Origin of the sequence: Rhodothermus profundi, from assembly GCF_900142415.1 — a bacterium.
In the GTDB taxonomy this organism is placed as follows: Bacteria; Bacteroidota; Rhodothermia; order Rhodothermales; family Rhodothermaceae; genus Rhodothermus; species Rhodothermus profundi.
This window is the reverse complement of record NZ_FRAU01000004.1, coordinates 230,687-272,500: the sequence shown is the minus strand read 5'-3', so window position 1 is coordinate 272,500 and position 41,814 is coordinate 230,687. Positions and strand designations below refer to the sequence as shown.

The following is a 41,814-nucleotide window of genomic DNA, read 5'->3' as shown; positions in this document are numbered from 1 at the left end:
AACGGCGGCCGTAACTATAACGGTCCTAAGGTAGCGAAATTCCTTGTCGGGTAAGTTCCGACCTGCACGAATGGTGTAACGACCTGGGCACTGTCTCGGCCACGGGCTCGGTGAAATTGTGGTGCCAGTGAAGACGCTGGCTACCCGCCGCGGGACGGAAAGACCCCGTGCACCTTTACTGCAGCCTGGCATTGACGCCGGCCAGGGCGTGTGCAGGATAGGCGGGAGGCTGTGAAGCCGGGGCGCCAGCTCCGGTGGAGCCGCCCTTGAGATACCGCCCTCGCTCTGGCTGGCGCCTAACCCACGGCCGTTATCCGGTCGGGGGACAGTGTCAGGTGGGTGGTTTGACTGGGGCGGTCGCCTCCTAAAGAGTAACGGAGGCTCCCAAAGGTCCCCTCAGCACGGTCGGTAATCGTGCGCAGAGTGCAAGGGCATAAGGGGGCTTGACTGCGAGACCCACAAGTCGAGCAGGGGCGAAAGCCGGGCCTAGTGATCCGGCGGTTCCGAATGGAAGGGCCGTCGCTCAAAGGATAAAAGGTACGCCGGGGATAACAGGCTGATCGGGGCCAAGAGTTCACATCGACGCCCCGGTTTGGCACCTCGATGTCGGCTCATCGCATCCTGGGGCTGGAGAAGGTCCCAAGGGTTGGGCTGTTCGCCCATTAAAGCGGTACGTGAGCTGGGTTCAGAACGTCGTGAGACAGTTCGGTCCCTATCTGCGGCGGGCGCAGGAGGCTTGAGCGGAGCTGCCCCTAGTACGAGAGGACCGGGGTGGACGGACCTCTGGTGTACCAGTTGTGCCGCCAGGTGCACCGCTGGGTAGCCATGTCCGGACGGGATAAGCGCTGAAAGCATCTAAGCGCGAAGCCCACCGCAAGATGAGGCCTCCCCTACGGGCCGTCCGAGACCAGGACGTCGATAGGCGGCAGGTGTAAGCGGGGTAACCCGTTGAGCCGAGCCGTACTAATCGCCCGTGCGACTTAATCCCTACCCCTTTTACAGGCAAGCACCTGCGCGCTCCAGCCGCGCCCGGTTTGCTTCTGCCTTGCGGCGCGTCGCATGTCACCAGGTTGCGGGACGCGCTTCGGCGCGTCCAGGTCTCTGGTGCCTATAGCGCGGGGGAAACACCTCTTCCCATTCCGAACAGAGAAGTTAAGCCCCGCAGCGCCGATGGTACTGCCCGAAACGGGTGGGAGAGTAGGTCGGTGCCAGGGACCTTGAATGTCACGCGCGGATCTGCCTGCGATTGCAGTCAGGTCCGCGCGTTTCTTTTTAGCATACCCCTCTTAAAAAATTCCGCAAACGCCGGATAGATCAATCAACTCGCGCGTTCTCTCCCCATCCCCAAAGGGTAAGCTCCCCCAGATGTATGGCTGAAACGCTGCTTAACGAACCTCAAGTCACACCCGAACTGGCCCGGCAACACGGCCTAACAGACGAAGAATACGGCTGGATCGTCGAAAAACTGGGCCGCACGCCCACCTTTACCGAACTGGGCATCTATGCCGTTATGTGGAGCGAACACTGCTCCTACAAAAACTCCATCGCCGTACTGAAAACCCTCCCCCGCGAAGGTCCTGCCCTGCTGGTCGGAGCCGGCGAGGAAAATGCCGGCCTGGTGGACATCGGCGACGGCCTGGCCGTGGCCTTCAAAATTGAAAGCCATAACCACCCGTCTGCCGTCGAACCCTATCAGGGAGCAGCTACCGGGGTAGGCGGCATCCACCGCGACATTTTTACCATGGGCGCTCGCCCCATCTGCGCCCTGAACTCCCTCCGGTTCGGACGACTCGAAAACCCGCGCGTGCGCTATCTGTTCGATGGCGTGGTGCGCGGCATCGCCGACTACGGCAATGCGTTTGGCGTCCCCACCGTTGCCGGAGAGGTCTACTTTGACCCTTCCTATGAAGGCAACCCGCTCGTCAATGCAATGAGCGTGGGAATCGTGCGGGTCGGTCAGACCGTCTCCGCCGCTGCCCGCGGAAAAGGCAACCTCGTCTACATCGTGGGCTCCGCCACCGGACGCGACGGCATCCATGGCGCTACCTTCGCTTCTGAAGAAATCACGGAAGAAAGCGAGGCCAAACGACCCAGCGTCCAGGTAGGTGATCCCTTTACCGAAAAACTGCTCCTCGAAGCTACCCTGGAAGCCATTCGTAAAGGGCTCATCGTCGGAATGCAAGACATGGGCGCCGCCGGCCTGACCTGCTCCTCCTGTGAAATGAGCGCGCGCGGCAAAACGGGAATGGTGCTCTATCTGGAGCGGGTACCGGTGCGAGAGGCCGACATGACGCCCTATGAGATCATGCTCTCCGAAAGCCAGGAGCGGATGCTGGTGGTGTGCGAACCGGAAAAAGCCGCCGAGCTGGAAGCCGTATTCCGTAAATGGGATCTGCACGCCGCCTGCATCGGGGAGGTAACCGACGATGGACACGTCCGCGTCTACTGGCATGGCCAACTGGTAGCCGACGTCGAAGCCGAACACCTGGTACTCGGCGGCGGCGCGCCCGTCTACCATCGAGAAGCCCGACGCCCTGCTTATCTGGAGAAAACACGCACCTTTGACCTCAGCACGGTGCCAGACGTTACTCCGGAAACCGCAGGCAGTGCGCTCCTCCACCTGCTAAGCAGCCCCAATATCGCCTCCAAACGATGGGTCTTTGAACAGTACGATACGATGGTCCGAACCAATACCGTGGTTGGACCTGGACCCAGCGATGCGGCCGTCATCCGCATCAAAGGCACGCGTAAAGCGTTGGCCGTTAAGGTAGACGGCAATGGCCGCTACGTTTACCTGAACCCGCGCCGCGGCGGTCAAATTGCCGTGTGTGAAGCCGCCCGTAACGTCGTCTGCGCCGGCGGACGGCCTGTTGCAATTACAAACTGTCTGAACTTCGGCAATCCCTACAAACCCGAGGTCTACTGGACCTTCAAAGAGGCCGTGGCCGGAATTGGCGAAGCCTGTCGCGTGCTGAAAACACCTGTGACTGGCGGCAACGTCTCGTTCTACAACGAAAACCCTGAAGGAGCTATCTTCCCCACACCAACCATTGGTATGCTGGGAGTGCTCACGGATGTCTCGCAGGCAACCACGGCTAACTTCAAGCAAGCCGGCGACCGCATCTACCTGCTGACGCCTGCCACCTGGCTCCACCGTAACGATCTGGGCGGCTCCGAATACTTAGCCTATGTGCACGGGATCACGGCAGGGGATGCCCCGCATATAGATCTGGAAGAAGAAAAGGCCGTACAGCAGGCTTTGCTGACATTGATCGAGGCAGGGCTGGTCCGAAGCGCCCATGACGTTGCCGACGGCGGGCTGGCCGTATGCCTGGCAGAATGTGTGATCTTCTCACCTGGACTGGGCGCGCGTGTAGAGCTGCCTGGCGCACCGGATGTTCGGCTTGACGCCCTGCTGTTCGGCGAAGCGCAATCGCGCATTGTCTTTACGGTAGCACCCGAACACGAAGCGGCGGTGGCCCGGTTGTTGAAGGAAACCGTACAGGTACAATGCATTGGGACGGTGACCGCCACCGAGTCGCTGGAGCTGTGGGTGGAAGATCAACCAGTGCTCACGCTGACTCGGTCCCAGTTGCTGGAACCCTACGAGACCGCGATTCCGTCCCAGATGCCCACCGTATAGCTTCGAAACTACCCGGAACCCTACTTGTTGAACCCGACGTCCTTAGTTGTCCAAATAGAAAACAGCAGTCATCATGGGAGAAAACGTCAAATACGTCACGCTGACCGATGACAACTTCGAGCAGGAAGTGCTGCAGGCAGACGTCCCGGTGCTGGTCGACTTCTGGGCGGTCTGGTGCGGACCGTGCCGGATGATCGCTCCGATCATTGAAGAGCTGGCGGCCGAGTACGAAGGCCGGGCAAAAATAGGAAAGCTGGATGTGGACCATAACCCGCAAACTGCTATGCAGTATGGCATCCGGTCCATTCCTACGCTGCTGTTCTTCAAAAACGGCCAGGTCGTCGATCAGTTGATCGGGGCGGTGCCTAAAAAAGTGCTGGTCGAAAAATTAGAAGCGTTGTTGGCGACCGAAACGGCTTGAATCCGCAAATGCCGAAACCCAGCAGGCAACCATGGCACAACCTGATCTGTCCGCCTTCGACGGGGTAGATTTCCGGGGGGCCGAACACCGCACGCTCGTGATCATCGGAACCGGACCCGCCGGTCTGACCGCTGCGCTGTATGCCGCACGAGCCAATCTGGAGCCTGTGGTCTGGAAGGGCCCTGAACCCGGAGGGCAACTAATCATGACCACTGAGGTGGAAAACTATCCGGGATTCCCGGAAGGTATCCTCGGGCCCGAATTGATGCAGCGTTTTGAGCAACAGGCGGCTCGTTTTGGAGCCGATCTGCGCTTCGGCACGGTAACGGCCGTAGATTTCTCCCGACGGCCCTTCCGCCTGCTCATTGATGACCGCATTCCCATGCTGGCCGATGCGGTCATCATTGCCACCGGTGCATCGGCCAAATACCTGGGCCTTGAAAACGAACAGCGCCTGATCGGACGCGGTGTTTCAGCCTGCGCCGTCTGTGATGGAGCCTTCTTCCGGGGTATGGAGGTGGCCGTTGTAGGGGGCGGCGATACGGCTATGGAAGAGGCGCTTTTCCTGACTCGGTTTGCTTCAAAGGTTTATGTCATTCATCGGCGAGATCAGCTCCGGGCCTCTAAAATCATGCAGGAGCGCGCCTTCAAAAATGAAAAAATTACGTTTATATGGAACACCGTAGTTGAAGACGTGCTGGGAGCCAATGAGGTAGAAGGGGTGCGCCTGCGCAATGTCAAGACGGGCGAAATCTCAGATCTGCCGGTGAAGGGACTTTTTGTGGCCATCGGACACAAGCCTAACACGGAGGTCTTCCGTGGCTGGCTGGAAATGGACGCGCAGGGCTACATTAAGACGAAGAATTGCTCAACGCATACCAGCATTCCAGGCGTTTTTGCCTGCGGCGATGTGCAGGATCGCGTCTATCGACAGGCCGTAACAGCCGCCGGCTCAGGCTGCATGGCCGCGCTGGATGCCGAACGCTGGCTGGCTGAGCAGGAGCATGCCGCGGCTTCATCGGTTGCGGCCGAATGAAGGGAAAGCAAGTCTGCTGGATCGGGCTGGGCCTTGTATGGCTGGCAGGCTGCACGGCCTCGCCAAAGCCTTCAGCCGTCGGAGAGGACCTTACGTCTCCGGCCACTGCGCTGGAGACCGGGGAGGTTGCACCAGACCCGCTGCCAGAGCTGTCCGCTAAAACGCATGCTGCTGGAGCGCCTGACTCGGCGGCAGTGGCTCGTCGACTGCAAGATCAGGCGCTGGTCACCCAGGTGCTGCTCGCCGTGAGTAATGCCCCAGCGCTGCGTGCCCACCTGCCTGTAGTGAAGGCGCAAGACGGCGTCGTTACGCTGCAGGGAAGTGTCCCTTCCGAAGCGCATCGGCAACAGATGGTGCAGGTGGTCCGGCGCCTGTCCGGGGTAACAGAGGTGATCGACAGGCTAATCGTCGAGATAACGTCCAGCCCGGCAGGCCAATACCATACGGTGCAGCCCGGCGAGACCCTCTGGGATATTGCGCGACGCTACGGACTATCGGTAACCCAACTACGCCGCATGAACGCGCTGCGCACCAGCACCATTCAGCCCGGACAACGACTTCGCGTGCGGTAGCTCAGCGGCGAAACAGATGCTTGACCACAAACCAGACGTTTTCTTTACGCTCGCGCAACCGTCGGTAAAAGTAAGGTAGCCATTCTGTGCCGTACGGGACGTACACGCGCATTCGGTAGCCCTGAGCGACAAGCGCACGTTGCGTCTCCGGACGAATGCCGTAGAGCATCTGAAATTCAAAGCGTTCGCTGCTGATCTGGTGCGCGGCCGCAAAGCGTCGGGTAGCCTCGATCAGCAGATCGTCATGGGTAGCAATGCCTGGATAGCGTCCCTCCCGCAGGAGTTGCTGCATGTATTCAATGAACCGAGCACGAATGGTGGGCATGTCCTGATAGGCAATGTCGGGAGGCTCTTTGTAAGCGCCTTTGCAGAGGCGCACGCGGGCTTTCAATTGGCACATGCGGGCAACGTCGCGCGCAGTACGTTTCAGGTAAGCCTGAAGTACAGGTCCCACGTGATCAGGATAGTCGGCATAGACCTGTTCAAAAATTTGCAGGGTTGATTCGGTCAAATCACTGCCTTCCATGTCAAGGCGAATAAATACGTCGCGCGGACGAGCCGCTTCAAGAAGCTGACGCAAATTGTCGAGACAGAAGGCCGGGTCGATTTTCTGACCCAGTGAGGAGAGCTTGAGCGAAATGTTGGCGTCGCGCAGGTGGCCCGCGTCGCGCTCGTTGGCCAGCACGTCTATCAAACCCAGATAAGCATCGCGCGTCGCAAGAGCCTGCTGGCGATCGTGGACATATTCGCCCAGGCGATCTACCGTAACGTAGAGCCCTTCGGCGCAGAGTTGCCGCAGGATTGGCAACGTGCCTTCCAGCGATTCTGCCGCAACAAAACGGCGCGCCAGCACGAAAGGAAGTTTTACAGGCATGGCATTTCGACTGGATTGCAAGCGCTTTCGAAAATAAAAAAACGCCGTGTGGCTAATTTTCCAATGCCTGCGAAAGATCTGCCAATAAATCATCAACAAGTTTTCGTCCCATTGATAGCCGAAGCAGATCCAGAGGCCGCTGGATAAGGGGACTCCATGGAAGCACGGGGCGCAATCAGGCCTTGGATACCGTCCGGGTCTGGTGCTCGTAGAAAAGGCGGGTGCATGCCGCGACAACGAGGGCCTGCCAGGCGGTGCCGTCCGCTTTAAATGAGAGCAGGGCGCCGCACTCCTGCATTTTGTTGTGGGACAAATGCTCCGGATGCTTTGAGGGCCTGGAGAAGGCGCGTGGGACACACGCGAATGGTCGTGCAAGTGGCAGGTGCTGGCGCATGGCCGGCGAAACCGAACAGCCAGGATGCGCAGCGGCAACCAGGTGTTGAACGAAGTAAGCACAGCTTCGGCTGTTTGCTGAATCATCCGAAAGCGGACAAAAAAGTTGTCCGCTTCTCGAACAATCAAGGTACCTCCCACAAAGCCAGCGCGGCCTGTCAGTGAGGGAAGCACCAGATCTGCTCCCAGTTCCAGCGGTCGCCGAAAAGGCAGGAGAGGCCACGCGCTCTCTACGACCAACCGGGCACCTATCGCAGTCCCGGTGCGACCGTGCGGTTAGATCAGTAATCTTTCGTAACAGATTGGAAGGTGTTTCCGCCCAGATTGGTCGTCCAAAGCCGTTCGAACAGCTTCCAGATCGGTAAAGCTGACGGTGCTATGCCGGATCTCTCGGTTTGTAATGCGGTTTTCAAGTAAATTTCGCACACCATAGTGGATGTTGTCTGGAATCAAAACATGGCTTTCGGGTTCCAGTGCTTGCAGCAGGGCAGTAGCGGCCGCCCTTTCCGAGATCAAGGCGGCGCGGGCCTGTCCACCTTCGAGGCATGCCAGCGTATCTTCGAGTTGGTTACGAGGAAGATTGTCGTGGCGGCTATAAACATAGCCCTGCAAAGAGCTTCCATCGAAAGCGCGCTCGAAGGTTGGGCGCAGGTGGAGGAGAGGGGGGACGGCACCGCCTGTGGGATCCGGATGGCATCCGGCCCTGGCCAGCAGAGTTTCACGATGAAGCCGATCGTGGTATATGTTTTGTCGCAGAATAATTGATTGCTTCTCAAAGGAATATAGATTGAAGCCGATCCCATGAGATATAGAGAGTCAAGCCTTTAAAAAAACATGCGACGGCGGCTGACTGCAACACAACAAGTCCCTCACGCTTCGCCGGGCAGGCTGATCGCTGGAGTTTTTCTCGGGGGCACGTTGCTAAGCGTGGGATTGGCCGCTGCTTCGCTGGTGCTGGGCTGGGGAAGCCGGGGGCTCATAGGGGCGCTGCTTCTTGGCATGGCGGCATGGGGGAGTGGCGTATTGCTCATGGGAAGGCAGCGGGCCAGAGTGCTGGCCATCTATCAGGCCTTCTTTGAGCATGCGCTAGAGGGTATCTTTCAGGCTGACCGGGAAGGATATCTGCTGGCCGCTAATCCGGCATTGGCCCGCATGCTGGGCTATGAACGACCCGAGCAGCTCCGCGGCATACATCTGCCCACACAGGTGCTGGCTGATGCTGCCGACTTTCAACATTTGCTCCCTCAGCTTCAGGAACATGGTGCTGTCAGTAATTACTGTCTCCAGCTTCGGCGGCGCAGCGGTGAGGTTTTCTGGGCGCGCATGAATATCTGGACGCAGCAGGATCTGCTGGAAGGAACTCTGGAGGATATTTCCGAATGGCAACAAGCTGAGGCCGCCTTTCGGGCCAGCGAAGCGCGTTACCGGACGCTGCTGGAACACCTGCCTGTGGGTGTCTATCGAAGCACGCCAGACGGTACCATCCGCGCGGCAAACACGGCCATCGCGCGGATGCTCGGATATGATGCAGTAGAAGATTTGCTGCAGGCCAATGCCCGTACATTTTACGTTGACCCCAAACAGCGAGAGGCATTTCTAGAATGGCTTCGGGAAAAGGGCGAAGCGGTCGCTGAACTGGCGTTGCGTCGCTTGGATGGCGCGGTCATCTGGGTGCAGGACCATGCGCGGTGTATTGTCGAAAAGGATGGGCAGGTATACTTCGACGGAGTACTGATTGACATCACCGAACGAAAAGAAGCCGAACAGGCCCTCCAGGAAAGCGAACGGCGCTATCAGCAGCTTCTGGAGCAGCTTCCTGAACCAGTGGTCGTGCACGACGGCAAAACCATTCTCTACGCCAATGCGGCGGCTGCTACCTTTGCCGGACTGGCAAAGCCCGAGGAATTAATCGGGAAATCGATCTATCAGTTTTTGCAAACCGAGAAAGCTGAAGCGATTCGGCGCTATCTGGAACTGGCGACCCAGCGAGGCCAGCAGTTACCCGTTGCAGAATTGCAGCTCATTCGAGCAGATGGGGCGGTACGAGAGGTTGAGCTCATTAGCGCGCCCGTTCAGTACCAGGGACGCCCGGCTTTCCAAGTAGTCCTTCGCGACATTACCGAACGAAAGCAATACGAACGGCAGCTTCTGGAAGCTAAAGAGCGGGCTGAAGAAATTGCTCGGCTTAAATCGACGCTGCTTAGCAACATCAGTCATGAGATTCGCACGCCCCTGGCTGGGATTATTGGCTTTGCCGAGGTGCTCGAAGAAGAACTGGACGATCCGCATCGCGAGCTGGCCAGTCTGATTCGCGATAGCGGCCGGCGGCTCCTGGAGACGCTCAACACGCTGCTGGATCTGGCGCGTATCGAAGCGGGAGCCTTTATGCTTACTCCGGAGCCGTTCGATGCGGTCGATGAGGTGCGGCAAAGCGTTCGCATTTTTCAAAACATGATTGAAAACAAAGGGCTTAAGCTCGTGCTGGACGTACCAGACGAGCCGGTGCCGGTCTACCTGGATCGCAACGGCTTTCACCGCATCGTTATCAATCTGGTCTCCAATGCAGTCAAGTTTACTGATCAAGGAATGATTCGCGTTGCGCTTGCGGCCAGAGGAGATCAGTTGCAGCTCCAGGTGCAGGACACGGGAGTCGGCATTGATCCAGCGTTTCTACCGCACATTTTTGAGGAGTTTCGTCAGGAGCACGATGGGTTAACGCGTTCCCATCGGGGAAGTGGACTGGGGCTGGCCATTACGCATCGGCTGATCGAGATGATGGGGGGACGCATTGAGGTTACCAGTGAAAAAGGCAAAGGCAGCACATTTACCGTCTGGCTCCCGCTCCGTTTGACCAACGGAACGCGCTCAGAGTCGCCTTCGGCTGCGGCGAATTCAACAAAGTCAAACGACTGAGATCGGCTAGGGACGTTATTTTGAAAACGGTGTTTTTGCTTCCGGAAGGCTCTGCTCAGGTAGTTATGAATCCGGAAATTGCCCGTCTGCGCCGTGAATATGCGGGCCAACCTCTGGACGAGGCGCAGGCACCTGATGACCCGCTAACGCTTTTTCGGCGCTGGTTTGAAGAGGCGCGTCGCGCCGAACTTACCGATCCGAATGCTATGGTGCTGGCTACCGCGGATGCATCGGGGCGCCCCTCGGCTCGCGTAATGCTGCTCAAAGACTTTGATGAGGCCGGGTTTGTCTTTTATACAAACTATGAAAGCCGTAAAGGACAGGAGTTGACTGAAAATCCCCGGGCCGCGCTGGTCTTCTGGTGGGCGGAGCTGATGCGACAGGTTCGGATTGAAGGGTGCGTGGAGAAACTCCCGGATGAAGAGGCCGATGCCTACTTTCAGACGCGACCGCGCGAAAGTCAGCTCGGGGCCTGGGCTTCGCCCCAGAGCCAGGTGATTCCCAATCGCAATGTGCTGGAGCAGCGGGTAGCGGAACTGGCGCAGCAGTTCGATGGCCGTGAGGTACCTCGCCCTCCTTACTGGGGTGGGTTTCGCGTAGTGCCCGAAGTAATTGAATTCTGGCAGGGACGACCGGGGCGTTTGCACGATCGGTTGCGCTATCGGCGCACGGAGCAGGGATGGGTGCGGGAACGACTGGCGCCGTAAGAGGCCGCCTGCTCAGTGAAATTGTCGATCGGTGAGGCGCTCTACGTCAGCGCGGGTGATGACCTGCCAGCGTGGCGCGCTCAGTCGGCCGCTGCTCGAACGGCTGAACGTGGCCCGGAGGAAGAGTTCTTTAGCGGAAGCCCGAGCACCCCGAAAGCTGAAGGCGCCCCAGTGGAAGACCCAGTAGGCCTGCGTTGGATTAAAGCCAAACTGACGACTCAGGCGCTCCGCCAGATAGCGGGCATCGGCTATAGTGGACGGCCCTGCGTTTTCAGCCAGTTCCTGAAGGACAACCACATAGGAACGGTCGGTACCCGGAGGCGTGCGGTAAAGCTGCACGCGGCAGCGACCTTCTTGCCGATAACCCTGCCAGACAAACAGGGTATCGATAAGAGGTTGCGCATAGACCAGACGGACAGGCAGCAACATCACGGCAAAGCACGCCAGGTGCAACGCAGACATGTTGCCTTGACTTTGGATATTCTTGAAAAGACCTGAATGAAAGATACAAACGCAGCTCATGGCATATACAACCCTGGTTGATCCTGAAACGCTTCAGACGCACCTTGACGATCCGGATTGGGTCGTGGTGGACTGCCGGTTTTCGTTGAACGATCCGGCATATGGACGGCAGGCCTATCTAGAAGCGCATATTCCTGGAGCTGTTTATGCGCATCTGGACGCAGACCTCTCGGGGCCGGTTGTGCCCGGCCAGACTGGTCGGCATCCGTTGCCTGATCCAGACCAGTTGGCCCAGAAGCTAGGAGCCTGGGGCATTGACGCCCGCACGCAGGTGGTGGCCTACGACGATGCAGGCGGGGCTTTTGCGGCGCGGCTCTGGTGGTTGCTGGGCTGGCTCGGACACGAGGCGGTGGCGGTGCTTGACGGAGGATGGCCGCGTTGGGTGCAAGAGGGACGCCCGGTGCGTAAGGGAGTGGAGCGGCGGACGGCTCGGACCTTTAAGCCGCAGGTGCGCTCGGAATGGGTGGTAACGGCCGAGGAGGTGATGCAGCGGCTTCAGGATCCCGCGTGGCGGTTGTTGGATGCACGGGCGCCAGAGCGCTACCGGGGCGAGCAGGAACCGATAGATCCAGTGGCGGGCCATATCCCGGGCGCTGTAAACGCCCCGTTTACGGAGAACCTGACGTCTGAAGGCACGTTTCGCCCGCCAGCGGCGTTGCGGCAGCGGTTTATGGCGTTGCTGGGAAACGTACCGCCTGAGCGGGTGATCTGCTACTGTGGCTCCGGTGTGACAGCCGCGCACAATCTGCTGGCTTTGGCACACGCTGGCCTGCCGGGTGCCCGACTGTATGTGGGTTCCTGGAGTGAGTGGATTACCGATCCGCAGCGTCCTGTAGCCCGTGGTCCCCGGCCCTGAACGCAAATGCACGCGCCACTTTAGGTAGCAGTGAGCTGTCGGTAAAGCGCGGCCACCTGTTGGCGAAGCGCCTCTAAAGAGCCGGTATTTTCAATGACAAAGTCGGCGCGCTGACGGAGCACTTCCGGAGGAAGCTGGTGGCGCATGCGGGCGCGCACCTGCTCGGGAGCCATGCCATCGCGCGCTACTACCCGCCGAATCCGCTCGCCTTCGGGCGCGTCCACTACGAGCACATGATCAACAAGCTGGTCAGCACCTGATTCAAACAGCAGGGCAGCCTCCAGTACCAGCAGCGGCACGCGCTCACGTGCCGCTTGCTCACATGCTTGCTTAAAAGCAGCCAGCACACGTGGGTGAACCAGCGCGTTCAGTTGGCGCAGCGCTTCAGGATCGCGAAATACGCGGGCGGCCAGATAGGCCCGGTTGAGCTGACCGTCGGGCTGGTAGCTCTGGGGACCAAACGCTTCAACAATGGCGTGGCGTAGTCCGGGATCCTCGACCATGAGGCGCTTGGCTACCTCATCGGCATAGAATACCCGGGCGCCCAGTGCTTCCAGCAGGCGGCATACCGTGCTCTTGCCGCTGCCGATACCACCTGTAACACCCAGCGTGCGAACGCAGTGCGGTTTTAGCGTTGCCATGTGAGCGAAAACGTCAGGTTCGGAATGCGAGTGCGCGGGCCATTCCAGGCAGCCTTGCGGATACGCTCGGCCGAGGCTTCGGGTAACGGTCCATAGAGACGCCGGTGCAGTCGTTGCAGCATCAGCCAGCCCTCCAGAGAAAAGGTCAGCGTGCGGCCGAGTTGCCAGTTGAGCCTGCAGGTAGGGCCTAGCTGGACAATCCACAACTGCCCCGGTCGGTTTACCGTAGCCGGACTGCCTTCGGCATTGGTGTAGGCGATCAGCAGCCGGGCCATGTAGTCGCGTCGAAGAAAGATACGGAACCCTACGCTGCTGCGCAGAGACCCTGTGTGGGTTTCCAACTGAAGCCAGCCGGTGTAGGTGCGCAGCGTGTCGAACGGAATCTCCGCAAACCGGTCCCAGAGCAGGCGTCCGAGCCGCAGTTCGGTATAGGCGCCTTCCAGGCGAATGCGAAGCCGGGGCGTCAGGGCTTGTTCCGTCTGAAGTCGGTAGCTCAGTTCTCGGGCGGCCTGATCCTGACGTTGCCGGCCTGGCAAGACAAAGTCGTCTACCGTATAGGCGGCGCGCACTTCACCTTGCAGGGACAGCCGGGTGGTTGCTGAGGGGGTCCAGTGCAGGCGGGGTTGCAGCCGGAGGGTACGCTGCACGTAATTTTCGGCAGACCGGACCGCATTCAGATAAACCAGATGGTAGCGACTTCCTTCCAATCCAAGCTCTAACGCTAGCGCTGAAGTTAGGTGAAGGCGCAGATCAATTCGAGCTAATTGCTGCAGCTCGTCACGGTCGTCCGGGTTGACTTCAGGCGTGTCGTGGCGTAGAATGGTAGCGTAGGCCCGCAGGCCAACGGTCAGGCGTCCGGTTTCGAGCCAGCCCTGCCCACTCAGCGTCAGATAGCCGCGTGCGTAGTCCGCCTGGCGAAGCAGGAGGGCTTTCTGAAAGGCCTGTGCGGCGGGAAGGGTTGCGCGGTTCGTCAGCGTGCGCACCTCTTCTTCGGCACCGGTTTCCAGTTCAATGGCAAGGCGCAGTTTCTTCTGGCTGTACAGCAGAGCCAGCGCACCGTCGAGCTGGCGATGGTCGAAGCGCGTGTTAAAGAAGAGGGCGTCCTCTGGGGTTTGTAGAAAGCGCACCTGTCGGCGGAACCATTGGCCGCTGAGACGCCCGCGTAGCAGCAGATGGGGATGCAGCGATAGCTGCGCCGCAAAAGTTCCTTGCAGCGTATCGCTCCAGGTTGCCTCAACGGCCTGGGGTGGGGTAGCGACGCTCCGGTTCAGGAAAGAGACGGCCTGATAAGTATCCCGCCGGAAGCGGGCGCCGCGGAGCTGCACATGGAAATCGAGCGCATCGACCTGTCGTTGAAACAGGAAGTCAACGTAAGCCGTGAGTCCGCGGCGTGGAGTCAGATACTGCAAGAGGCTTCCGCTTTCCAGCCGCAGCGTGTAGCCGGCTGGTGTAGAGGGGCGCCAGCCCAGGCGTAGGCTAAGCGCCGGGCCATAGTCGGTTTGCAGCGGTGTCAGGGGAGCATTGCCACCGACGCCAGGACGTTGATCCAGCGCAAATCCCAGCGCAGGTTCCAGCCAGAATCCCGCATAAGGCTGGTAGCGGAGACCGGCCAATGCCTGTTGCGTTAGCACGCGGCTCTGGTTGAACCAGGCTATTTGACCGAATAGCCGCGGTTGCAGCACAAAGCTGCCCGTTGGCGTGAACGTCCAGTTTGCCCAGGATTCGTCCCGGAAGTCCAACTGGCCGGCCCCATAGAGAAACGCATCGCTTACAAAGCGTTGTTGCCAGGTTAACCGCCAGCTTCCCACCACAGGCATAAGATGTAGCCCGGCTGTCCAACGGTAACGGCTGACGTCCCGCACGAAGCCTGTCTGGACCGTCCAGACCGACTGAGCGGCTGCCATCTGGCCGAGCAGCATCAGCCACAGAAGGCCGGCTGTCGGCTTTAGCCACCGCGCCGATGCGCCGGTAAGGTGAACCATATCTGGTTGATATAAAAAACCCCTCCTGCACCTGGCTATGAACGCCGGTGCTGCGCAGGCGATGCAGGGCATCGCTGGAGACGCCCCGAAGGTTCTGGGTTTGTAGCCGTCCGTGGATTGTTGCGGCGGGGCAAACGCCCTTTAATTAGCCAGGCGGCCAGGTGAACTTGCGGCCGCCCAGCAGATGCAAATGCAGGTGGTAGACAGATTGCTGGGCGTCTGGCCCTGTGTTGAACACCGTGCGGTATCCGGTGCGAGCAATGCCCTCGCGCTCGGCCATTTGACGGGCCACTACAAACAGGTGCCCGACAAGCGTTGCGTCTTCTTCGGTGATTTCGTTAAGGGAAGGGATGGGCTTGCGAGGAATAATGAGTAGATGCACCGGGGCTTGTGGGTTGATATCGCGCAGCACAATGCACTGTTCGTCTTCATAGACGATATCGCCCGGCAGTTCGCCGTCCATGATGCGCTGAAACAGCGTCTTCTCCGCCATAGCTTATCGAATGGTTGAGAGGCTACCGATTGCTTTCAAAATATAGGGTATGGCAGGCTTTTCTGCCTGCAACAGATGGGCAACTGGATGGGCAAACAGGAACGCGCCTGCTGGCCACACGTTTGTGGCTAGCGATCCTGAGACAATCCAGTGGTCGGAGGATGCCAACAGTTTATGTGACCCGTCGCGTTCGGTTTAGTGCGGCGCACCGCCTGCATAATCCGGCCCGATCGGAGGCGTGGAACCAGAAGACCTTCGGGCTCTGCAATCATCCAAACTGGCATGGGCATAACTATGTGTTGGAGGTCACGGTAGCAGGAGAGCCCGATCCGGAAACCGGCTTTGTGCTGAACCTTTCTCATTTAAAGGAAATTCTGGAGACGTGCATTTTGAAGAAGTTGGATCACAAGAATCTGAATTTGGACGTTGACTTTTTGCAGGGAGTGATCCCGACTACGGAAAACCTAGCTATTGCGATCTGGCGAGAGTTAGAAAGCGCGCTTCCGAAGGGGCGTTTGCACTGCGTTCGGCTTTATGAGACGGAGCATAATTACGTGGAGTACTATGGCGAAGAATAAATCGGCTCGGGTGCTGACCACAGCAACGGCTTCCCTGGATCTGGATGACTATCCGGTTGGACGTTACGAACGGATCGATCGGTATGCCCCGGAGGTAACCGAGGCGATTCAGCAACATGTGCGGGAGATTTTGCGCTGGCTCGGTGAAGATCCGGACCGTGAGGGATTGCAGCGTACGCCAGAGCGGGTGGCACTGGCATTTCAGTATCTAACGCAGGGGTATCACCAGGACCCGCGAGCCATTCTGGAATCGGCTCTGTTCGAGGAGGATTACAGTGAAATGATTCTGGTGCGGGATATACAGATTTACTCGCTCTGTGAACATCATTTATTGCCGTTTTTCGGCAAGGCCCATGTGGCGTATATTCCGAACCGAAAGATTGTTGGGTTGAGTAAGATTCCTCGCGTGGTGGATGTTTTTGCCCGGCGACTACAGGTCCAGGAACGGTTGACGATTCAGATTCGGGATGCGCTGGAAGAAGTGCTGCAACCGTTAGGGGTGGCGGTAGTGATCGAAGCGCAGCACCTGTGCATGATGATGCGCGGAGTGGAAAAGCAACACGCTGTTACGACCACCAGCGCTATGAGCGGAGAGTTTTTAAAGGAAGCTACGCGGGCTGAGTTCATGCGGCTGATCAACGGAGGATAGGGCCGTGCCTGTGGTTGTTGTTACCGGTGCCAGTCAGGGGATTGGGGCGGCTATTGCCCGGGCATTTGCCGAAGAGCCGCAGGCGCGTTTGGTACTGGTAGCCCGTCGATTACAAAAACTGGAGGCAGTAGCCGCTGATTGTCGGGCGCGGGGAGCCGAAACCCTGGTGCTTCCGTGCGATGTGACCGATGAAGCGGCTGTTGCTGCGATGGCGCGTCAGGTACTTGACCGCTGGGGAGCGCCCGACGTGCTGGTAAATAACGCTGGACAATTTCAGCCAGCCCCGCTGCGGGATACGTCGGTAGACACGTTTCGGGCTCAGCTTGAAGTCAACTTAACCAGTGCTTTCCTGGTGACGCAGGCCTTTCTGGAGTCCATGATCGCCCGGCGGCGGGGGCATATTTTCTTTATGGGATCGGTGGCTTCGCTTCGGGCCTATCCAGGCAGCGTGGCCTATTGTGCCGCCAAGCATGGGCTGCTGGGACTGGCCCGGGTGGTGCGTGAGGAGACGCGGACGCTGGGCATTCGGGTAACGGTACTGCTTCCCGGTGCGACGCACACGCCGAGCTGGGAAGGCGTAGCGCTGCCTGAGGAACGCTTCATGCCGGCCGAAGATATTGCGCAGACCGTACGAGCCCTCCACCACCTGTCGGCCCGCACGGTGGCTGAAGAAATTATTCTGCGCCCTCAGGAAGGAGATATTTGATCAGGTCTCCTGATGCATTAAGCGTTGGCGAACAGCCTCGCCCAGAGCTTGCAGCCGCTCACTGATCCGTACAGGGTAGGGGGGGACGGCTTCTTCGAGCATCAGCAGTCGTTCAGGAAGACGGGCCAACCCCTGGCGGGCGCGTTCCCGTGCTGCCGCCAGCGTATCCTGTCCGGCTTCGGTACGCTGGCCGCCGCGCATCACGCAGCGCAGCAGCGGCTCGCCCCCTTCTAGCTGCTCATCATGGCAGGCAATCACGTCGTAGGCAGCGTATCCGTTTTCGTCGTAGAACCGAAAGACCTGTTTGCGGCCCGGCAGGTTAGCCTTCTTCAGGGAGAGTTTCATGCGGCCTTCCCCCTCAAACTCACTCAGCTTGTAGGCGCTGTCAAGATAGGGACGGTCGCTGATGGTGCCCATGCGCGTGCCCACGCCAAAGCCGTCGATAGGGGCACCCTGCGCCAGCAGCTCAGCGATTCGGTATTCGTCGAGACTGCCGCTAGCAAAGATTTTAATGTGCGCCAGACCCGCTTCATCTAACATGCGTCGCGCTTCTCGGGCCAGGGTGGCCAGATCTCCTGAGTCGAGCCGAATAGCGCCAATCTGAAACTGATCACCTGCTTCTTTGCAGAGCGCAATGACTTTACGGACGCCCTCCAGGGTGTCGTAGGTGTCCACCAGCAGCGTTGTCCCTGGATAGAGTCCGGCAAAGGCGCGAAAGGCATCTTCTTCGGTGGGGTGGGCTTCCACATAACTATGCGCCATGGTACCGGTGACTGGCATGCCGTAGAGTTGTCCGCCCAGGACCAGCGAGGTTGCCTGGATGCCGGCAATGTAGTAAGCGCGGACGGCCTTTAGCGCTGCGTCTGCGCCGTGCATCCGACGGGCGCCGAAGTCTGCGACAAGACGGCCCTGCGCGGCTGTTACAACGCGACTGGCTTTTGAGGCAATGCCTGTCTGAAAGGTGATCTGGTTGAGCACAAATGTTTCAATAAGCTGGGCCTGACCGATAGGCGCAACTACCTGGAGCAGCGGTTCGCCGGCAAAGACAGGAGTCCCTTCAGGTATGGCATATACGTCTCCTGTAAAGCGGAATCGCGCCAGATATTCCAGGAAGTCGGCGTCAAAGCGGCCCAGTGAAGCCAGATAATCAAGTGCTTCCTGCGAAAAGTGCAACGTTTCCAGATAGTGGAGAACGGTGTCCAGTCCGCAGGCCAGCAGATAATTGCGCCCGGGCATCTGGCGCACGAACAGATCGAATGTTGCTACGGCCGTGTCCAGGCCTTCCCGATAGTAGGCCTGGAGCATGGTCAGTTCATACAGATCGGTAAACAGCGCGGCGTTTTCGTCGGTTACCCAGCTCATGGGCAAAAGGAAAATTTTTCTTCAAGCCTACGGCCCTTCGCAGAAACAGAAGATACAGCACCCGCAGGTTCCCATGCTGTTAGAGGCTTTGTTTTGTTGGGTTCCACAGCGTGGGGGCCTGAGATTCTGTGTTTGTGTCATTTTTACGAAAAACCCGACGGAACGGCACTTTTGTTGCCCTTTGCCCGACTAACGACTGCAAGGCTACACGGCGCGCATGATGCAGGGACTGAATCGACTGGTGTTGATCAGTAACGATGAAGCGCTGGGAGCTCAACTGGAGGCCTGGCTTCCAGACGTAGGCGTGCAAGTATATGAAAGGTTCCCTTCTCTCCAGGCGCTGCTTGCTTGCTGGCATGAGTTTGAGGCGGCCCCGCCAGACGTGATGTTGGTCGATTTAGATCTGCCTGATTGCCAAGGACTGGATGCCTTTGCTGAGGTCAAGGTGCGAGCCATCAACATTCCAGTTGTGGCCCTGATTGATCGAAGCGAGGCCGTACTGGGGCCTCATCTGTTGCAGATGGGGGCGGCTGATTACCTCTTTCGGGATAGGGTGAGCGTTTCTCTCCTAGAGCACATCCTGCAGCGGGCGTGGGAGCGGCAGCGCGTGCAGAACAACCTCTCAGAGTACCTGCAGGAGTTGTATGCCAGTGAGGCGCGTTTCCGGGCTGTATTGCGACATTATCCTGACGGTCTGCTGATCTTGGATGCTGAGGGGCGGATTCTGATGGCCAACGATGAAGCGCAACGATTGCTGGAGTGTGCCGAGACCCATCTGGTTGGACAGCCGCTTACGGCTTTTGTCCAGGAAGAGACGCCAGGATTTGGTCGGCTTGTTGGAGCGTCCGAGACCGTCCAGGTGCGTATGCAGCTTGTTTCATGCGAGGAGGATTCCTGCCGGTTGGTGCTTTTGCGTCCTTTGACAGCGACCGAACGAGGGGAAATTGCAAGGGACCACCAGACGGCAGCGCTGTCCGAGGTTATTCTGGCGACGCTTGACGCAGCCGTGCTGGTGGCCGACCGGACGGGACACGTAGTATATGCCAATCGGGCGGCTACGGTGCTAATGGGAAGCGCGCCCCGCCAGCTCCTGGGACGTCCGCTTAATGGCATGTTTGCCGCCCTTATGCCGGGGGCATGCTTTGACCGGCTGATTTCGTGGCTTGAACTGCAAGGCGGTACCTGGAAAGGTATCCGGCAGCTTGGAGATGAAGCCAGCGCGGTGCAGACGTACCAGGTACACATCCAGCTACTGGCAGAACCCCTCCCCGATGCGGTGTTGATTGTACTGCAACCTGTTTCAAGTGAGCTTACGGTGAGCTGACGAAAGCTGCTCAGTTCAGACGAGGATCGTCTGGAAAGTTAGACAGGAGGGCATATTCGCCACCCAGGCGGCGCAGTACGGTGCGCCAGAGCTGCTCGGGCATGTCTTTGAACACATTGACTGCATGGGCTGGCGCCAGAATCCAACCGCTGGCCTCGTATTCGGCTTCGAGCTGGCCAGGCGCCCATCCGGCATAACCCAGAAAGAAGCGTATCTCATCAAGTTCGGGCGGATTCGTGCGTAGTCGGTCCATGAGCGCTTCTACCTCACCGCCCCAGTAGACGCCATCGACTACAGGCTGCGCCTCAGGAATTTCGTCGCCGAGCCGGTGGAGGATATGCAGCGTTTCAGGTTGAACAGGGCCGCCCATAAAGAGCGGATATGAGACCGGTACGTCCAGCACTTCGCGCAGCGTCAGCGTGGTGGGGCGATTCAGGATTAAACCAAAACTGCCGTCTTCTCCATGTGCGCAGAGCAATACTACGGTGCGCCAGAAGTTCGGATCCTCCAACATTGGAGGTGCAATTAGCAAAATTCCTGGACGCAGCGTCAGCGACTCCATGAGTTCGGCTACGAGGCGGTTGTGGAACGCAGCAGCGCTTTAAGGGCACCGCACCACCAGTCGGCGTTGCGGGTAATCGTGGCCACCGTAATATGTTGAAAGTGGGGCATCAGGCGAAGTAAAACAGAAGGAACGGCATCCCAGCGATGCTCGCGAATCAGCCGCTCCAGCTCATCGGCAGCCCTGCGGGTCCAACGCCAGTTTTCGCGCAAGGATTCGGCTTTGCGCCAGTAGCCGCGGTTTTCCCAGGCTTGGGCGCTTTCCTCGATCGTTTCAGCGATGCCTCGAAGGTTAAACACAAAGAAAGCAACCATGTCACGGGCTTCGGCATCGAAATGAGAGCGCCGAGCCAGCAAATGCAGCACCTCGGCGCAGGAACGCAGGTGTTGATGGCGACGCTTGGCTGGCGTGTCGCCTGTCCGAATGATCCGTCCCATAAAAAGCCGCATCGTGTTTTTGGCAGCAAAGATCGGAAATCCTGTCTGAAGCGCCAAGCTGTCTGACTACCATTGCGCTCATCAGTGCGGCACGCTACTCTGGCTCCAGACGTTAGCTTCCAGATGAATCGCTTACATGCAGACGTATCGTTTCGCGCCTTGCCTATGGATGCATGCATCTAGGTGATCCCGGGGAGGCAGAGACGATCTCGAATGCGGTGCGTCAGCGAGCTGCTGTGGTACTGGGCGGCTCTGGAGGCTGGCATTAATCTGTTCGATCATGCCGGCATGTACAGCCGAGGAAAATCAGCGATTGTTTTTGGAACGCTGCTGAAGGGGCGGGTTGTTCGTCGGGAGAAAGTCGTGTTGCAGGCCAGGAGCGGTATTCGATTCGAAGACGATCCGCCGGGTGCGCCGCAGCACTATGATTTCAGCTACGAGCACATTATACGGTCGGTTGAGGGCAGCTCTTGATCACGTCGATGGGTTGCTGGCGCGCTGTTTCAGAGCGAGTGATTGTGCGACTGCATAGCCCCCGCGCACGATACTCCAGGCGCATTGGGTGGCAGATGGACATGTACCGGCATGACAGCCCATGCGACTGCTGGCTGCCTGGCGGGCTGCTGCGAGCGTAGGCTTCAGAGGCAGGAGACAGATGCACGCCCGATCATTAAGCCAGATGAGCCCGTCTCACAGGGGGCCGTAGCACGCATAGCTGGAACCCGCCGGGCTTTGTATCAAGCCATTACGCACTGGTCGCTGCGTTATCCGGGTCTATATGATCGATGATTGGTGCGGCTGGAGCATGCTCAGACCAGTGCCGCGGCTTTAGCCGCGGTGCTAACACGCTAGCAGGGCAGGGTATGGAGAACCCTGTCCTGCTAGCGTGCTGCACGAGGCAGGCGTGTGCTGAGCGTTAGCGGACTATCTGCAAGCGTTGAATGCGTCGCTGGCCGTCTGTCTCTAGGACACACAGGTACAGTCCACTGGCCCAGCCCCGAACGTCCAGCCGCACGGTATGCGTGCCGGCCGGCTGCGGCCCGTCCACCAGGAGAGCCACCTGCCGCCCCAGTAGGTCAAAGATGCGCAACCGCACCGGACCACTTTTCGGCAGATGATAGCGCAGCAGCGCTGTGGTGCGGAATGGATTAGGATAGGGCGGTTCCAGGGCCAGTTCGCGGGGCAGTTCAGCAAGTGGCTCGGCCGGCACGGGCTGGGTACCTACCAGAAACTCCAGCCGGATAGGAATGATGCGGCCGTTCAGGGAGGTGCCATCGCTGAGGGTGGTCTCCCAGAGCGCGCGCCAGCTTCCCTGAAGGGGACCAATGAAGGAGCGATTTTCGACGGTATAGCTGGACGTTGCCAGCACGATGGTGTTGGTGTCCGTTCCTGCGTCCCGATAGCCGATAAACAGCACGTCGGGCAAGTCACCGATCTGCGTGGCATAAGGGAACAGGTCAATTTCAGCAAACGAAATGGTGAACGAGGTGACGCCCTGGTAGGGACGCGGATCGTTCAAGGTCTGTTCAAACAGCACGTCGCCCGGGGTGCCGTCCGGTTGGGCGGCGCGCACAGTTAGCGTAAAATCGCGAGGAGCCGTAGCAGGCGGACCGTTGCCGAACTGGCTGTAGAAGTAAAGTGGCAGAAAGACGCGACCCAGCAGCGTATAGCCTGGTTGCGGGTTTTCAAAGCGCGTGAGCAGTTCCACACCATTTGAGCGAATGAACGGCTGCATCACCTCGCCATTGTCGAACTGCACAATCTGGCTGGTGAAGGTCTGGTCTGAGCTCCACGTGGCGCTGTAGGTAACCTGCGAGCTTGCGGAGGTGGACGTGCGTGTTACGATGAGCACGACCTGGTTATGCGAGCCGGAGAACGTGAACGGAGAGGCAGCAGGATTCAGGTCTTCGACAATAACGCCGCCCCCTTCAGGGTAGCGCAGCGCGCGAAGCGCCAGCGAGGCTCCAGAGAGCGTAACCTGTAAGTCCTTGACATACTGCCACACCAGATAAAGCACGCCGCCTCCCCACAGCAAGATCGTAGTGTCTGGCGTCTGGGTAGTGATGCGGCCGTTGTAGACGACAGAGGGGATAGCGCCTACGTTCTGAAAGTCCGTGCGGCTGTAGCCGTAGGCTGCGTTGACGTTTCGGTTGTTCAGGAAGTTGGCTGTATGAAAGTCCAGCAGGACCTGGTAGAACGAAAGACCATGGGGCGCGAGGGCATTTTGATAGGAGGAGAGGCCGCTTTGTGCGTCGCGCGTGATGGCACCGACGGCCTGCCAGCCAATGCGGTCTTCCAGATAGGTGGTAAACAGGCCCGCGCGTTCGTAGTCGTCCAGCACGTTTACGTTGTCCTGAGACCAGCGGAAGATCGGAACGTTGTACCGCGCCACATCGCTCAGATATCGCATGGCGCGACGCTCATAGCCGTTAATCACTTCGGCCCATTCCGAAAGGCCTTCATTTACAAAGGAGATTTCGTCGATGTCATAGTTGAAGTGAATGAGATGTTGGTATTCGTGCGCGGCCGTCGAAAGCAGCGATTGAATAGGCCGGTTAGTAGAAAGCGAGGGGTTGGTGTCCAGATACAGAATGTCGCGATTATTTCCACTGGGGCTCAGATCGCCACTGTAGACAAAACCAGCAACAAATCCGCCGCCGCTTTGCGGGTCCCAGCCGTCCCGTATGTCGACCAGCAGCACATCGGTTTTGCCGTCGCCATCCACGTTGGGCGGGTTGCCAAAAACATCTTCGACGTTGGCAATAATACCCTGATTGGGGTTAATCGAGCCGGTGGGGGTGGCATCGGCCAGAGCGGACCGTAGCGCTTCTAGTTTGGCATCGGTCACCCAGCCACTGTCAAGCGAAGCAACCTCGACCCACAGATAGAACCGTTCTTCAATAACGCGCAGTTCAAATTCACGCAGCTCGGTCGTTTGGGTCTCAAAGTTGTAGACCTTAAAAGATTGACGATCGCCTACCTGGGGAGGTGCCAGCACAGTTGGTGTTCTGGATAAGAGCCCTAAAGCCTTACGGCGATGAAAGTCTGCCAGCGCCCGTTGGGCTGCGGGCTGGCGGTTAAGCCAGTCGGTGACATGTAGAATATAACTTTCAGGCTGGTCAGCGGATGTTTCAGAAGATAGTGGCTGAAGGGGCTGAGCAGAGGCAGCCACGCTGAAAGACAAAACAAATGCAATGAGTAGTCGGTACATAAGGCAACCCTCTGGTCTGAGTGAGACGTAAGACTTTATTTTTACGAAAAGATCACAGAGCGTTCCTGACAATCTATTCTTGGAGCATGTTGCCATGCGTTATTGCATTTTTGGACTAGGTATGCTTGTCCTAGCAGGATGTGCGACCCAGTCTCCGCCGGCCCAGCCGCCAATCGTCGTAGAAGGCGAAGTGGTGGCACGGGGACAGGCTCCATTTGCTGAACTGGTGCTGGAGACCGCTGCCCGCAACTACTATCTGCTGGTCTTTGAACGCGAGGCCGACCGGCAGGCGGTGGCGGCCGAAGCTCCCCTCTGGTTGCGAGTGGAAGGCACGCCATACCTGGATCGCTGGCAGGGACTTCCGTACACGCATCTTCGGGTGCATCGATGGGAACGATTACGCTGAGGGGGGGAAACGCACAAACAGAGCGCGAAGTTCGCCTGGCGTGACGACGCGGAGTGTGGGAAGGGCGGCAGCCCAGCCCATCAGCAACAGCAGTTCAACGACTGGCTGTTGAAGCGCAGGCCACGTTTGCCAGGCTCCGAAGATCAGGAGGGTCCAGGCTCCCAGGGCGAACACCTGGCGCCAGGGATAGGGTACGGCATAATGTGTTCGGATGAGCCCCCAGAGCGTCAGGGCCATGGTTGCATAAGCCAGGGTAGTAGCCCAGGCGGCGCCCAGCATACCCATCCGGGGTACCAGCAGTGCGTTGAGGAGCAGCGAAACAAGGGCCCCGGCCAGGGTGGCAGGAATAAAAAGCGAGGTGCGATGGCGTAAATAGGCGCCTGCTGAAAACACATAGTACCAGCCTTGAAACAGGTAGCCTAGTAAGGCTACGGGCACGATAAACAAGCCGGTCCAGTAACGCGGGTTAATGAGGGCATAGCCGCCGGGCAGCGGTAGCTGAACGATTTCCTGCGCAAAGAACGAGACGCTCAGCAGTACCAGCAAACTGGCGGCTGTCAGCAGCAAAAAGACGCGTGCGAAAAGCTGGGGGGCATCCGGATCGCGGGCATGCTGCAAGAAAAAAGGTTGCCAGGCAAAGCGGAACATCTGGATGACCAGCATCAGAAAAATGGCCAACTTGAGCACGCCATTGTAAACGCCTACGACATGGTTGCCATAAACGGCCTGGGCGGCCTCCGTCATGCGCTGCTGCACTTCGGGCGTCAGCATGCCTCCGGCGCGCTCCAGAACGGCCTGGGCGGCACGTTCGGCTTCACGAGCGAGTGCGGCAAGGTCAAGCCGCTCATGGTAGAGCTGGCGTACCTGATCCGGCGTCATGCGTTTCAGAAATAGCAGGTTAATGCGATCTGTAATAGCGTAGCCTAACCCACCAGGCAGGAACGGTAATCCAAAGCGCAGCAGATCCCGCCAGAGTTGCCTGTCGAACCATGGCCGCCATAACCGGATGAACTCCGGGCTTAACAATGCCAGCGTAGTGGCCGACGCCACGGCATTAGCCATGAAGACTCCGGCCACGCCCCAGTGCAGGCCGACCAGCAGCCAGATATTGAGGCCAAGATTAACGCACACGCTGGCCAGTCGGATCAAAGCAAAGCGCCAGGCGCGGTTGCTGAGGCGGAGTTCGGCAAAGGGTATAATGGCCAGCGTGTCGAGCAGCAGAATGACCGCCATGTAGTAGAGCAGCCAGCGGTAGCGGGCCTCCAGGTCAATCAGCGTGGCTATAGGAGTGGGAAATAGCACGATCAGCAGAGAGAGCAGAAGCGAAGAGCCCAGAAGGGAGCCGACGGCCGTGCTGAAGACGCGACGTCGTCTATCTTTGCTGGCATGTACGGCAAAACGCAGGTAGGCCGACTCCATGCCGTACTGATAGACAATGTTGAAAAAGAGAAAAGCTGTATAGACAATGGAAATGACACCGTAAGCATCGGGCGAGAAGACATGGGAGTAAAACGGGAAAAGTAAAAAGTTGAACAGCCGGGCCAGAATGGAAGACAGCCCGTAGATGGCGGTTTCGGAAACAAGTTGGCGCAAACGTCCTGCAGGCATAGCGGGCTACCGGTAAGCGCGACGACGCCGGCGCAGGCGAAACAGTACGCCGTCCAGTACCAAATGGCTCAGGTATCCTACGACAGCCGCTCCGTAGAAAGGTAACCCGGAGAAAGGACGCTCCGGAAAGAACAAATAGGGCAGCAGGAGCAGCGGAGAAGGGATGAGGAGCATGGCCCACCAGGTATGGGTCCAGCCGCGGTGTTTGCCCAGGATGGGCAGAATGGCAAAAAGACCGAGGTAGGCTGCTTCCTCGAAGTGGCGGGTAGCGATAAGCACGACATCGACCAGAAAGAAAATCCAGTAAAAAAGCGTCTGGCCCAGCGAGTTGGTGTCGACGTCGGGCCAGAGGGCAAACATCAGGCAGAGACCGAAAAGCGCCAGTGGATAAGCCACCAGCTCGAGCAGGGTAAAGCGGGTGTACGCCGCGTCAACCGAAAAGACATAGAACAATCCGGCCAGGTACACGGCAAAGAAGGCCGTGGCCCCGGCCAGATGTCCTCGATAGTTTGCCACGGTTAGCGTTTTTGCTTCTGGCGCGCGCGTTCTACAAGATACAGAATCGCCAGCCGGTAGCCCATAGCGCCCAGGCCGACGATCTGACCTTCAGATACGGCTGCCGTGAGCGAGTGTTGCCGAAAAGATTCCCGGGCATGCAGGTTTGACAGATGCACTTCCACGACGGGCACCGAGATGGCTGCTACGGCATCGCGGATGGCTACCGACGTATGGGTATAGCCTCCGGGATTGAAAACCACGCCGTCGAAGTGTTCCGTTTCGGCGCGGTGGAGCTGGTCGATCAGTTCGCCTTCGTGGTTGCTCTGCACAAATTCCAGGGTTATGTCCGGAAACGCTTCCCGAAGCATTTTCTCAAGTTGCTGCAGCGTGATCCGTCCGTAGATAGCGGGCTCGCGTTTGCCCAGCAGGTTCAGGTTGGGCCCATTGAGCACAAGGATTTTCATGGCAGAATCATTCTGTTTGGCGTCAAAGGAATGCAGGTTCGCCGGAAGATACAACACCCTGCAGAGTGCGATGTTAAGAAGTGGTGAGACGGCAGGTAAACTGCAGGCCGTCGTAGGCCAGGTTAATGCCTTCGGGTAGCCGGGCATCGACTTCAGCATGCAGCACGTCGTGCGTCATGTGGATAAAATAGGTCTGGCGGGCGCCGATGCGGCGGGCTACCTGGATGGCCTCGTCAATTGAAAAGTGGGTAGGGTGAGGGCGTTCGCGCAGGGCGTCAAGCACAAGCACATCCAGATCCTGGAGACGTTCGTAGCTGGATTCCGGCAGTTGGCTTGCATCGGTCAGATAGGCAAAATGACCGATGCGGTAGCCGTACATAGGCAACTGGCCGTGCAGCACTTCAATGGGTTCCACGCGCAGGCGAGCAGCGTCGCCATAGCGGCTGGTTATCTCAAAGGGTCCTTCAACGGCGTGCAGGTGGAGCCGGGGAACGCCGGGATAGGTGCCATCGGCAAAGATGTACGAGAACATTCGGTAGAGCACGCGGGCGGTGTTGGGCGGGGCGTAGCAAGGGATTGGGCGGCTGTTTTCGAAAAAAAAGGGGCGTAGGTCGTCGATGCCGGCTACATGGTCAAAGTGGTGGTGCGTGTAGAGCACAGCGTCCAGGCGGCGAATGCCTTCGCGCAGCGCCTGCTGCCGAAAGTCGGGGCCGGTATCGATGAGAATGCCCAGTCCATTGGCTTCAATGTAACAGGCGCAGCGCGTGCGCCGGTCGCGGGGGTCGCTGGAGCGGCAGACGCGGCAAGAGCATCCGATAACCGGCACGCCTGTGGAGGTACCGGTGCCCAGCAGCGTTACACGTAGCGTGGCTGTGTCAGTCGAACGCGACATCCAGCACAGCAGCGTCCGTAGATGACGAGGAACGTGCCCAGGCTTCTTCAAGGGCGCGCCGAACGGCCGGTTTCAGGTAGAGCGTGTCGAGCGGCCGGGTGCGCAGCGCTTCGGCCAGCAGGGCCAGATGGACTTCCGGGGGATGTCTTCGGTTAAGCATGATCAGTTCATCCCCCTGCTTGATGCAGTGGCCGCCTCGAAAAGGGCCTGTTTCCAGACGGACTTCCAGGCCAAGCTGGCGGGCTGCGGCGATCAGCTCATCCACCAGCCGACGCGTTGTGGCCTGCCTGCTGTCCCGGGATCTGGCCATGATGGGTTAAGAAGGTACGTTCTCCGAGAGCTGTCCATTCTGAGGTATCATGAACCGGTCAGTCAGGTCTTCGCCCGTTGCAGGATCTTCGAACCGAAAGCTTAGAGGCGGCAAATGGGGATCGGATTCAAGCCGCACGCGCACCAGATGTTTGAGCAGCCAGCGCGTTGGGTAGGCCGGCACGCGTCGGGTCAGATAAGCGGCCGTGAACGGGTGCACCCGGAGCGTTACGTGGCGGCGACCGCTCTCCCGACGGTACGTTTGAAGCCAGCGCTCCATAGCCTTTAACAGGGCTTCAGGCGTAGGTTGGGCAGAAGCCGGCGGCACAGCCTTTTCGCGCACCAGCCGTTCGGCCATTTTATCGAAGGTAGTGGTCAAACTGGGCCGCAGGCGCTGCCGGGTAATCTGAACCAGGCCAAAGTCACTCATCGGAAGAATCTTGGTAACGGCCCGGTCCTTCTTGAATTCTTTTTTCAGCTCGTCATAGACCTTCTTTTTGTTTTTCTCGTCCTTCAGATCAATAAAGTCGATGACAATAATGCCACCCAGGTCGCGCACGCGCACTTGCTGGGCAATAACGCGGGCAGCCTCCAGGTTGACGCGCAGAGAGTTTTCTTCCTGGCTCAGGCCGCGTCCGGCCCGCCCCGAGTTCACGTCGATGACGTGCATGGCTTCGGTGTGCTCAATGTAGAGGTAGCCGCCGGAGGGGAGATCCACGCGGCTTTCAAAGGCCTGGGCGACCTGTTGGGCAATGCCGGTGGCTGCGAAGATATGCGCTTTCCCCTGATAAAGCTGCACCGCATCCACTTTATGGGGCGCTACCGCTTGCACATAGCTCCGAATGTTGCGGTGCAGGCGAGGATTGTCCACCAGGATTCGGGTGCAGTCTTCAGAGAAGAGATCGCGAATGACAGACGAGACCATGTTTACGTCCTCATGCAACAGCAGCGGGGGGGCAGGATGTTCGGCCAGTTTCTTTTCGATCCGTTCCCACTTCTCCAGGAGCAACCGCAGATCGGTGTCAAGGGCTTTGGCGTTCTGGCCCTCGGCTACGGTACGCACGATGACACCGAAGCCTTCCGGTACGAGACTTTGGGCCAGTGCCCGAAGCCGTCGCCGCTCCTTATAGGAAGTAATCTTCTTAGAGACGGCCACGTAGTTGGCAAAGGGCACCAGCACCAGGAAACGCCCCGCCAGCGAGATATCTGTAGAGACCCGGCTGCCCTTGGAAGAAATAGGCTCTTTGATGATCTTGACCAGAAGGGGCTGGTCGCGTTTGAGCAGCGCCTCGGGTGAAAAGTCGAGGCGCGCAGAAGACGCCGTGGCCGTTTCTGCTTCGGCGGAAGGCGTCTGAGGCGAGAGCTTGCGTTGCAGACGCCGTTGCGCTGAGCGCCGGCGTCCGCGCAGGCGTGCATCTAGCCGCCGCCGGTGCGTTGATTCCGCCCCTCCGGATGACTTATCCGCAGACGTTTCGGATGGGTCCGTCCGGTGGGGTCGGGGATGGCGGCGACGTGCCAGGCTCTGATGATGCTGCTCGATTTCGGCCGCCAGTTTGCGGACGCTGGGCTGCGGATCAGCCAGAAACTTTAGCTGCAGCGGCAGGCTGGGAGCAATGTCCGAAAAATGCAGGAAAGCGTCCTGCTGCTGGCCGATGTCCACAAAGGCGGCCTGAATGCTGGGCATTACGCGGCAGACCCGGGCCAGATAGATGTTGCCAATGGTGCGTTCATGTTCGGCATCCTCAATGTAAAACTCGCCCAGGGTCCCATTCTCGACGATAGCAATGCGCGTCTGATCCTTCTCAGCGTTAATAATAATTTCCTTGGCCATACAACTCCTGGTTCCATAGGCCTCGAACCGGTCGGGGCCGGAAACGAGCACCAAGAAAGGCGAGTCCGCCGGCAGGCAATGAAAAAGAGAGCAGCGGCAGGAAACAAAACGTTAAGCGTGCGCGCGGTTTCCCGAGCACTCGCCGGTTCGAGGCGGTTATGATGGTTACGGTTCAGGGCGGTAGCAAAAACCGAAGCCAGCACCGATAGACGGTGCAACAAAAGATTGCATGCTATTTGCAAAAAGCACAAAAGCATCTAGCGGTACCTTTCAGAAAGACTTCCTGGGGCCACGCTTTTTGCACCGACCGAGCGGTTTGTAAAGCGGGGCCGTCTCCAGGAAAAAGCGGGTTGCCCACAACGTCCGGAAAAGGTTGTTATCCCATGGGAAAGTAAATCGCCCTTCTGGATAAAATGATCCCTTCCCTTTGGGTAGAGCTTTAACGTAAATTCGCACGAAGCAGGGCCAAGAGCTGCCTATATTCTTTCTGCTTTCTTAGAATTACATCAGACAGGGAGGGAGCTGATCCATCCTTTAGATCGCCAAACGTTTGGAGAGGTTATGGCCGTTGAAACCATTGAGCCGGAGGTCCGGCGCGTTCGGCGTCTGCAGCGCTACCGCGTCCATACGGGCATGCTGGCGTGGTTGCTCCATCGCCTGACGGGTATCGGGCTGGTCGTATATCTCATCTTGCATGTCTGGGGGCTGCGGGCGCTTACCGATCGCGAGGCGTTTAACGAGCTGATCGCTACTTATCATGCGCCAATTTTCAAGATCGGGGAGTTTCTGCTGCTGGCAGCAGTAGCCTACCATGCGCTGAACGGGCTCCGGATCGTCCTGATTGATTTTCTTGGCTGGCATCCGCATTCTAAAAAGTTATTCTGGACGCTGGCTATTGTCTGTTTATTCATTATTGGCGTAGGCGGATATCCTTCGCTCTATGCCGTCGTTACGTATCTGGCCGGTTCATAAAACGTTGCGGGGATTATCATGGCAACCCAGTATGGCAAGACGTCCCGCTCGCATGCACTCAACTGGTTTCTCCATCGCATTACGGGGACGTTTCTCATATTTTTGCTGATTACGCATTTCTGGGTGCAGCACTACGATGCGCAGACGGCCAGTGTGGCAGCCCAGGTGCTCTCCAGCGAGCAGATTGAGGCGGGCGCGCTGCCTGATTATCCAGAAGCTGCTAAAGAGGCGGTGCGGGCCCGCTATGGTCCCGACGCGCAGGTTACGCCGTATGACGTGGTTATGCTGCGGCTGGCCGATCCCGTGTACGCGGTGCTCTGGAAGGGTTTTAACATTCTGTTTTTGATTTTTGCGCTGCATCACGGGTTTTACGGACTGAACAACATCCTGACCGATTATATTCGACATCCCTTTGGACGTGTGCTGGCGCAGACGCTTTCCTGGACGTTGGCGCTGGTGCTGCTCATCGTGGGGCTGTACTCCATTATTGTAGCTGGATGGGGATATGCCCCTGAATTCTGAGGGTTACGTGGACGGACGGAAAACCGAATACTGCCATGATTTTCTCACATGACGTCGTCATCGTTGGGGCTGGTGGTTCGGGCCTGATGGCGGCGCTTTACGCCAAGGAAGGAGGGGCGGACGTTGCGGTTATTTCTAAGCTTCATCCGCTTCGTTCGCACACTGGAGCGGCCCAGGGAGGAATCGGGGCTGCCCTGGGGAATGAAGAGGAGGACCACTGGCTCTGGCATGCCTTCGATACGGTAAAGGGGAGCGACTATCTAGGCGACCAGGATGCTATCGAAATCATGTGTCAGGATGCTCCCCGAACGATCATTGAGCTGGAGCACTACGGCGTGCCATTCAGCCGTAATAAAGAAGGGAAGATTGCGCAGCGGCGATTTGGGGGACATACGCGCAACTTTGGAGAAGCCCCGGTGCGGCGCGCCTGCCATGCTGCCGACCGAACCGGCCATGCCATCCTGCATACGCTCTACGACCAGTGCGTCAAAAATCAGGTTCGCTTCTATGATGAGTTTCAGGCGCTTGACCTGATTATGACGCCCGACGGGGTTTGCTGCGGCGTGGTGGCCTATGAACTGTTGACCGGCGAGATCCATATCTTCCATGCCAAGATGGTCTGCCTGGCTACAGGCGGCTACGGACGCGTTTACAAAACCACCTCCAACGCCCATGCCAGCACGGGCGACGGTATGGCCATCGTGCTCCGCAGCGGCCTGCCGCTTGAAGACATGGAGTTCGTCCAGTTTCATCCTACGGGGCTGTACCGGCTGGGCATCCTGGTGACGGAGGGGGCGCGTGGTGAAGGCGGTATTCTGCTGAATGATAAGGGCGAACGCTTCATGGAGCGCTACGCGCCTACGGTGAAGGACCTGGCCCCCCGTGATCTGGTCTCGCAGTGCATCTATAAAGAAATTCGTGAAGGGCGCGGCATCAATGGCAAAGACTATGTCTACCTAGACTTGCGCCACGTCGGGCGGGAAGTGATCGAAAAGAAACTCCCTGAAATCGCTACGTTCTGCCGCACGTATCTGGGAATTGATCCGGTAAAAGAGCCGATACCGGTGGCGCCTACCTGCCACTATGCCATGGGCGGGATCCCCACCAACTACGATGGCCAGGTAGAGCGGGCAGAGCGAGGGAGCATTGTCCCCGGGCTCTACGCCGTAGGCGAATGCGCCTGCGTCTCGGTGCACGGCGCCAACCGGCTGGGCACCAACTCGCTCGTTGACCTGGTGGTCTTTGGGCGTCGGGCGGGCATGCATATGGCCGAGACGCTCCGTAAGGAAGGGCGCAGAAAAGAACCGCTGCCGGACAGCCCAGACCAGCGCACCCGGGAAATGCTGGAGGATATCCTGAGCCGAACGCAGGGGGAACCGGTGGCCGTGGTGCGGGCAGCCCTCCAGCAGACCATGATGGATAATGTCTCGGTCTTCCGCAATGAGGAGACCCTGACCACGGCGCTAGAAGATCTCAAGCAAATCCGGGAACGGGCCAAGCGCGTGGTCATCCGCGATAAGAGCAAGCGCTTCAATACGGAGTTGATGGATGCTGTCGAGCTGGGCTTCCTGGTTGATCTGGCCGAAGTGATTACGCGCTCAGCCCTGAACCGGACGGAAAGCCGCGGCGCTCACTCCCGCGAAGACTATCCTAAACGCGACGACGAGCACTGGCTCAAACACACCCTGATTTATCGCGAAGACGAAGGCACCTACCGCTTTGGCTACAAAGCGGTAACAATTACCCGATTCCAGCCAAAAGAACGGAAGTACTGAGCACCCTGCCCGGTGGTCACACAGGGTCGCTAACCGACAGGACAACAACCATGAAAGTCACGGTTAAGATCAAACGGTTCAACCCGGAGACCGACACTGAGCCGCATTGGGAGACGTATGAGGTCGATGCGGATCCCATGGACAGCGCGCTGTCGCTGCTCCTGCATATCAAGTGGCACATTGACGGCTCCCTGACTTTCCGCAAGAGCTGCGGTCACGGCATCTGCGGCTCCGACGCCATGAAAATCAATGGCGAAAACCGACTGGCCTGCTCGGTGTTGGTCAAAGATCTGGTGAAAGGCGAAGGAGATACCATTACGTTTGAGCCACTGCCTACTGCCCCGGTTATCAAGGATCTCGTCATTGATCAGAGCCGCTTTTTTGAGAAATATCGGGCGGTTAAGCCCTGGCTGATTACGCGAACGCCGCCGCCAGAGCGAGAGCGGCTGCAGAGCCCGGAAGATTTTGCGCTCATTGAGGAAGCGACGAAGTGCATCATGTGCGGAGCCTGCACGCATGCCTGTCCCAGCACCTGGGCAGATCCAGAATACCTGGGACCAGCTGCGCTGCTTAAAGCCTACCGCTATACGTTTGATTCGCGCGATGAAGGAGCGGAGGAGCGATTGCCGGTAGTTGATTCGCGTGAGGGACTGTGGAAGTGCTACACAATTTTCAATTGCAACGAAGCCTGCCCCAAAGAAATTGACATTTCTCGTTGGCTTTCGGCATTGAAGCGGCGCGCTGTGATGGAAGTGGCAGCCCGCTAGTTTTAGCGACAGCACAGGTAATCGCCCGAGGGGATCAGGCGCGCCCGGGATAGATCCCCGTTATATAGATAGATCCAGGCCTTCAGGGAGTGGCCAGAGGGCAGGTATACGGTATCCTGAACACGCCGGTATTCGCCTGCTTCCGGCCGAGCAGGATTGCATCCCTCATAAGCATCCAGATAGGCAAAAATACGGGCGGCTTCAGGGCGCCGCAGGGCATACAGCTCGCCGTGAACGGTATGGGCAGGGTCGGGTACCACGCCCGGGTACGTACCGAGGTTATAGAGACGGCCGCGATAAGTAGCCTGTCCCAGCAAGCGTACCGCCTCACGCAGCGTTGTAGGGTGAAAACGATGCACCTGTCCACGAAGCGTGCCGTAAACGAATAAAAGGGTAGCGGGTAAGCAGACCGGGGTATGCCAGCAGCGGTTCATCCCACAGTTGCAGACGCTTCTTCCAGGTGCAGGCGGGCAAAGTTAAACGGCGGTGTAGGACCATCGAGTTGCAATCGGATGCCCAGCGTTTGATAGGCCCGTTTCAAGGAAGCCACTTGATTCCGAAAGGCGTCCGAGCGTTCAGTAGCCACCAGGTAGGCCGCCCGCAGAACGGGATGGCGGTGAACATCAAGGTGCTGGACGGCACTTCGATCGGCCAGCGCCGCCAGCGTCTGGTGGCAGTGTTCGGCTGCCATCTGAAGTAGCCGGTCCGTCTCGGTTTCCAGCGATGGGTCGTCGGTTGCAAGGTGGTGGACCAGCGCAATGGCTTCTTGCAAGCGGGGACGGTCAGCGTCGAGCCAGAGCACCCATTCCTGGCGGCCGTGCAGCAAAGCCAGCGTAGCACAGAAATCTTCGTAGTTGACGCTCAGGAGCGCCTGTACATGTTGCCTTTCGGGGCAAATCGTACCAAAACGCAAGGGCAACAGGGGCCCTTCCAGTTGGAGCGAAGCCAGCAGGCGATGATGTGCGCGTAGTTGTGCGCGTAGCCATGCAGCATCGTGCAATCGCTGACGAATGACGTCCAGGCTATACTCTGAGGCGGGGACGCGCCGGACCAGGGCCTGCAGGTTACGAAACGAGATGGTCTCCAGCGGTTCAGGTCCCTTCACGGATAAGCCCGCCCATGTGATACCATAGACGTAATAAACTTCCTGTTCTGATTGGGTAGCAGGAGGGGCCAGATGCCGGGTAACCTGTTGGAGGATGGCTTCCAGCCACCACTGTTTGAGCAGGGTTCGGGCCTGGGCCAGCGCCTCCTGTCGGGAGGCCTCGGTCAACTGGTATATTTCCTCTTCGGAAAAAAACCAGCGCCGAGCAGGCTTATCAGGATTATTCACCGGCATGTTCGTCTGCAACGGAACCACCCCGAGTTAGCCACTCCTCATTGGCACTGAGCTGTTGACGAAGGTTTTCAATCTCACGCAGGATCTTGCGAGCTCCGTCCACTTCGGTACCATTTTGCTCTGCCGCCTCGACAGCAGCCGGTTCTGGCTTAGAGGAAGGAGGCTTGGAAGGTGTCTCCGGGCGACTGACCAGCGTCACCCGGGGCGTCTCAAAAGGGGGGCGTTGCGTTGGTTCAGGTTTCCGGGGCGGAGGCGTTGGCTGGGTCGTTTGCGTCGGCTGGGGAGCCTGCCGGAGTTGCATACGCGCTGACTGTTCCAGGATGGCCTCCAGCATCTGCTCCTTAATAATGGCACGCGCTTCGGCCAGCGCTTCAGCCTTTGTCTCTTCGATCAAGCGCTGAATTTCTTCACTCGAAAGTTCCAGAAATTTTGCCCGAAACTGTTCGATCAACTTACGAATCTGCTCGTCGTACATGGTGCGCTCTCCAGATGGATGGGAGATTCGGTTGCCAGATGCTACCTACAAGCAGTGTGCCCAAGTAACGAACGATAGCCTGCAACGGGGGTTTCAGCCCGCTCAGGAAAAGCTTTCCGATCTATAGGCAAAGTAAACCCTGGAATTCAAGAGAAGATTTTCAGCCGCTGGCCCGGATAGATGCGGCTGGAGCGCAGGCCATTCCATCGTTTGAGGTCGCGTACGGAGACGCCAAAGCGCTGGGCGATTTCGCTGAGCGTATCGCCCGGCCGCACGTGGTAGATCGTGTAGCCTTGCGTGTTGCCCGCCTCCGGATAGATCGTTAGCCGTTGGCCGACGCGGATGGTGTTGCTGGAGAGATTGTTCCATCGTTTGAGGTCGCGCACAGAGACGCCGAAGCGCTGGGCGATTTCGCTGAGCGTATCGCCCCGGCGCACGCGGTACACGATCCGTTCGGGCGTGACTGGCTCCGAAAGATAGAGCACCAGTTGCTGGCCGACGCGGATGGTGTTGCTGGAGAGATTGTTCCATCGCTTGAGATCGCGCACAGAGACCCCGTACTTCTGGGCAATTTTGCTCAGGGCGTCGCCCCGTCGCACGGTATACACGACACGCGTAGGGGCAGCAGGCGTTCGGGTCGTATTGGCTTTAGCTTTTTTGGGAGGGGCGTCTGTCGAAGTATGGGCCGGCTCTGAGGATGAGGGCAGAGCAGTCGCCTGAGGCGTCGCCACGGCCGTAGCTACCTGGATGGGCTGGGTGATCCGGAGCGGCCGGATTGCCCGGCTGCCATACTGCACGCTGACCGGTTTGGCTTCGGCCAGTTGCAGCGCGTTGTTGCTCTCATAGCGGGGCACGGGGATGATCAATCGCTGCCCGGGCCGGATGAGCGTGCTGCGCAGTCCGTTGGCCCTCATGAGGGCCGAAACGCTCACGCCAAAGCGGCGAGCGATAATGCTGAGCGCGTCGCCTCGGCGCACCGTATAGGTGGTAACCGGACGCTTTCGGTCGGCCGGTAGCCGAGCATACGCTTCGGCAAAACGCTCGTAGCTTCCGAGCGGCAGGCGAATAAAGTAGGGGCCTCGACTGGGAGGCAGTGTGTTGCGACGCAGCTCAGGATTCAGGGCGCGCAGCACTGCTACCGTTGTGCCAGCCATGCGGGCAATTTCTTCCAGGGAGAGCATGCCCTGCACGGGCACGTAATCGTACTCGTAGCGGGGACCCGGCTCAACGGCCAGCTTGAGCGCCGCCGGATTGGAAGCAACCAGAGCTGCTGCAATGAACATGGGGACATAGTTGCGCGTCTCGCGAGGCAAATAGGGATAGATATCCCAGAACGTAAGTTGGCGGGTACCCCGATGAGCGGCTGCCCGACGCAAGGCTCTCTTGACGCGGGCAGTTCCGGCATTGTAGGCAGCCAGTGCCAGATGCCAGTCGCCAAATAGGGCATACAGATCTTTCAGATGCCGAGCTGCTGCGCGTGTGGATTTTTCCGGATCCCGACGTTCGTCTACCCACGGTGTAATTTTCAGGCCATACAACCGGGCCGTGCCGGCCATGAACTGCCACATGCCTACAGCACCCGCTCGACTTCGAGCGTAAGGGTTAAGGCCACTTTCAATCATGGCCAGATACTTCAGCTCATCCGGCACGCCCTCTTCTTTAAAGATCTGCTCAATCATAGGAAAGTAGGTCTCGGCCCGGCTCAACCAGCGCAGCAGATGCCTTTCGGGTTCGCGTAGCAGGTATTCCATGCTGGCTTTGACCAGCCGGTTCATGGTGAGGGGCACCGTACTGGCTGGAACAGAGAGATTGGCGGGAATCACATCTTCTAAAAGTGGCTCGCGCACGGCATCCATCGCAGCAAACATGGCCTCCCGAAAGGCGAAAATGTCGCCGTAGCTCAGCGTCAACGTGTCCGGCGTCGCTCCATAGAGGTGCTCGTATTCAGTCAGAAGGGATCGGTACAGCTCTCGAAAACGCGCGTCCGAGGCCATGCCAGGCTGCCGACTCAACGCAGCCAGGGCTTCCATTGCCTCATCAAGCAAACGGGCAGCTTGCTCCAGATCGCCAGATGCTTCGGCCTGGAGAATGCGGGCCTGTTGATTATAGAGCCGGGCCAGATATTCGAGACGTTCTGCCTCGCTCAGACTGTCGGAAGGCGGAAGCAAACCGAAAATGCCAGCGCCCAGCAGGCGCACGCGTCGGTCAAATGGGATTTCCTCCGAAGGGAAGGCCGGTAAGCGCTCCAGCGTAAGCTGCCGAACGACCAAAGCCGTATCCTGAGCTTGAAGGACGCCGGCCCAGCTTCCTGCCACCAGCAAAAATAACAGCCCTCGTAACACGGACGTCTCGGTTATGCAAGTTCACGTAATACTTCAACTGTGTGTAACAATACGCACGGGCCACGTTTATTGCAAGGGGGACGCCTGTTTTTTCTGGTATCGGCGTTCCACTGCGTCGGTAAAGGCGACAGCGGGTTCACTATAAATATTCACGTGATAGCGGCGGAACACCTCCTGGGCAATGAGCCGAGAAGCTTCGGCCCAGGTAGGAGTGTCGCGCAACAGGTGGAGCACGCGGACGTAAGCGGCCTGGTCTCCGTTGAACAGGTGCGTGATAAACAGCTCTCGGTTGCGCAGGCCAGTTTCTCCGAGCACTTCGCGTTCCAGGTCTGCTATGGAAGGTTCAGAGGAGGGAGCTATGGGCGGTTGCTGATAGAACTGCATCCAGCGAGGGAGGGCAGCAGTTTCGGTAACGGTCGGTACGTCTTCGGGAGCGGCTTGTTGTAGCTGGAAACGTTTCCATAGAGGGAGAGGCTCCTCGCTTTCGGCAATGGAAGAATCGAATTCGGCGGCTGACGCGTCCGCGATAAGTTCACGCAGCGCTTCAGTGGTTAGCAGAGCAGTGCCTCTGGTCTGGAGGCGTTGCACCAGGAGGGATTGCTGTTTTTCCGCAAAAAAGGCAATGAGCAGCGAGGTAGGCAGGGTAACAGGGCGCTGCGGCAGCAGCGCGGCCAGTTCATAAAGTGGACGGAGCAGCCGCACCCAGGCTTCTGCGTCAAAGTCGGCGGTCAGTTCGCGGTCGATGCGTGTGAGCAGCGTAGCGAAACGGTCCTGGTTCAAGTGGGTCATCTGCTTTTCTTTGAGGTAAAGCGCGACGGCTTCCCGGAAGTAAGCGTAGGGCAGAAACCAGTGCATGCGCGCCAGCACCTGATCGGCCGACAGGGTATCCGTTTCAGTAAAGACGTGGGCTGTGAGGGTGCGGATAGGCTGCACCAGATAATGAACCAGGGCCTGCACGCTTTCCCGAAGCAGCTCAGACCACGCCTGGGCAGGCACGCGCACATGCGAGCGAAGATGGGTGCAGAGCTGTTGATAGGCTTCACGAACGGGCGGTGCCTCCGTTTCGAACCAGGTCTCATTAAGCGCCGGCAGCATGGTTTCTGCCCGGGCAATGGCTTGATGCTGCATGTAGTGCGCAAGCGCATCGGGCAGGTTTAGCTGGCGAAGCTCCCGGATCGAGTAAGCGCGCGTAGGTGGGAAAGACGCCTGTAGTTGCCGGTGCAACAGCCGCACAAATTCGGTCATGACGTAATGGAGGCCAATTCGTGGAGGGGTTCGCGCCTTATAAAACTGCCTACAGCGTGAGTTCCAGTGACAGGTCAAGGGCCTGGACCGAGTGCGTGAGCGCGCCACAGGAAATGGCATCTACGCCAGTTGCCGCAATAGCTTCGGCCGTTTCAAGTGAGATGTTGCCAGAAGCTTCTGTATAGAAGCGGCCATTGATGCGCTGGACAGCTTCCCGAAGCGGTGCTACGTTGAGCGTGCCATCGGGAAGGCGCTGGGCAAAATTGTCCAGTAAGATCCAGTCGACGCCGCCGATAGCAAGAATGGCGTCGACATCTTCCAGGGAATGGGCTTCGATTTCTATAGGAATAGGGTGTGGGCGTTGGGCGCGGTAGCGGTGGGCAGCTTCAATAGCTTCGCGGATGCCGCCCGCGGCCGCAATATGGTTGTCTTTGATTAGAATCATGTCGTAGAGTCCCAGGCGATGGTTGACGCCGCCACCCAGGCGCACCGCCCATTTGTCCAGCAATCGCAACCCGGGAGCCGTCTTGCGTGTGTCGAGCACTTTGGTGCCGTAAGGACGCACGCGTTCGACCAGCCGATGGGTGGCTGTCGCGATGCCGCTCATGCGTTGCAAGAGGTTGAGCGCGAGGCGTTCGGCCATGAGGAGGCTTTGGGCAGCGCCTTCTACAGTGCCAAAAATGGTGCCTGCCGTAACCGGCGAGCCATCTGCCTGGTGCCAGTAAACGCGCACGTTCGGGTCAACCTGCTGGAAGATGCGTGTGGCCACCTGGAGTCCAGCAATGATGCCTCCGGCTTTGGCGAGGAAAAGGCCACGGGCCTGGCGTTCAGGCGGAACGGTGGCCTCAGTGGTCACATCACCGGAGCCGATGTCTTCGGCTAGCCATTGCTGGATTAGCGTGTCCAGCGTGCTTTCATCTAGATAGGGAGGCCATGTGGCGGGGGAGGTTGCTTCGGCAGGCATAGGCTCAAGGCTGGCCATCGGTCGATAAAGGAGACGTTAACGCTTTCTGCAGCACATCCAGCAGGGCCCTGGGGGCCCGAACAGGACGGTTGCGCGCGCGGTCAACAAAGCAAAGCGTTACCTGTCCTGTGGCCAATAGCTCCTGGGTTTCATGGCGGCGCACTTCATAGTCGAGATGCAGCCGAGCTCGGGGTAGCTCGCGGATAATCGTAATAATGTCCAGCAGCTCGTCGTAGTAGGCGGGTTGATGAAAGCGCAGGCGTAGATCTACCACCGGCATAATGATGCCCGCGTCCTCCAGTTCGCGGTATGGCAAGCCCAGCGCTCTCAGGGCTTCGGTGCGGGCTGCTTCTAGATAATCCACATAATGCGCATGATACACCATGCCCATCGGATCGCATTCTCGGTAGCGTACCCGGTGCTGATAGACGTGCCGTATCATGCGCTTCCCGTTTCTGTCGAAGGGGTGGTTTCTGGAACTTCTCGATAGACGCCCATGCGCGCAAATTTTTCAATGCGGCTGTCGACCAACGCTCGGGGGGCAATGCCTTCCAGCGTTTGCAGGGCCCGAGCAATGGCAGCGCCCACGGCCTGAAAGGTGGCTTCCGGATCGCGGTGCGCACCGCCGATAGGTTCGGGAATGATTTCATCAATGACGCCCAGCTTGAGCAAATCGGCTGCGGTAAGCTTCAGCGCACGGGCAGCTTCCTCTTTGTAGTCCCAGGAGCGCCAGAGAATCTGAGAGCAGCTTTCTGGCGCGATTACCGAGTACCAGGCATTTTCCAGCATCAAGATACGGTCGCCCACCCCAATGCCCAGGGCGCCGCCTGAAGCGCCTTCGCCGATGACGACCACCACAATAGGAACCGGCAGGCGCGCCATTTCAAAGAGATTTCGCGCAATAGCTTCCGCCTGGCCCCGCTCTTCGGCCTCAATGCCGGGATAGGCGCCTGGCGTGTCAAGCAGCGTGATGATGGGTTTGCCAAACTTGGCCGCCAACTTCATCAGCCGGAGGGCCTTTCGATAGCCCTCCGGATTGGGCATGCCAAAACGGCGAAATTTACGGCTTTTCGTATCACGTCCTTTTTGATGGCCAACAAAAAGCACGGTACGGTCGCGGTAGCCGAAGCGGCTTCCCTGAAACGTCGCAAATCCCCCTACGATAGCCGGGTCGTCACCGACGCAGCGGTCGCCATGCAGCTCGACGAAGCCTTCGGAGAGGGCTCCGATGTAGTCGAGCGTATAGGGACGCTCCGGATGGCGGGCGATTTGCACCCGTTGCCAGCGTGTCAGGTTGCGATAGACCGATTCGCGCAGGGCGGCAACGCGCGCTTCTAGGGCGGATATTTCGGCAGAAAGATCCACCTCAGCGTTTTCGGCCATCAGGGCGCGCATTTCGTCGAGCTTTTCCTCAAGCTCGGCGATAGGTTTTTCAAAATCAAGCAAGTATCGTGATGATTTTCGTGCCATAGGCATGTTCAAGATGGATGAAGTATCTGGCGGATGGCCCGGAAAAGGAGCAC

General features: G+C 58.6%; 42 protein-coding genes and 2 rRNA genes (2 of these 44 only partly in view). 19 read left to right on the top strand and 25 right to left on the bottom strand.

What is annotated here, in order from left to right; genetic code table 11:
• The 6 genes from BUA15_RS07740 to BUA15_RS07715 form a co-directional block, all read left to right on the top strand.
• Positions 1–988 (top strand): 23S ribosomal RNA (locus BUA15_RS07740); it begins 1,976 nt to the left of the window's first position.
• A 112-nt stretch (positions 989–1,100) separates the two neighbouring features.
• Positions 1,101–1,214, top strand: a 5S ribosomal RNA gene (rrf, locus tag BUA15_RS07735).
• Positions 1,215–1,369: 155 nt separating this feature from the next.
• Positions 1,370–3,643, top strand: coding sequence for a phosphoribosylformylglycinamidine synthase subunit PurL (gene purL, locus BUA15_RS07730; RefSeq protein ID WP_072715410.1), 2,274 nt, complete (start codon positions 1,370–1,372; stop codon positions 3,641–3,643).
• 73 nt (positions 3,644–3,716) lie between these two features.
• Positions 3,717–4,064 carry a thioredoxin gene (trxA, locus tag BUA15_RS07725; protein ID WP_072715409.1) on the top strand — a complete coding sequence of 116 codons (348 nt, stop codon included), beginning with the start codon at positions 3,717–3,719 and terminating at the stop codon, positions 4,062–4,064.
• Between the two features lie 31 nt (positions 4,065–4,095).
• Positions 4,096–5,100 carry a thioredoxin-disulfide reductase gene (gene trxB, locus BUA15_RS07720; protein WP_072715408.1) on the top strand — a complete coding sequence of 335 codons (1,005 nt, stop codon included), beginning with the start codon at positions 4,096–4,098 and terminating at the stop codon, positions 5,098–5,100.
• Entirely contained in the window at positions 5,097–5,672 is a 576-nt protein-coding gene (locus BUA15_RS07715; protein WP_072715407.1) for a LysM peptidoglycan-binding domain-containing protein, read from the top strand. The genes trxB and BUA15_RS07715 overlap by 4 nt, the downstream gene beginning before the upstream one ends.
• Before the next feature lies 1 nt (position 5,673).
• Here BUA15_RS07715 and BUA15_RS07710 read toward each other — a convergent pair whose 3' ends face one another.
• On the bottom strand, positions 5,674–6,546 hold the full coding sequence (locus BUA15_RS07710) for a proline dehydrogenase family protein (protein WP_072715406.1): 873 nt from the start codon (positions 6,544–6,546) through the stop codon (positions 5,674–5,676).
• 669 nt (positions 6,547–7,215) lie between these two features.
• The gene (locus tag BUA15_RS13515; RefSeq protein ID WP_245771978.1) at positions 7,216–7,650 is read right to left on the bottom strand and encodes a PLP-dependent transferase; all 435 of its coding nucleotides are present in this window, start codon (positions 7,648–7,650) and stop codon (positions 7,216–7,218) included.
• A gap of 123 nt (positions 7,651–7,773) precedes the next feature.
• Here BUA15_RS13515 and BUA15_RS07700 point away from each other — a divergent pair, with 123 nt between their 5' ends.
• Positions 7,774–9,852, top strand: a complete 2,079-nt coding sequence (locus BUA15_RS07700; RefSeq protein WP_072715405.1) for a PAS domain-containing sensor histidine kinase — start codon at positions 7,774–7,776, stop codon at positions 9,850–9,852.
• 65 nt (positions 9,853–9,917) lie between these two features.
• Positions 9,918–10,559: a pyridoxamine 5'-phosphate oxidase gene (gene pdxH, locus BUA15_RS07695; RefSeq protein WP_072715475.1), complete on the top strand. Its 642-nt coding sequence runs from the start codon at positions 9,918–9,920 to the stop codon at positions 10,557–10,559.
• Positions 10,560–10,571: 12 nt separating this feature from the next.
• Here pdxH and BUA15_RS07690 read toward each other — a convergent pair whose 3' ends face one another.
• On the bottom strand, positions 10,572–11,021 hold the full coding sequence (locus tag BUA15_RS07690) for a hypothetical protein (protein WP_072715404.1): 450 nt from the start codon (positions 11,019–11,021) through the stop codon (positions 10,572–10,574).
• Between the two features lie 58 nt (positions 11,022–11,079).
• Between BUA15_RS07690 and BUA15_RS07685 the strand changes: the two genes are divergently transcribed.
• Positions 11,080–11,937 (top strand): sulfurtransferase, encoded by an 858-nt coding sequence (locus BUA15_RS07685; RefSeq protein WP_072715403.1) that lies wholly within the window; start codon positions 11,080–11,082, stop codon positions 11,935–11,937.
• 20 nt (positions 11,938–11,957) lie between these two features.
• Here BUA15_RS07685 and coaE read toward each other — a convergent pair whose 3' ends face one another.
• From coaE to BUA15_RS07670, 3 genes are all read right to left on the bottom strand, one after another.
• Positions 11,958–12,578 carry a dephospho-CoA kinase gene (gene coaE, locus BUA15_RS07680; protein ID WP_072715402.1) on the bottom strand — a complete coding sequence of 207 codons (621 nt, stop codon included), beginning with the start codon at positions 12,576–12,578 and terminating at the stop codon, positions 11,958–11,960.
• Positions 12,566–14,560 carry a hypothetical protein gene (locus tag BUA15_RS07675; protein WP_072715401.1) on the bottom strand — a complete coding sequence of 665 codons (1,995 nt, stop codon included), beginning with the start codon at positions 14,558–14,560 and terminating at the stop codon, positions 12,566–12,568. The genes coaE and BUA15_RS07675 overlap by 13 nt, the downstream gene beginning before the upstream one ends.
• Before the next feature lie 145 nt (positions 14,561–14,705).
• A complete protein-coding gene (locus BUA15_RS07670; RefSeq protein ID WP_072715400.1) occupies positions 14,706–15,053 on the bottom strand; it encodes a histidine triad nucleotide-binding protein in 348 nt (115 codons plus the stop codon).
• A gap of 161 nt (positions 15,054–15,214) precedes the next feature.
• Between BUA15_RS07670 and BUA15_RS07665 the strand changes: the two genes are divergently transcribed.
• The 3 genes from BUA15_RS07665 to BUA15_RS07655 are packed head-to-tail and all read left to right on the top strand — an operon-like array spanning position 15,215 to position 16,986.
• Positions 15,215–15,631 (top strand): 6-carboxytetrahydropterin synthase, encoded by a 417-nt coding sequence (locus BUA15_RS07665; protein ID WP_072715399.1) that lies wholly within the window; start codon positions 15,215–15,217, stop codon positions 15,629–15,631.
• A complete protein-coding gene (gene folE / locus BUA15_RS07660) occupies positions 15,618–16,280 on the top strand; it encodes a GTP cyclohydrolase I FolE (protein ID WP_072715398.1) in 663 nt (220 codons plus the stop codon). The genes BUA15_RS07665 and folE overlap by 14 nt, the downstream gene beginning before the upstream one ends.
• Positions 16,281–16,284: 4 nt before the next feature.
• The gene (locus BUA15_RS07655) at positions 16,285–16,986 is read left to right on the top strand and encodes an SDR family oxidoreductase (RefSeq protein WP_072715397.1); all 702 of its coding nucleotides are present in this window, start codon (positions 16,285–16,287) and stop codon (positions 16,984–16,986) included.
• On the opposite strand, the gene BUA15_RS07650 is transcribed toward BUA15_RS07655, so the two are convergent.
• Entirely contained in the window at positions 16,987–18,348 is a 1,362-nt protein-coding gene (locus BUA15_RS07650) for a nicotinate phosphoribosyltransferase (protein ID WP_072715396.1), read from the bottom strand.
• Positions 18,349–18,565: 217 nt separating this feature from the next.
• On the opposite strand from BUA15_RS07650, the gene BUA15_RS07645 reads away from it, so the two are divergent.
• Positions 18,566–19,672: a PAS domain-containing protein gene (locus BUA15_RS07645; protein ID WP_245771968.1), complete on the top strand. Its 1,107-nt coding sequence runs from the start codon at positions 18,566–18,568 to the stop codon at positions 19,670–19,672.
• A gap of 10 nt (positions 19,673–19,682) precedes the next feature.
• Here BUA15_RS07645 and BUA15_RS07640 read toward each other — a convergent pair whose 3' ends face one another.
• Both BUA15_RS07640 and BUA15_RS07635 read right to left on the bottom strand, forming a co-directional pair.
• On the bottom strand, positions 19,683–20,234 hold the full coding sequence (locus tag BUA15_RS07640; protein ID WP_072715395.1) for a YqgE/AlgH family protein: 552 nt from the start codon (positions 20,232–20,234) through the stop codon (positions 19,683–19,685).
• An 8-nt stretch (positions 20,235–20,242) separates the two neighbouring features.
• On the bottom strand, positions 20,243–20,671 hold the full coding sequence (locus BUA15_RS07635; RefSeq protein ID WP_245771967.1) for an isoprenoid biosynthesis enzyme family protein: 429 nt from the start codon (positions 20,669–20,671) through the stop codon (positions 20,243–20,245).
• Positions 20,672–20,884: 213 nt separating this feature from the next.
• Between BUA15_RS07635 and BUA15_RS07630 the strand changes: the two genes are divergently transcribed.
• Positions 20,885–21,145, top strand: a complete 261-nt coding sequence (locus tag BUA15_RS07630) for an aldo/keto reductase (protein ID WP_072715394.1) — start codon at positions 20,885–20,887, stop codon at positions 21,143–21,145.
• 442 nt (positions 21,146–21,587) lie between these two features.
• Here the strand turns inward: BUA15_RS07630 and BUA15_RS07625 are convergent, their stop codons facing one another.
• Positions 21,588–23,669: a T9SS type A sorting domain-containing protein gene (locus BUA15_RS07625; RefSeq protein ID WP_245771966.1), complete on the bottom strand. Its 2,082-nt coding sequence runs from the start codon at positions 23,667–23,669 to the stop codon at positions 21,588–21,590.
• Between the two features lie 307 nt (positions 23,670–23,976).
• On the opposite strand from BUA15_RS07625, the gene BUA15_RS07620 reads away from it, so the two are divergent.
• A complete protein-coding gene (locus BUA15_RS07620; RefSeq protein ID WP_072715392.1) occupies positions 23,977–24,288 on the top strand; it encodes a hypothetical protein in 312 nt (103 codons plus the stop codon).
• Here BUA15_RS07620 and BUA15_RS07615 read toward each other — a convergent pair.
• From BUA15_RS07615 to BUA15_RS07590, 6 genes are all read right to left on the bottom strand, one after another.
• Positions 24,280–25,896, bottom strand: a complete 1,617-nt coding sequence (locus BUA15_RS07615; protein WP_072715391.1) for a lipopolysaccharide biosynthesis protein — start codon at positions 25,894–25,896, stop codon at positions 24,280–24,282. The two genes, BUA15_RS07620 and BUA15_RS07615, sit on opposite strands and share 9 nt — an antisense overlap.
• Positions 25,897–25,902: 6 nt before the next feature.
• Entirely contained in the window at positions 25,903–26,412 is a 510-nt protein-coding gene (locus tag BUA15_RS07610) for a metal-dependent hydrolase (RefSeq protein WP_072715390.1), read from the bottom strand.
• Positions 26,413–26,414: 2 nt separating this feature from the next.
• Positions 26,415–26,858 (bottom strand): type II 3-dehydroquinate dehydratase, encoded by a 444-nt coding sequence (gene aroQ, locus BUA15_RS07605; RefSeq protein WP_072715389.1) that lies wholly within the window; start codon positions 26,856–26,858, stop codon positions 26,415–26,417.
• A 73-nt stretch (positions 26,859–26,931) separates the two neighbouring features.
• Positions 26,932–27,750, bottom strand: coding sequence for an MBL fold metallo-hydrolase (locus BUA15_RS07600; RefSeq protein WP_072715388.1), 819 nt, complete (start codon positions 27,748–27,750; stop codon positions 26,932–26,934).
• Entirely contained in the window at positions 27,734–28,060 is a 327-nt protein-coding gene (locus tag BUA15_RS07595) for a hypothetical protein (RefSeq protein ID WP_072715387.1), read from the bottom strand. Before BUA15_RS07595 ends, BUA15_RS07600 begins: the two co-directional genes overlap by 17 nt.
• A gap of 6 nt (positions 28,061–28,066) precedes the next feature.
• On the bottom strand, positions 28,067–29,890 hold the full coding sequence (locus tag BUA15_RS07590) for an Rne/Rng family ribonuclease (RefSeq protein WP_072715386.1): 1,824 nt from the start codon (positions 29,888–29,890) through the stop codon (positions 28,067–28,069).
• Between the two features lie 561 nt (positions 29,891–30,451).
• Here BUA15_RS07590 and sdhC point away from each other — a divergent pair.
• Genes sdhC through BUA15_RS07570 form a run of 4 tightly spaced genes read left to right on the top strand, consistent with a single transcriptional unit; the run spans position 30,452 to position 33,926 of the window.
• A complete protein-coding gene (gene sdhC / locus BUA15_RS07585; RefSeq protein WP_072715385.1) occupies positions 30,452–30,862 on the top strand; it encodes a succinate dehydrogenase, cytochrome b556 subunit in 411 nt (136 codons plus the stop codon).
• An 18-nt stretch (positions 30,863–30,880) separates the two neighbouring features.
• A complete protein-coding gene (locus BUA15_RS07580; RefSeq protein ID WP_072715384.1) occupies positions 30,881–31,384 on the top strand; it encodes a succinate dehydrogenase/fumarate reductase transmembrane subunit in 504 nt (167 codons plus the stop codon).
• Positions 31,385–31,419: 35 nt separating this feature from the next.
• On the top strand, positions 31,420–33,159 hold the full coding sequence (gene sdhA, locus BUA15_RS07575; protein WP_072715383.1) for a succinate dehydrogenase flavoprotein subunit: 1,740 nt from the start codon (positions 31,420–31,422) through the stop codon (positions 33,157–33,159).
• A 50-nt stretch (positions 33,160–33,209) separates the two neighbouring features.
• Positions 33,210–33,926, top strand: coding sequence for a succinate dehydrogenase iron-sulfur subunit (locus tag BUA15_RS07570; RefSeq protein WP_072715382.1), 717 nt, complete (start codon positions 33,210–33,212; stop codon positions 33,924–33,926).
• 2 nt (positions 33,927–33,928) lie between these two features.
• Here the strand turns inward: BUA15_RS07570 and BUA15_RS07565 are convergent, their stop codons facing one another.
• From BUA15_RS07565 to BUA15_RS07525, 9 genes are all read right to left on the bottom strand, one after another.
• Positions 33,929–34,360: a gamma-glutamylcyclotransferase family protein gene (locus BUA15_RS07565; RefSeq protein ID WP_072715381.1), complete on the bottom strand. Its 432-nt coding sequence runs from the start codon at positions 34,358–34,360 to the stop codon at positions 33,929–33,931.
• A complete protein-coding gene (locus BUA15_RS07560; RefSeq protein ID WP_072715380.1) occupies positions 34,357–35,265 on the bottom strand; it encodes a GvpL/GvpF family gas vesicle protein in 909 nt (302 codons plus the stop codon). The genes BUA15_RS07565 and BUA15_RS07560 overlap by 4 nt, the downstream gene beginning before the upstream one ends.
• On the bottom strand, positions 35,252–35,740 hold the full coding sequence (locus BUA15_RS07555; RefSeq protein WP_072715379.1) for a translation initiation factor IF-2: 489 nt from the start codon (positions 35,738–35,740) through the stop codon (positions 35,252–35,254). Before BUA15_RS07555 ends, BUA15_RS07560 begins: the two co-directional genes overlap by 14 nt.
• Positions 35,741–35,886: 146 nt before the next feature.
• Complete coding sequence (locus BUA15_RS07550; protein ID WP_245771965.1) at positions 35,887–38,082, bottom strand: LysM peptidoglycan-binding domain-containing protein; 2,196 nt, start codon at positions 38,080–38,082, stop codon at positions 35,887–35,889.
• 66 nt (positions 38,083–38,148) lie between these two features.
• Positions 38,149–39,327 carry a hypothetical protein gene (locus BUA15_RS07545; protein WP_072715377.1) on the bottom strand — a complete coding sequence of 393 codons (1,179 nt, stop codon included), beginning with the start codon at positions 39,325–39,327 and terminating at the stop codon, positions 38,149–38,151.
• Positions 39,328–39,376: 49 nt separating this feature from the next.
• On the bottom strand, positions 39,377–40,291 hold the full coding sequence (nadC, locus tag BUA15_RS07540; RefSeq protein WP_072715473.1) for a carboxylating nicotinate-nucleotide diphosphorylase: 915 nt from the start codon (positions 40,289–40,291) through the stop codon (positions 39,377–39,379).
• A gap of 4 nt (positions 40,292–40,295) precedes the next feature.
• Complete coding sequence (locus BUA15_RS07535; RefSeq protein WP_072715376.1) at positions 40,296–40,733, bottom strand: acyl-CoA thioesterase; 438 nt, start codon at positions 40,731–40,733, stop codon at positions 40,296–40,298.
• Entirely contained in the window at positions 40,730–41,761 is a 1,032-nt protein-coding gene (locus tag BUA15_RS07530) for an acetyl-CoA carboxylase carboxyltransferase subunit alpha (protein ID WP_072715375.1), read from the bottom strand. The genes BUA15_RS07535 and BUA15_RS07530 overlap by 4 nt, the downstream gene beginning before the upstream one ends.
• An 8-nt stretch (positions 41,762–41,769) precedes the next feature.
• Positions 41,770–41,814: the 3' end of a glycosyltransferase gene (locus BUA15_RS07525; protein WP_072715374.1), read on the bottom strand. 2,076 nt of this gene lie beyond the right edge of the window; the window shows 45 of its 2,121 coding nt (coding positions 2,077–2,121); its start codon lies off the right edge, out of view; it ends in the stop codon at positions 41,770–41,772.

Bases quoted from the DNA above. Each gene is read 5' to 3' on its own strand.
- aroQ (WP_072715389.1), bottom strand. From the start codon at position 26,858: ATGAAAATCCTTGTGCTCAATGGGCCCAACCTGAACCTGCTGGGCAAA.
- BUA15_RS07545 (WP_072715377.1), bottom strand. From the start codon at position 39,327: ATGACCGAATTTGTGCGGCTGTTGCACCGGCAACTACAGGCGTCTTTC.
- BUA15_RS07650 (WP_072715396.1), bottom strand. From the start codon at position 18,348: ATGAGCTGGGTAACCGACGAAAACGCCGCGCTGTTTACCGATCTGTAT.
- nadC (WP_072715473.1), bottom strand. From the start codon at position 40,291: ATGCCTGCCGAAGCAACCTCCCCCGCCACATGGCCTCCCTATCTAGAT.
- BUA15_RS07530 (WP_072715375.1), bottom strand. From the start codon at position 41,761: ATGGCACGAAAATCATCACGATACTTGCTTGATTTTGAAAAACCTATC.
- BUA15_RS07535 (WP_072715376.1), bottom strand. From the start codon at position 40,733: ATGATACGGCACGTCTATCAGCACCGGGTACGCTACCGAGAATGCGAT.
- BUA15_RS07615 (WP_072715391.1), bottom strand. From the start codon at position 25,896: ATGCCTGCAGGACGTTTGCGCCAACTTGTTTCCGAAACCGCCATCTAC.
- purL (WP_072715410.1), top strand. From the start codon at position 1,370: ATGGCTGAAACGCTGCTTAACGAACCTCAAGTCACACCCGAACTGGCC.
- BUA15_RS07670 (WP_072715400.1), bottom strand. From the start codon at position 15,053: ATGGCGGAGAAGACGCTGTTTCAGCGCATCATGGACGGCGAACTGCCG.
- BUA15_RS07675 (WP_072715401.1), bottom strand. From the start codon at position 14,560: ATGGTTCACCTTACCGGCGCATCGGCGCGGTGGCTAAAGCCGACAGCC.
- BUA15_RS07715 (WP_072715407.1), top strand. From the start codon at position 5,097: ATGAAGGGAAAGCAAGTCTGCTGGATCGGGCTGGGCCTTGTATGGCTG.
- BUA15_RS07590 (WP_072715386.1), bottom strand. From the start codon at position 29,890: ATGGCCAAGGAAATTATTATTAACGCTGAGAAGGATCAGACGCGCATT.
- BUA15_RS07700 (WP_072715405.1), top strand. From the start codon at position 7,774: ATGCGACGGCGGCTGACTGCAACACAACAAGTCCCTCACGCTTCGCCG.
- BUA15_RS07600 (WP_072715388.1), bottom strand. From the start codon at position 27,750: ATGTCGCGTTCGACTGACACAGCCACGCTACGTGTAACGCTGCTGGGC.
- BUA15_RS07645 (WP_245771968.1), top strand. From the start codon at position 18,566: ATGATGCAGGGACTGAATCGACTGGTGTTGATCAGTAACGATGAAGCG.
- trxB (WP_072715408.1), top strand. From the start codon at position 4,096: ATGGCACAACCTGATCTGTCCGCCTTCGACGGGGTAGATTTCCGGGGG.
- BUA15_RS07685 (WP_072715403.1), top strand. From the start codon at position 11,080: ATGGCATATACAACCCTGGTTGATCCTGAAACGCTTCAGACGCACCTT.
- coaE (WP_072715402.1), bottom strand. From the start codon at position 12,578: ATGGCAACGCTAAAACCGCACTGCGTTCGCACGCTGGGTGTTACAGGT.
- BUA15_RS07565 (WP_072715381.1), bottom strand. From the start codon at position 34,360: ATGAACCGCTGCTGGCATACCCCGGTCTGCTTACCCGCTACCCTTTTA.
- pdxH (WP_072715475.1), top strand. From the start codon at position 9,918: ATGAATCCGGAAATTGCCCGTCTGCGCCGTGAATATGCGGGCCAACCT.
- folE (WP_072715398.1), top strand. From the start codon at position 15,618: ATGGCGAAGAATAAATCGGCTCGGGTGCTGACCACAGCAACGGCTTCC.
- BUA15_RS07635 (WP_245771967.1), bottom strand. From the start codon at position 20,671: ATGGGACGGATCATTCGGACAGGCGACACGCCAGCCAAGCGTCGCCAT.
- BUA15_RS07595 (WP_072715387.1), bottom strand. From the start codon at position 28,060: ATGGCCAGATCCCGGGACAGCAGGCAGGCCACAACGCGTCGGCTGGTG.
- BUA15_RS07690 (WP_072715404.1), bottom strand. From the start codon at position 11,021: ATGTCTGCGTTGCACCTGGCGTGCTTTGCCGTGATGTTGCTGCCTGTC.
- sdhA (WP_072715383.1), top strand. From the start codon at position 31,420: ATGATTTTCTCACATGACGTCGTCATCGTTGGGGCTGGTGGTTCGGGC.
- trxA (WP_072715409.1), top strand. From the start codon at position 3,717: ATGGGAGAAAACGTCAAATACGTCACGCTGACCGATGACAACTTCGAG.
- BUA15_RS07640 (WP_072715395.1), bottom strand. From the start codon at position 20,234: ATGGAGTCGCTGACGCTGCGTCCAGGAATTTTGCTAATTGCACCTCCA.
- BUA15_RS07620 (WP_072715392.1), top strand. From the start codon at position 23,977: ATGCGTTATTGCATTTTTGGACTAGGTATGCTTGTCCTAGCAGGATGT.
- BUA15_RS07570 (WP_072715382.1), top strand. From the start codon at position 33,210: ATGAAAGTCACGGTTAAGATCAAACGGTTCAACCCGGAGACCGACACT.
- BUA15_RS07630 (WP_072715394.1), top strand. From the start codon at position 20,885: ATGCGGTGCGTCAGCGAGCTGCTGTGGTACTGGGCGGCTCTGGAGGCT.
- BUA15_RS07580 (WP_072715384.1), top strand. From the start codon at position 30,881: ATGGCAACCCAGTATGGCAAGACGTCCCGCTCGCATGCACTCAACTGG.
- sdhC (WP_072715385.1), top strand. From the start codon at position 30,452: ATGGCCGTTGAAACCATTGAGCCGGAGGTCCGGCGCGTTCGGCGTCTG.
- BUA15_RS07665 (WP_072715399.1), top strand. From the start codon at position 15,215: ATGCCAACAGTTTATGTGACCCGTCGCGTTCGGTTTAGTGCGGCGCAC.
- BUA15_RS07710 (WP_072715406.1), bottom strand. From the start codon at position 6,546: ATGCCTGTAAAACTTCCTTTCGTGCTGGCGCGCCGTTTTGTTGCGGCA.
- BUA15_RS07555 (WP_072715379.1), bottom strand. From the start codon at position 35,740: ATGTACGACGAGCAGATTCGTAAGTTGATCGAACAGTTTCGGGCAAAA.
- BUA15_RS07560 (WP_072715380.1), bottom strand. From the start codon at position 35,265: ATGCCGGTGAATAATCCTGATAAGCCTGCTCGGCGCTGGTTTTTTTCC.